Source organism: Cobetia sp. L2A1, from assembly GCF_009796845.1.
Lineage (GTDB): Bacteria > Pseudomonadota > Gammaproteobacteria > Pseudomonadales > Halomonadaceae > Cobetia.
Genome location: NZ_CP047025.1, coordinates 2,939,265 through 2,996,935 on the forward strand (window position 1 = coordinate 2,939,265; position 57,671 = coordinate 2,996,935).

Below are 57,671 nucleotides of genomic sequence, written 5' to 3' on the forward strand. Positions count from 1 at the left end.
GCGTGAACTTGATGTTGCTCGCTCGGTCTGTGAATCACTGGGCGTCTCCCACGAAATCGTGGATATACGCGCCATTCATGGCCTCATCAGTAATTCAGCGCTGACCAATACCGCTCACGCGATGCCTAAGGCGGATTACGACGAGGACTCCATGACCTCGACCGTCGTGCCCAATCGCAACATGATCCTGTTGTCATTGGCGATCGCCAAGGCCGTCAACATCGAGGCGGATGTCTGTTTCTATGGTGCCCACGGTGGTGATCATGTGCTCTACCCGGATTGCCGCCCCGAGTTTGTCGACAAGATGAACGCGGTCGCCGCGATCGCCAATTTCTCTCCCATCGAGATTCGCGCGCCCTTCCTGCATGCGCGCAAGGACGAGATTCTGGCCGCCGGCATCGCCATGCAGCTGGACTACAGCCAGACCTGGACCTGTTATGAAGGTCGTGAACTGGCCTGTGGCGAATGTGGTAGCTGCCGTGAGCGTCTTGAGGCATTTGCCCATCACGGTCTGAGCGATCCGCTGAGCTATGTCTCAGCCAAGGATGCGGGCACTCGCTGATGTATACGGTAAAAGAAGCTTTCTACACCCTGCAAGGTGAAGGCGCTCGCGCCGGTCGTGCCAGCGTGTTCTGTCGCTTTGCCGGCTGCAATCTGTGGAGTGGCCGCGAACGTGATCGCGACACCTCGATATGCCGTTTCTGCGACACCGACTTTGTGGGCACCGATGGTCAGAATGGTGGCAAGTTTCGCGAAGCGCAGGCACTGGCCGACTTCCTCACCGGTTTGTGGCCAGAGCATTCAGGCATCGCGACACCCTATGTCGTCTTCACTGGCGGGGAACCGCTTCTGCAGCTGGATAGCGCCTTGATCGACGCCATGCATGCTCGCGGCTTTGAAATTGCGGTAGAAACCAATGGCACAGTCATTCCGCCTGCGGGTATCGATTGGCTCTGCGTCAGTCCCAAGGGCACCAGCACACTGGTAATTGAGAGGGGTGACGAGCTGAAGCTGGTCTACCCACAGCCGGAAGCATTGCCAGAGCGCTTCGCCAGCCTGGATTTCGCGAACTTTTATCTGCAGCCGCTGGATACCGCCGCGCTCGATGCGCTACCGGCACCCGCCGCGGCACTCACGCATTACCGTGAAGTGCTGGCACGAGACACGCCCATGGCCCAGTGCGTCAATTACTGCATGGCCAATCCTCAGTGGCAGCTGTCGCTACAGACTCACAAAATCAGTGGTATCGATTGATGATGGCAATGACAACCAAGACCCTGTTCGTCAGAGCACTGACGGCGCTGGATGCCTCCGCCTGGAGCAACACACGTGGCCTTTACGGCATCAGTCAGCACCTCGACATCGAACTGGATGGCGAGGTAGGCCATGACGGCATGCTGTTCGACTTCGGGAATGTAAAGCCGTGGGCGAAGACGCTGATCGACCAGGACGCCGATCACACCTTGATCGTCCCGACCCTGGCCGAGGGCATCAGTGTCACCGACTGCCTGGAAGGCCTGTCGCTCCGCTTTACCCAGCCCTACGCCATGGAAGTGCGCGGGCCGCGTCAGGCCTTCTGTCTATTGCCAGTCGCCGAGATCACCGACGAAGTCATGACTCAGCACTTCGAGACGTTGCTGATGCGCAGGCTTCCGCCACGCGTTGATGCCATTCGCGTCACGTTGCGCAATGAAGTCATCGAGGGCGCGTCCTACACCTACAGCCATGGCCTGCGTCATCACACCGGTAACTGTCAGCGTATTGCACACGGCCATCGCTCGCCGCTTGTCATCGAGCGCAACGGTGAACGTGATGCGATGCTTGAGCGAGAGTGGGCCGAGAAGCTGCATGACCGCTATCTGGCGGAAGAGGCGGATCTAGTCGATCGTCCGGGACGGGACATGGTGTTCAGCTACGAAGCGCCGCAGGGCAAGTTCCGCATCCGCCTGCCGCGGCAGCAGGTCTGGCTGCTACCAACGCCGACCACCATCGAGTGGATCGCCGATTGGCTGGCGCGCCAGATCGCACTGGCGAGCGGCGATGCGATTCGCGTAGAGGCCTACGAAGGCATCAACAAGGGCGCGATTGCACGCCATACTGCTGAAAGCGCCCGCCAGCCACTGATTCTACCCACCACGGTCATGACCGATGCAGTCGCGCCCAGCGAAGACAAGGCAAACAGCGAGAGCTCATGAGTCACATCGCGACCACTGACACCACATCCGGTTGTCGCGCCGGGTGTGGCGCCTGCTGCATTGCTCCCTCGATCTCGAGCGCCATTCCCGGCATGCCGGATGGCAAACCTGCTGGGGTGCGCTGCATCCAGCTCGATACTGATAACCTGTGCAAGTTATTCGGCCAGCCGGAGCGACCAGCGGTATGCGGCAACTTCGGTTTTGACCACGAATTGTGCGGAGACACGCGTGCACAGGCACTGCACCTGATCGGTGAATGGGAACGCCTGACCTGACAGCAGCGCCTGTTTCGTTACAGGCGCCTAGCCAAAGAATCTGAATGGCTCAGCCGCCCCATCACTGCGACATGCCAGCAGTGCCTGATTCAGCGACTGCATGTCGGCGAAGGGTGAAGCCGTGCTGACACTCGCATGAGACTCTACTGCGGGGAGCGGTGCTATCAGCTCCAGCCGCGAATCCTGGCGCCAGCTCGACGGCGATAGCTCGGCACGCCCATTGGCGCGGTTATAACTGTGCCAGCCGTCCTGCACACGAAAGACCCCTTTCACACGCCATTCCCGCGGCAGTCCATCCAGCCACTGGGTCAGCTTATCGAGATCGAACACCTCACTCGCCGCTAGCCGCCACCCGATGCTTGCATGCTCAAGGCGCTCTGCCTGCTCGATGATCGGTGCCCCCGGCAAGGGTATTCCGCTCCCTCCCTCCTCATTCTGTATTGCCAAGCCACGCTGAGCCCTATCACGCGCCGCACGATGCTCGACAGGCATCTCAAGCCCAATGGCCGTGTCATCTGCCTGGGCTTCACTATCGCTTACCAACCATTCAATAGGTACGGCATCGCGCCCGGCTCTCGAGGCCTGCGATGCCCCTGTCGCAGTGCGCCCCATTTCACCGACCCAGCGTTTGGGTGGCCATAGTCCAGCCAGATACTCATGCGCTGCAGCCAGCTGCTGTGGTGTCGCCAGATCGCGCTTACTCAGCACCACTCCACCTGCCAGGCTGAGCTGATCCTGAAAGGTGCCATGCTCCATCGTGCGTGCATCTTCCAGCGCGCGAGGGTCCAGCAGTGTGATCACCTCCTGTAGCACCAGTGCAGAGGCCAATCCTTCCCCACGCAGGACATCAATCAAACCGGCCGGATGGCCCAGCCCCGACGGTTCAATGATCAATCGATCAGGACGCGCCTGGTGAATCAGGCTGATCAATCCCGCCTGCAGCACGAAGGCCAGCTGACAACACATGCATCCCCCGGGCAAGCCTTTGACGGTGATGTCATCGCGCTCAGCGAATAGCGCTTGATCAATTCCCACCTGCCCAAATTCATTGACCAGAATCGCCCAATGTTCGTCAGCCGGCTTGGCAGCAACGAGTGCCTGAATGAAGCTACTCTTGCCGGTCCCCAGAAAACCGGTAATCAGATGAACAGGGATGGGCCTTAGCGGCATACGTGAAGCCAAAGGCATGGGAGGTTCTCCGCGGCAGGAAAGCAAGTGATCCGTCGACTGTTACATGATAACAAAACGTGCCTGACAATCACCCCCGATGCCAGACGGTTTCTCACACGCGATCCCCCCGCCACTGAGAGTGACGAGGGGATCGTGTGATGAAACGCGAGGGGTGAACGCCAGCTCAGAGCAGGCGAGCGATCAGACAGCGCGCGTCAAGATACGGCGGGCTACCTCTGGAGTGATATCACCGTGTTCTCCAATGGCGGTAAAACCGTGCCGCGTGAGGTTGTCGACCAGCTGATCGATGCTGTCGGCGCTGATACCGGCTTCGCTCAAGGAGACCGGGGCACCCATGCGCGAGAAGAATTCACGGGTCTTGACGATGGCAGCACGCGCGACAGTCTCCTCATCACCTTCCAGCGCCCAGACGCGCCGACCATACTGCGCAAGCTTGGCACGCTTGGCTTCGAACAACTCTTCCCACAGTGCAGGCATCACGATGGTGAGCGTGCGACCATGATCAACACCGTGCAGCGCCGTAATCTCGTGACCGATCATGTGCGTAGCCCAATCCTGCGGCACCCCACGGCCAATCAGGCCATTGAGACCCAAATTGGCGGCCCACATGATGTTGGCACGTACTGCCAGGTCATCCGGCTGACTGAGCACCTTGGGCCCCTCCTCAATCAGGGTCATCAACAGACCTTCAGAGAAACGATCCTGGACAGGAGCATTGACGGGATAGGTCAGGTACTGCTCGCTGACGTGGATGAAGGCATCAACCACCCCGTTGACGCTCTGGCGCTCAGGCAATGTCAGAGTGGTGGCAGGATCGAGCACTGCAAAACGCGGATAGGCCAGCTCGCTGAACATCGGCAGCTTGTCGTGAGTCTCATAGTTGGTCACGACGGCATTGCCGTTGGATTCGGAACCGGTAGCCGGCAGCGTCAGCACGACACCCAGTGGCAGCGCCGTCTGCGGATGCTTGCCTTCAGCAAGGATTTCCCACGGGTCGCCTGCATGGCACGCCGCCAGTGCCAGAAACTTGCTACCGTCAGCCACGCTGCCACCGCCAACGGCTAGCAGAAAATCGATCTTCTCGCGCTTGATGACGTCCAGCGCCTCCAGCAGGGTATGGTAGCTCGGGTTCGGCTCAATGCCGCCGAAACTCCACCACTCACGTCCTTCAAGAGCGCTCTCAATCTGGTCCATCACACCGTTACGCTTGATGGAACCACCTCCATAGGTGACCAGTACTCGAGCATCAGCGGGAATCTCATCACGCACCTTGGCAATCTGGCCAGCACCGAAATGGACGCGCGTCGGATTCTGATAGGTAAAGTCTTGCATGATGTGCTCCTCATAACGCCAGCGACAATGTATCGACCTGCATGAGCGTGATGCAGTCTAGTGTCATCTGGCGCGATATGACGTAGGACAGAGTAAAAGAGATGAGTGACCAGATAGATAACAATGGCACTCTCTCTACAGGGAATAAGTCCATTTTAACGCCATTAATACGACTAAAGGAGGTGGCATCACTCACGTCTTTGGTGCGATTTTGGCACCAAATATCGTATCTGGCTTACCTTTTCATACGACTGATCAAAACCACCACGGCAACCTGGGGCCGTAACACGCAAATGACCCGCCGAGGCGGGCCATTGACTAGCGACAAATAATTACGTGAGGAATGCAGTACTACAGACGAACCAGCATCTTGCCTTTATTGGCGCCCGTGAAGAGCTTGAGGAAGGCATCCGGTGTTTGCTCCAGCCCTTCCTCGACGGTCTCGACATACTCGATCTCGCCATTGGCCACTAACGGGCCAACCTCTTTCAGGAAACGGGCATAGTTGTCCCAATGCTCGAAGACGATGAAGCCCTGCATACGTGCACGGCGAATCAGAATCATCGCCAGATTGGCCGGACCTTCGACTGCCTCGGTATCGTTGTAACGCGATATCATTCCGCAGACTGCAATACGTGCGCCGACGCGCAAGTTGTTAAGTGCCGCGACGAGACAATCGCCACCGACATTCTCATAGTAAACATCGAAACCGTCTGGACAGGCTTCATGGAGCTCTGCACTCAGCTGCTCGGCATTCTTGCCCTTGTAGCTGACGGCTTTGACGCCACGTGCTTCCAGCCAATCGAGTTTTTCCTGACTACCTGCAATACCCACTACTGTGCCGCCCTTGGCTTTGGCCAGCTGTACCGCGAGCGAGCCAACGGCACCAGAGGCTGCACTGACAAGCACATTATCGCCGTCCTTCATTTCAGCGATGATATTGAGACCTGTCCAAGCCGTCATACCCGGCATGCCCAGCACGCCAAGATAGGCCTGCTCCGGGACATCGATACTCGGCAGCGGCTCTAACTGATCTGCCGGTAGCTGGGCGATATCACGCCAGCCACCCATATGGCGTACCTTGTCACCTGCGGCAAAGCGAGAGTCACGTGATTCGATCACCTCACCGACGGCAGCGCCTTGCAGCGGAGCGTTCAGCTCGAAGGGATCAATATAGGTCTTCTCTCCGCTCATACGGCCCCGCATGTAGGGGTCGACGGATAGCCATGCATTACGAACACGAACCTCGCCTTCTGCCAGCTCAGCCAACGCCTCTTCGCGCAGCTTGAAGAGCTCGCGCTCCGGAACGCCTTTCGGATAGTCGGTAATGGTGAAATAACGTGTCTGCATTGAATGCTCCTTGCGAGTGGGTCTGTCGAATCGTCACACCTATCTGTCATCTTTTTGATCAGCTTGGCTTTTTGATCATGCCAAATGTGACGATATCTGCCGGAAACGTTCATCCAGCAAGACGATGGAACCAGACTACTCGTGATCCAGTTATCACACCAATGCCAAAAACTGAATTCCGGTATGCATAAGACTGATATCATCAGTGGTTGAAATTTACCTTGGTTGCCCAAGGCGGCATAGCTTCCATCCCCCCCCCTGGATTGGCTCCTTTCACACTGGCCTCTCCTGACTTCGGAGCCCATCATGCATCTGGCCGAACTGGCACGCCATGATCTCAATGCGCTGGTGGCGCTGCATGCTCTACTGGAGACTCGCAGTGTCTCGCGCGCCGCAGAGCGTCTCAATCTGAGCCAACCTGCCGTTTCACGCACACTCGGGCGCTTGCGCGAGGCCTTTGATGACCCACTCTTCGTACGTGTCCAGCGCGGCCTACGGCCTACCGCCCGAGCTGAGGCCCTACAGCAGCCGCTCGCACGGTTGCTACAAGAGCTAGGTGCGTTGTTGGCGCCGCCGGAGTTCTTCCCCGCTGATAGTCAACGACGCTTCCAGTTGGCGACCACCGACTACGGCATGCATGCTTTTGTCGCGCCGCAGATTGCACCTCTGCATCGTGAAGCTCCCAGCGTACGTCTCGACATTCAAGCGTACGACGGCAATGTCGAGCAGCAGCTGGATGAAGGTGGGCCAGAGCTTGCGATGTGCGTACCCACTGCAAAAGTCCCCACAGGGGTGCATGGGCGGGAAATTGGCGCTGATCACTTTGTCTGTGTCATGCGCAAAGATCACCCCTTGGCGATAGAAGCGACACTAAGCCTTGAGAGCTTTCTGACAGCGGGTCATCAGCTGATCAGCATGGGCGGCGATGAACGCGGTGCGGTCGACCTGGCACTCGCGGAACAAGGCCTTGCTCGACAGGTGGTACTGCGCCAGCCTCATTTCCTCGCTGCCTTCAGTGTCACCTGCCACACCGATCTACTGCTGTGTGTGCCGGGCTGTCTGGCCGTCAGCATGCTGGAGCAACTGCCATTGACGATCCGACCGCTCCCGATCGATATCAACAGCTTCTCATACTGGCTGGTATGGCATGAACGCCTGCATCACGATGCAGGGCACAGCTGGTTACGTCAGCGGCTATCGGCAGGCATTCAGGTTCGCCATCGCGAGCTGACTCAACGGCTTCGCCATCTGCTCGATACCTGACATTAAAATCCCAGCCTCAGAGACTGAAGGTAGCCAAAAGGTCAGCATGAATAGACCTCGCCAGACGACTTGCGAACACAAAAAAACCGCCCCCTTTCGGGAGCGGTATTCATACCATCAAGTCACTGGTGTTCAGTTACGCTCGATGTCGGCTTGCTCGCGCAAGGACTCCTGCAATCCCTGTACGGCTGCCTGCGCCTGCAAGCGGCTAGCCAGACGTGCCAGGAATTGATCCGTCTCACCCGGCTTGGCTTCACCGATGTCCGTCAGCGAAATCAGCGCAATGCCATTTTTCAGTGCTGCTTGACCGTATACTGGCTTGCCATCTTGCGGATGCGTCAACATGAAGGCCTGTTTGACAAGGCTCTGTGGAAGCTGTGAATCGGCCTGACGGCTGACCTCCTTTGCTTCACGCCAATCAATGCCATCGACCTGCTGCCCATCACGCAAGGCTTTCAGGTCTGACTCGGCCAAGGCCTTGAGTGCCTTGGTGGTCTTGTCAGCAGTTGCTTCACGCTGCACCTGCTGCTTGACCTCATCAAAAGCCAATGTGGTCGCAGGGCGCTGCTCAGCCACACGCAATACCAGACGACGACTGTCGTCGAGCTCGATGACGTCGCTATTATAGCCATCCTTGAGCACTTCATCGCCGAAGGCCGCAGACATCACGCCAGGCTCTGACAACAACGCATCATCAGTGTCCTGCGCGACCCAATCGGTCTGCTTCAGCGGTAAATCAAGATCCTTGGCGACACTCTTGAGGTCATCCGCAGCGAAGCTCTCATCTTTGAGCTGCTGTGCTTTCTCATTGAAGGCATCACGCGAAGCCGATTGGCGAGCATCGGTCAGCAGCTCGTCGCGCATGTCATCAAGCGAAGCGATATCCAGACCAGTCACCTTGATCAGGTGCAGGCTGTCGCCGGTATCGACGATATCGGAAACCTGGCCTTCATCCAACGCGAAAGCAGCATCATCAAACTCTTCACCGAAGATGCCTCGCGTGATGACGCCCAGCTCTCCGCCTTTATCAGCCGTGGAGCTATCTTCAGAAACGCTTTCAGCCACCTTGGCGAAGTCTTCACCAGCAGCCAGCTGCTCACGCGCTGCTTCAAGCTTGCTTCGCGAAGCCGCCACGTCATCGCCCTTCTCGACCATGATGTGCGCGATCTCACGCGGCGCTTCAGCACGTTTTGCAGCGTACTCGGCCTGCAAGGTCTCGTCAGTGACTTCACCACCTTCCGCAAGCTCTGTCTGATCGAGCAGCACGTAGGCCAGCTTGACCTGCGCGGGGCGGCGATAGTTCTCCTGGTGGCCGTCGTACCAGGCCGTCAGCTCGTCATCGCTGAGCGTGACCGGCGTTTCCAGATCTGCGCTACTCAGCGTCGCGTAGCGGAAGCTGCGAGTCTGACGCTGCAGCTTGCTCAGTGCTTCCGTTTCGCCCGGCAACACGAAAGCGCTGCTAGCGAAGCCTTGACGCAGCTGCTCGCGCAACGTGTCACTGCTCAACTGCTGACGAAAGGATGTCGGCGAATACCCAGCGCTGGCCAGACGGTTGCGGAAGACATCGGCATCGAAGCGGCCCTTGTCATCCTGAAACTCAGGAAGGCTCACGATCAGCTGATCGAGCTGGGCATCAGAGAGATGAAGGCCACCCTCTTCGGCATACTGATCCAACAGACGTGAGTCGATCATCTGATTGATGATCTGGGTGCGCGCTTCACGCTCTTGCTCCGGCGCCACCTGGCCAGAACGGATAGCACGCTGTACTTCGGTTTCTACCGACTGACGGCTGATCTTGTCACCATTGACGGTCGCTACATCATCACTGCTAGCCGTGATGGCACCAATGATGGACTCGACGCCAAAGAAGGCAAAGGTGACGACAATAAAGCCAACGATTGTCTTGGCCACCCAGCCATGCGACCGGTCTCGAATTCGTTGCAGCATGCAGGCCTCGAACTACAGGGATAGGAATGGCCACAAGGGCCGCGACTCAGTGACTATCGATTATACGCATGCCGCCAGCAGATGCAGGTGCCTTTCAGCTACCGAATGATAATGGCTGGGGAATAATCATATAAACGGTCATGAAAACAGTCACAAAAAAAGCGCATCGCCAGGCGATGCGCTTCGGTATCTTGGTTCCGACCTGACAGACAATGACACAGATGCCAAGCCGGAACCGCGTCACCGGGTGCCTGCAACGCAGGCAGACCTCAGTTGACGGCGTCTTTCAGTGCCTTGCCTGCCTTGAAGCTCGGCACCTTGGCAGCACTGATTTCGATCGGCGCGCCAGTCTGCGGGTTACGGCCAGTACGAGCAGCACGATCCTTGACAGTAAAGGTGCCGAATCCGACCAGTGCCACGGTCTCACCTTTTTTCAGGCTATCAGTGACGGTGTCGACCATCGCATCGAGTGCACGGCTAGCTGCTGCTTTCGGAATATCGGCAGATGCAGCAATGGCTTCGATCAGCTCGGATTTGTTCACTATTCACCCCTTGAATTTGCAAAAATTACCAGAAATCAGCGCGAGAGACACAGGTACTAAACACGATCGCGACGATGCGGAGTTTATAGCAACGCCCTCAAACGACTGTCAAGCAACCTCACGCGCAAAACCGCACCATACCGCCGTTTCGACAGCGGCATGGCCGAAAAAATCCGTCAATGTGTACTGATCATTGTCTGACGACCACTTGCATCGTCGGATCGAGTTTCATCCTTCTCAGCAGAAGGCTTTTCTGCTAGAGCGACCTCAAGGACTTCATCAATCCAGCGCACCGGCCGAATATCGAGTGCATCCTTGATGGTATCCGGGATCTCTTTGAGATCACGGCGATTTTCCTCAGGAATCAGCACCAGCTTTATACCACCGCGACGGGCTGCCAGCAATTTCTCCTTGAGCCCACCGATCGGCATGACTTCACCACGCAGGTTGACCTCACCGGTCATGGCCACATCACAGCGCACGGGACGTCCACAGTAAGCGGACACCATTGCAGTGACCATTGCAGCGCCTGCACTGGGGCCGTCCTTGGGCGTCGCGCCTTCCGGTACGTGAATGTGCAGGTCTTCCTTCTCGAAGCGCTCAGGCGCAATACCGAAGGCCTCTGCACGTGCACGCACGACGGTATGAGCCGCACTTACTGACTCTTTCATGACATCGCCCAGCGAACCAGTCTTGCTGACCCGCCCCTTGCCAGGCGTGACGACGGATTCGATGGTCAGTAATTCGCCACCCACCGACGTCCAGGCAAGACCAGTGACACGCCCGATCTGGTCTTCTGCATCTGCCAGTCCAAAGCTGTACTTGCGCACCCCAGCATAATGCTCGACTTGCTCAGCTTCGAGATGCATTGAGGACAATGCACCTTCCTTCGCCTCAGCCACCACGCGTTCACGCACGATCTTGCGGCACACCTTGGCAATCTGACGCTCCAGCTCACGAACACCCGCTTCACGAGAGAAGTAGCGGATCAGCTCCAGCACGGAGGCTTCGCTGAAGGTCAACTCACCCGGCTTGAGACCATTGGCCTTGAGCTGCTTGGGCACGAGGTAACGCATTGCGATGGCGAGCTTTTCGTCTTCGGTGTACCCCGGCAGACGAATGATTTCCATGCGATCACGCAACGGGCCGGGGATATTCATCGAGTTGGAGGTACAGATGAACATGGCCTCGGACAGATCGTAGTCCAGCTCGAGATAATGATCGGCGAACTTGTCGTTCTGCTCTGGATCCAGTACTTCGAGCAACGCCGAAGCCGGATCGCCGCGATGATCCATCCCCAGCTTGTCAACCTCGTCAAGCAGTACCAGCGGATTCTTCACGCCAGTCTTGGCCATGCGCTGGATGATCTTGCCTGGCAATGCACCGATATAGGTGCGGCGATGGCCACGAATCTCGGATTCGTCACGCACGCCGCCCAACGCCATACGCGTGTATTGGCGGTTGGTCGCACGAGCAATGGACTTGCCCAACGAGGTTTTTCCGACCCCGGGAGGGCCTACCAGGCACAACACCGGCCCCTTGAGCTTCTTGACGCGCTTTTGCACGGCGAGATACTCAAGAATGCGTTCCTTGACCTCATCAAGGCCGTAGTGATCTTCGTCGAGTACGCGGGCAGCGTGTTCGAGATCATGGCGCACGCGAGTCCGCTTCTTCCACGGCACGTCACACAGCCAATCAAGATAGGTCCGCACGACCGTCGCTTCAGCAGAAGTCGGGCCCATCATCTTGAGCTTGTTTAGCTCCTGATTGGCCTTGTCCTCTGCCTCTTTCGGCATCCCCGCGTCCTTGATACGACGCTCATACTGCTCGACCTCATTTGGCACATCATCCAGCTCACCCATTTCCTTCTGGATGGCCTTCATCTGCTCATTGAGGTAGTACTCACGCTGAGACTTTTCCATCTGTTCTTTGACACGCGTGCGAATACGCTTCTCGATCTGCAGCAGATCGATCTCCGCTTCGATCAACGCCATCAGATGCTCGATGCGATCACGCACCTTATCCATCTCAAGCAGCGCCTGCTTGTCATTGATACCCAACGACAGATGCGCGCTGATGGTATCCACCAATCGGCTCGGGTCTTCGATACCCTGCAGACTGCCCAGCACCTCATTCGGCACTTTCTTGGACAGCTTGACGTACTGCTCAAACTGGTTAAGCAGCACACGTACCAGCGTTTCTTGCTCACGCTCGCTCAGTGGCTGACTTTCACGCAGGACGACATCAGCAATGCTATGGCCATCTTCGTGCAGGCGGATGTCTTTGATATCGGCGCGCGAGCTGCCTTCGATAAGCACCTTGACGGTACCATCCGGCAACTTGAGCAGTTGCATGATGTCAGCGACGGTACCAATGGCAAACAAGTCTTCCGACGTCGGGTCGTCCTGACTGGCTTCACGCTGCGCCGCCAGCAGAATCTTCTTGTCGCCTTCCATGGCCACTTCGAGGGCCTGGATCGACTTTTCCCGGCCGACGAACAGCGGAATCACCATCTGGGGATAGACCACCACATCCCGCAACGGCAGCAGCGGAAGTGTCAGGGTCTGATCATCATTCTGCTCCATGGCAGACGTTCCTCGGTATTCGGTGGGTGGGCCGCGTCACGCGGCTCTCTGATTCAGAGACCATGGGGGCAAGGTCATGATTTTGCAATGATCCCGACATCTATAGCGGTAACTCAACGCTAATTGAAGCCACAGAACGGTGATCAGTTGCATTGCCAAGGGCCCTACAGGCATACGCATACGCAACGGGGGGCCTTTCGGCCCCCCGTTGGTCATACTCAGGCCTGAATACTTCAGCCTTCCTTGCCGGCTACCTTGTCCTGACTTTCCTTCTTCGAGTATATCAGCAGCGGCTTGCTATCGCCGAGGATGACAGACTCATCCACCACGACTTTGCTGACACTCTCTTCAGAGGGGATGTCATACATGGTATCGAGCAGTACAGATTCGAGAATCGAACGCAGTCCGCGCGCACCAGTACGGCGCTCGATAGCCTTGCGTGCAATGGCGCGCAGGGCATCATCACGCAGTTCCAGTTCGACATCTTCCATATCGAACAGACGCGAGTACTGCTTCACCAGCGAGTTCTTCGGTTCGGTGAGGATCTGTACCAGAGCGTCTTCATCCAGCTCGGTCAGTGTCGCGATGACCGGTAAACGACCGACAAATTCGGGAATGAGACCAAATTTGACGAGATCACTCGGCTCGACGTCTGCCAGCACACGTCCAATCGTTTTCTCGTCCTGCTTGCTCTTGACCTCGGCATTGAAGCCAATGCCACCCTTCTCGGCGCGTTCACGAATGACCTTGTCGAGACCGGCGAAAGCACCACCAACAATGAACAGGATGTTCGCCGTGTTCACCTGCAGGAACTCCTGCTGAGGATGCTTGCGCCCACCCTGCGGCGGCACCGAGGCGGTAGTGCCCTCGATCAGCTTCAACAGTGCCTGCTGCACGCCTTCACCGGAAACATCCCGAGTGATGGACGGGTTGTCAGATTTGCGTGAGATCTTGTCAATCTCATCGATGTAGACAATGCCGCGCTCGGCTTTCTCAACATCGTAATCGCACTTCTGAAGCAGCTTCTGAATGATGTTCTCGACATCTTCACCGACATAGCCTGCTTCGGTCAGAGTGGTCGCATCCGCGATGGTGAAGGGCACATTCAACAGGCGTGCCAGCGTCTCGGCCAGAAGCGTCTTGCCGCTACCCGTCGGACCGATGAGCAGGATGTTGGACTTGCCCAGCTCCACCTCGTCCCCGGCCTTCTGTCCGGCACGCAGACGCTTGTAGTGGTTGTACACTGCAACGGACAGCACGCGCTTGGCGCGGTCCTGGCCGATCACGTAATCGTCGAGAGTCGCACGAATCTCGCGCGGCGCCGGCAGGCGATCATCATCACCTTCAGCGTCGGTTTCGAGGACCTCTTCGCGAATGATGTCATTGCACAGATCGACACATTCGTCGCAGATGTAGACGGAAGGTCCCGCGATCAGCTTGCGCACTTCATTCTGGTTCTTGCCACAGAAGGAGCAGTACAGCAGTTTGCCGTTCTCGTCCTTGCCTTTGCCGTCAGCCATTCGCGTACCTCTCAATGGCGGCGACTCCCCGGGGAGCCGCCGGAAATGCATGTTTGCCGACGTCAGGTCAGCCGTTTACGAGGTGGATCATTCCACGTCGGGACGGCGTTCCAGCACGGCGTCGATCAAGCCGTACTCCTTTGCCTGATTGGCGGCCATGAAGTTGTCACGGTCGGTATCACTGGCAATGGTGTCGAAGTCCTGGCCGGTGTGATGCGCAAGAATACGATTCAGCTTCTCACGGATGGTCAGGATTTCCTTGGTATGAATCTCGATATCCGTCGCCTGACCCTGATAGCCGCCCAGCGGCTGGTGAATCATGACACGCGAGTTCGGCAGCGCGTAGCGCTTGTCTGCCGCACCACCTGCCAGCAGCAGCGCACCCATGCTGGCTGCCTGACCGATACACACCGTAGACACATCGGGCTTGATGAACTGCATGGTGTCGTAGATCGCCATCCCTGCAGTCACCGAGCCGCCCGGCGAGTTGATATACAGATGAATGTCCTTGTCCGGGTTTTCAGACTCGAGGAACAACAGCTGAGCCACCACGAGGTTGGCCATGTAGTCCTCAACCGGACCGACAAGGAAGATCACCCGTTCTTTCAGCAGGCGAGAGTAGATGTCATAGGCCCGTTCGCCGCGAGCATTTTGCTCGACAACCATCGGAACCAGACCGCCAGCATTCTTGATGTCGAAGTCGTTCATGGAGGCTTCCTTCATCCGATGACATTGATATCCATTGAGCATGCCACTTTACCCCGCTCACTGACCAGAGACCCGGCCGTAGCCGGGTCCTGGTCTAGCAAGCAAAAGGGGTAGACAGGGTTTACGCCTGCTCGCCTTCTACCTCAGCAGTCTCTTCTTCTGCTTCTTCCTGCTGTTGAGCGGCTTGCAGGGCTTCCTGGTAGGACATGGTAACGTCCTTAACCTGAGCCTGTGTCAGCAGCTTGTCAACGGCCTTTTCTTCCAGCATCACGGACTTGAGCTGAGTACGTGCCTGCTCGTTGGATGCGTAATACTCGGTCACCTGAGCTGGGTCCTGATACTGCTGAGCCATTTCGGCAACACGCGCTTTCAGCTCATCTTCGCTGACATCCATTTCGCCACTGCTGACGACTTCGCTCAGAAGCAGGCCAGTCTTGACGCGCTGAACGGCTTGATCCTGGAACAGCTCAGCCGGAAGCTGGGAGACATCAAAGTCTTCGCCCAAACCGAATTGCTGTGCAGCCTGACGCTTCAGACCGTCGATTTCCTGGTCGGCCAGTGCCTGCGGCACGAGGATGTCGTTAGCCTTGGTCAGTTCAGCCAGCACTTGCTGCTTGACGCGATTCTCGATCGCGTTCTTCAGTTCACGCTGCATGTTCTTCTTCACTTCGACCTTGAAGCTTTCGACGTCAGTTGCTTCCAGACCGAACTGAGTGATGAACTCCGCGTTCACTTCCGGCAGTTCCTGCGCCTTGATGGCGTGAACCTTGACCTTGAAGGTCGCTTCCTGGCCAGCAAGGTGCTCGGCCTGGTAGTCAGCCGGGAAGGAAACCTTGATTTCCTTGTCGTCACCAGCAGCAGCGCCGATCAGCTGCTCTTCAAAGCCCGGAATGAAGCTATTGGAGCCAAGGACCAGCTCGTGACCTTCTGCCTTGCCGCCTTCGAAGGCTTCTTCACCGAGGAAGCCCTCAAAGTCCAGCTTGACCTGGTCGCCGTCGGCAGCAGCACGCTCGACGTCGGTCCAGACAGCATTCTGCTTGCGCAGAGTCTCGATCATTTCTTCAACATCAGCATCGTTCACTTCAGCCTGCGGACGCTCAATTTCAGCGCCGTCGATCGGCTTCAGGTCGATTTCCGGATAGATTTCCAGAGTTGCGACGAACTCCAGGTCCTTGCCAGCTTGATCGACAGTCGCGTCGATTTTCGGCCAGCCAGCCGGGTTGAGTTCGTTTTCGGTGACGGCGGTCACGTAGTGCTGGCGCATGATTTCGCCAACAATCTCGTTACGCACATCTTTACCGTAACGCTGGTGCACCACTGCCATCGGCACGTGGCCCTTGCGGAAGCCGTTCAGACGAACGGTCTTGGCGGTTTCCAGAAGACGGGCGTTGACGGCCTGGTCGACTTCAGAAGCCGGCACCGTGATGGTGACCGTGCGCTCGATCGGAGAAGTCGTTGCGACAGAAGCTTGCATGAAATTTCCTCTACCCACTGGTGGCGTTCGAATCATAAAGGCGAAGATTGTAGAAACCCCGCCACGCGCTGGCAAGCGCGGATATGACATGGCATATGGTGCCTTAGTCCAAGATTTTCAAGGAACCAGGCCATTTTCTGCCCCATTCGCGCGTTTGGCGGGCGCGCCAAGTGCGTGCCAGACCGAATCAGCGAGAGCGGAGCAGAGCGAAAAACACGAAAAAAGGGGGAGAAAGCCATTGGCCTTCTCCCCCTTTAGCGGCATGCCGCCTGCCCAAGCGGGCCAGGCAGCATCCTGATATTCATCGAGAAATGGGGTGGATGATGGGGTTCGAACCCACGACCACCGGAGTCACAATCCGGGGCTCTACCACTGAGCTACACCCACCACTACTGAAACTTGACAGAGAGCCTGTCATTTCCATCTCGCTGACACTCAAGCTGATATACAATGGGGTGGATGATGGGGTTCGAACCCACGACCACCGGAGTCACAATCCGGGGCTCTACCACTGAGCTACACCCACCACTGTATGAACAACTTCACATCGTCTGGTCGCAGCTGCCAGGCTCCCGAGGAGCAATCTGACTTCCATCTTCACGACAACCATCGTGTCAATGGTACGCCCAGCAGGACTCGAACCTGCAACCTACGGCTTAGAAGGCCGTTGCTCTATCCGGTTGAGCTATAGGCGCAGAAACTGTAGCCGTGTATCAACTCCGGACAAAGCCTTGAATGCCTTGTTTCTAGAGACCGAAACCTCAAGAGACATTGTATTCAAATGGTCGGGATAGAGGGATTCGAACCCCCGACATCCTGCTCCCAAAGCAGGCGCGCTACCAGACTGCGCTATATCCCGAAACCGTCTTCAACCGACTGTCGAAGCCCGTCGATGCGAGGCGTATTCTACCAAACTTCCGTCTGCGGTCAAGCCCTTACGTGACTTTCTTTCTAAAAGATTCACTGTGCCTTCAGCATGACATCATGTCGGCATCAATAACTCACGGCACTGTAAAGACCTCCTCGCCAATCAATACCTCTCGGTAGCATTACCCTTTACGTCATCCTTCTTTCTCTTCGCCCCCCCCTCTTCACCACTTCCTTTCGAGCGCCATGGCGACGAGACATCGTTGCCATTTCGACCAAGGTCGTCATTCGGCGTTGACTGGCGAGCAGGGCATGCGAAAATTGGCGGCAGTTTCCCCCTCCAATATCTTTCGCCCACTAGAAGGAATGATCGCTGATGGCAGCACAACTGATTGATGGTAAGGCCATCGCCGAGCGCGTACGCCAGCAAGTCGGCCGTCAGGTCGATGCGCGCCGTAACGCCGGTGAACGTATTCCGGGACTTGCCGTCGTGCTGGTCGGCGAAGACCCCGCATCCGAGGTTTATGTCCGCAACAAGCACCTCGCCTGCGAGAAGGCCGGTATTACTTCCACTCAGCATCGTCTGTCTGCCGATACCACACAGGTTGAACTGGAAGCGCTAGTCGACACGCTGAATGCCGATGACAGCATCGACGGCATTCTGGTTCAGCTACCGCTACCCGCACATCTCGATTCACGCCCCATCCTTGAGCGTATTCGTCCCGACAAGGACGTTGATGGTTTCCACCCCTACAATCTGGGCCGCCTGGCTCAGCGCCTACCAGTGATGCGCCCCTGCACTCCCAAGGGCATCATGACCCTGTTAAACGAAAGTGGCCTGCAGGTGCGCGGCATGGATGCCACCATTGTCGGCGCCTCCAACATCGTGGGGCGCCCGATGGCACTTGAGCTGATGCTGGCCGGCTGCACCACCACCGTCTGCCATCGTTTCACCAAGGACCTGGAAGGCAAGGTACGTCAGGCAGATCTGGTCGTGGTCGGTGTCGGCAAGCCGGGCCTGGTCAAGGGCGAGTGGATCAAGGAAGGCGCTGTCGTGATCGACGTGGGCATCAATCGTCTCGATAACGGCTCACTGGTCGGCGATGTCGAGTTTGCACCGGCCGCAGCGCGCGCGGGCTGGATCACTCCAGTACCGGGCGGTGTAGGTCCGATGACCGTGGCCTCACTGCTGGAGAACACCCTGTTCGCCGCCGAGCTGCACGATGCCCGCCAGGCTGCCCAGTAAGTCACCTCTCGCCCTTTCCCACGGCGCACCTTGATCAAGGTGCGCCGTGTTGTTTCCGCTCAAGGACCCCAACATCATGCCTATCAAGACCCTTGGTATCATCGGCGCCATGGCCGAAGAAGTGGCTATTCTTGCTGAGCTGCTGGATGACAGCACCACCATCAGCCATGCCGGATCCACTTTCCATGTTGGCCAGTTGCACGGCCTCAAGATCGTGCTGCTGCAATCCGGCATCGGCAAGGTCAATGCCGCCGTGGGCGCCTGCCAGATGATCGAGCGCTATCAGCCGGATGCCATCATCAACACGGGCTCCGCCGGCGGTTTCGCGTCTGATCTGGAGATCGGCGACGTGGTTATTTCCAGTGAAGTCCGCCATCACGACGTCGATGCCGTGGTGTTCGGCTACGAATATGGCCAGGTGCCGCAGATGCCAGCCGCCTACCCGTCAGACCCAGCGCTGGTGAAGGTCGCGCGCGAGTGTGTCGAAGCCCAGGGCGAGATCAAGGCACGTGAAGGCCTGATCTGCACCGGCGACATCTTCATGTCCGACCCGGAACTGGTCGCCCTCACTCGCTCACGCTTCCCGGACATGCTGGCCGCGGAGATGGAAGCTGCAGCCATCGCCCAGACCTGCTTCGTCTACGAGATGCCATTCGTGGTCATCCGTGCGCTGTCTGATATCGCCGGCAAGGACAACAACAGCCAGTCCTTCGAGGAATTCCTGCACGTCGCGGCACGCCAGTCCTCACGCATGGTCGAAGCGATGGTCAAGCGTCTCGCCAGCTGATCACTGCTGATTGATCTCTGCCGACAGATGGCCAGCCCATGACAAAAAACCGCCGCCCTTTCGGGACGGCGGTTTTTTGTCATGGGCATCAAAGACAAGGCACGAGTCGTGTCTCAGTCCTCCAGCCACCTCAACCTTCCAGCACCCAAGTCGTTCCCTCACGGGAATCCTTGAGGATGATGCCCTGAGCGGCCAGCTCATCACGTATGCGATCCGCACCCGCGAAGTCCTTGGCCTTCTTGGCCGCAGTGCGCGCATCGATCTGCTGCTGAATCTCATCTTCTGACAACGCCAGACCTTCGGTATCGCCCTTGAGGAAGACAGCCGGGTCCTGCCCGAATAGCCCCAACAGACTCCCGAGCGACGTCAGCTCAAAGGCCAACGCTGGCGCCTGCTGCGGTGCTTCCTTCTTGGCACGGTTCAGCTCGCGGGCCAGCTCGAACAGCACCGACAGCGCACCAGCGGTGTTGAAGTCGTCATCCATCGCGGCGATAAAGCGTGCACGCCAATCAGCCGACACCTCTCCCTCGTCAGACGCGACGTTCTCAAGCGCGTTGTAGAAGCGCTCCAGCGAACGACGCGCCTCATCCAACGAATTGGCTTCATAGCTGATCGCGCTGCGGTAGTGGCTAGCCACCAGCAGGTAACGCACCACTTCCGGATTGTGCTGCTCCAGCACGTCACGAATGGTGAAGAAGTTATTCAACGACTTGGACATCTTGTCCTGCCCGACGCGCACTGCACCCGCGTGCATCCACACATTGGCGTACTGCTGACCAGTGGCGGCTTCTGACTGGGCTATCTCGTTCTCATGATGCGGGAACGTCAGGTCCGGTCCACCGCCGTGGATATCGAAGGTGTTGCCCAGGCAGCAAGTCGACATCGCCGAGCACTCGATGTGCCAGCCCGGACGGCCATCGCCCCAGGGAGATGGCCAGCTGGCCTCGCCCGGTTTGGCGGCCTTCCACAACACGAAATCGAGCGGATCTTCCTTGGCTTGTTCGATCTCGACTCGGGCCCCGGACTGCATCTCATCCAACTGGCGATTGTTGAGCTTGCCGTAGCCCTCAAAGCGGCGCACACGATAGTAGACATCGCCATTGCTGGCCGCGTAGGCAAAACCCTTGTCGATCAGCGTTTCGGTCATCGCGATGATATCGGCAATGTGAGCTGTCGCTCGCGGCTCGCGGTCAGGACGCAGAATCCCCAGGCGCCCCTCATCTTCATGCATCGCCTGGATCATGCGCTCTGTCAGCGCCTCGAACGCCTCACCATTCTCATCGGCACGTTTGAGGATCTTGTCGTCGATGTCGGTGATGTTACGCACGTAGGTGACGTCGTAGCCACGCGCCCGCAGATAACGGGTGATGACGTCGAAAGCCACCATCACACGTGCATGGCCGATGTGACAGAGGTCATAGACCGTCACGCCACAGACGTACATGCGCACCTTGTTGCCTTCCAATGGCACGAAAGGTGCCTTGGTCCGGCTCAGGGTGCTGTAGATAGACAGTGTGCTCGCGGCATCTTCGAGGTGAGTCATGCAGTCATCGCCCTTGGCTACTGTGCTGGAAGAGTCTTCAACCAGCCTTGCGAAATGGTACGGCCCGCAGGCCATTCATGCGCCTTCGATCCAGAAGGTACATGATCAGCCTGCGGGCCGTGAAGCGGAATACCAAAAAGCTTGCAGACAGGCCTCCCGGAGGCAACCCGCCAGTATGAGATCAACCCTTTTTCTGTGCCTTCGCCCAGCCGTCCTTCAGACTGACGGTACGGTTGAAGACCAACGCACCCGGCGTGCAATCATGACGATCCGCCACGAAGTAGCCGATACGCTCGAACTGATAGCGCGTTTCCGGCGCGGCATTGCGCAAGCTCGGCTCACCAAAGCCCTTGACGATGCTCAGCGACTCCGGATTGAGGTGCTCAAGGAAATCAACATCCTTGTCACGGTCCGGCTCAGCCTCGAGGAAGAGGTTCTCGTACTGGCGAACTTCGATCGGCACTGCGTGAACCGCGCTGACCCAGTGGATGACACCCTTGACCTTACGGCCTTCCGGATTCTTGCCCAGGGTATCGAGATCAACACTGCAACGCAGCTCGACCACTTCTCCCGCCTCATCCTTGATGACGTCATCACAGCGGATGACGTAGCCATTGCGCAGGCGCACTTCTTTCTCTGGCGCAAGGCGGAAGAACTTCTTGGGCGCATCTTCCATGAAGTCTTCAGCGTCGATCCACAGCTCACGGGTCAACGGCACCTGACGAATGCCCATGTCGTCACGAGCCGGGTGGCCAGGCACTTCAAATAGCTCTTCATGCCCTTCCGGCAGATTGGTCAGCACAACCTTGAGCGGATTGAGTACACACATGGCACGCAGTGCGTTGTCTTCCAGGTCTGAACGGATGGCGTGATTCAGCATGCCCAGCTCGACCATACCGCCATCAGCACGACTCACACCGATCATGTCGCAGAACTTGCGAATGGAGGCAGAGGTATAGCCACGACGACGCATGCCCGAGATGGTCGGCATGCGCGGATCATCCCAGCCATTGACGACACCCTGATCGACCAGCAGCTTGAGCTTGCGCTTGGACGTCACGGTGTAATCAAGATTCAGGCGCGCAAACTCGATCTGACGCGGCGTACACGGCACCGGAAGATTGGCCAGAAACCATTCGTACAGCGGACGGTGATCTTCAAATTCCAGCGTACAGATGGAGTGCGTCACCCCTTCCAGCGCATCGGATTGCCCGTGAGTGAAATCGTAGGACGGGTAAATCTTCCACTTGTCACCGGTCTGGTGGTGGCTGGCATGGCGGATACGATACAGGATCGGGTCGCGCAGATTGATGTTCGGTGCGGCCATGTCGATGCGCGCACGCAGTACACGCTCGCTTTCGCCGAATTCACCCTTTCGCATGCGCTCGAGCAGGTCGAGATTTTCCTCGGGGCTACGCTCACGATACGGGCTCGGGCGACCCGGCTCTCTCAGGGTCCCGCGGTATTCGCGAATTTCGTCCGGAGAAAGATCGTCGACATACGCCTTGCCTTCACGCACCAGGTGTTGTGCCCATGCGTACAGCTGATCGAAATAGTCGGAGGCAAAACGCACTTTGCCGGCCCATTCGAAGCCCAGCCATTCAACGTCTTCCTTGATGGCGTCGATGTAGGCTTGCTCTTCCTTGGCCGGATTGGTGTCATCGAAGCGCAGGTGGCAATCGCCACCCAGCTGCTTTGCCAAACCGAAGTTCAGACAGATCGACTTGGCGTGTCCAATATGCAGGTAGCCGTTAGGCTCCGGCGGGAAACGGGTGACAACCTTTTCTGCACGGCCAGCCTCGAGTTCTTCGCGGATCTGGTTAAGAACGAAGTTCGGAGCGCTCTGGGTCTCGGTACTCATGAAGTTTCGCTGCACCTCTATGTGTTCTTGGGCGCCATGTTCCTGAGACTACCTATGTTCAAGAACATGACGGATCGCGGAGTCTGCATCTGCGGCCTGCCGCCCGTTCAGGCTTTCGTCACTGGATGCAAAGCCGCTATTATAGCGCGACGCTCGCAGGCGATGCCATGTAACCACGCCTGCCTTATATTTCAGCAAGACAGATGACTGGGAAGCCCGAATGATCGTTCTTCATACCAACTACGGCGACATCACGATCGAACTCGACTTTGACAAGGCGCCCAAGACGGCCGCCAACTTCGAGCAATACGTGCGTGACGGCCAGTACAGCAACGTGCTTTTCCATCGTGTCATTCCGGGCTTCATGGTCCAGGGCGGTGGTTTTGACACCGACTTCAACCAGAAGCCGACACGTGGCGTGATCGAGAATGAAGCTGACAATGGCCTCAAGAACAACCGTGGCACCCTCGCCATGGCACGCACCATGGATCCTCACTCCGCCAGTGCGCAGTTCTTCATCAACGTCAATGACAACGACTTCCTGAACTTCACCAGCAAGACCAGCCAGGGCTGGGGTTACTGCGTGTTCGCCAAGGTCGTTGAAGGCATGGATGTGGTCGACAAGATCGAAGCGGTCAAGACCACGCGTCGCGACGGCCATGCCGACGTGCCGGCGGAAGACGTGATCATCACCAGCGCTGAAGTCACCAAGTAAGCGTCTTCGCCTGATCACGCCTTGCAGCGTACCCGCCGCCCGGCCTTGCCTCGTGCCTTCGAGAGCCAGGTCGGGCGGCTTGCGTTACGCCTTTTCATCTCCCGCTCTCGCCCGTCGCCTGCCCTCGCGACGAGGTGATCGCCCCGACACGTGGACCTGACCATGACTGCCACTACCCTGTTCATCTCCGATCTACATCTGCATCACGAGGCACCGGAGATAGCTCAAGGCTTCATCGATTATCTGGCATGCCTCGAGACCTGCATGCCCATTGTCGAGCGCCTCTACCTGCTTGGCGATATTTTCGAAGTCTGGGTTGGCGACGACTATCGTGACGAGTTCACGCAAACCATGAGCGCTGCACTCAAACGTGTCGCGGCGCGCGGTACCGCCATCTTCTTCATGCATGGCAATCGCGACTTCCTGGTCGGTGAGACCTTCGCGGCCGAGGCCGGTGTCACCCTGCTACCGGACCCCAGCGTCATCACGCTGGATGGCGAACGCGTGCTACTGATGCATGGCGACAGCATGTGCACCCGCGATGAGGCCTACATGAAGTTTCGTGCGATGACGCGCGACCCCCAGTGGCAGGCGCAGATTCTAGCGATGCCGCTGGAGCAGCGCCTGGCACTGGCGCAGTCACTACGCATGCAGTCTGGCGAGACCAATAGCGCCAAGGACGAGGCGATCATGGACGTCACTCCCGAAGAGGTAATTCGAGAAATGCGTGAGCACAAGGTGCTGACGCTGATTCACGGCCATACTCATCGCCCTGCCGTGCATCCGCTCGAGATCGATGGCAAATCAGCACGTCGCATCGTGCTCGGCGACTGGCGTCCGACCCAAGCCTTCGACATCATCGCGCAGGGCAATGGGCCCGAGCTACGTGAATTTGCACTACCAGTGGCAGATGCCATCACTCACGGCTAACCCTTGTTGATGCTGATCCGTCGCTGCGCGCATCTATCGCCCGCCGTGATGATCCTGAAGACAGCACCAGTAAATGAAAGAGCATCAATGAATAAAAAAGCCCCCGCGGCCTTGGGCAGCGGGGGCTTTTCATATCACGCCATCATCAAGACAGCTATCAGGCTGGTGAAGATGCCTTGCGACGCGCACGCCCTTCGGCGGCCTCCACCAACTGATGCCAGCCCAATACTGCGGGTGCATCCGAACCCGGAAGTTCTTCGAGCAAGGCCTTCAAGCGCGCACAACGCTCGATGTCATTGGCATCCACCAGACGCAACCAGGTTGCCAGACCCATGGCTTCATGATGCGGATTTTCCTGCTCGATGGCATACGCCATCCCTTGCTCTATCAGCGAGCGTATTCGCTCAGTCGGTAACCCCTGCGCGGCACGGAGCGCCGCGACCAGATAGCTGACCTCTGCCAGATAAAAGGAATTGCGCTCCTGAGCGACCAGCAGCACCTTCTCCATGTACTCTTCAGCCGCCGCATGCTCACCCAATGCCATCACCGCATCCATGTACCACAGATTCGGCCGTTGATGACGCTCACGCCCCGTGAGCTCGGCGAACTCGTTGATGCTCGACTGCAGCATGGACAGGCCGTCACGGTCACCATTCATGGCACGTGCCCAGCCCAGCACACCATGTGCTGCCATATGCCACAGATGGAGATCCGCAGAACGTGTCAACTCCAGCGCGCGCTCGGCACGCTGAGTCGCAAGGTGGGTATGCCCGAGCTGGCGATATAGCGAAGTAGAGAACATCAAGGCCATCGCCAGTGAACCCGGCTGACCGATCTCTTCCGCCAAGCGAATAGCCGACTCAGCCTGCTGCTCGGCCTTAACATGATCGCAACGCAGGCAGGACGTCCAGCTTTGCAGGCAAGCCGCTGCCACCTGCGGGTGATCACTGAACGGCAACCATTCGAGCACCATCGCATTATTGAGCGGATCAATTTCATCCAGATGCTCGCCTGCGACACGTACACGGCCCGCCCAGAACTCACAATGCGCACGTGCGAAATCAGCCAGACGCCGATAGCGAATATCGGACAGCCCCTCGGCCAGCTCACTAAGCCCTGAGGCCAGTGCAAAGGCGTCAGCATGAGCATGACGCTCACTGCAACCCACCCACAGGCCCCACTTGACGATGAAGGCCTGCTCGAGGTCCGGCTCGTCTTCGTCAATCAATGCCGGGCTATTCAAAAGGTTGCGTGCCTGAACGAAGCTTTCATGCGCAAGCCGCGAACCGTGTCCTTCCAGCGCAAAGCCTGCCTGGCCACGCACCGTCAGCAGACTCGCTTCACGCTCCTCCTGACCATCAACATGCTTCAGACACGCCAGGCCGTTGTCCGCCATTTTCAATGCCGTACGGTTGGCACTGATCTTGAGCGATTCACGTGCAGAAAGCTCAAAATAACGCGCAGCACGACTGAAGTTCTGTGACTTGCGCAGGTGCACGGCAAAGTAGCCTGGGTGGCGTCCGATCCAGGCGGGATACTTGTCTTCAATCAGTGCCACCACCTGATGGTGAATCCGGCGACGTACATCGCGCGGACAAGACAGATAGGCGGCCTCCTGAATCAGCTGATGGGTAAACTGATAATCAAATTCGCTGTCGTTACTGCATGCCTCGATAATTTCCAGGCGCTGCATGTTCTCGATGGCGCGCTTGAGTCGGCTCTCCTCGAACTCACAACTCTGACGCACGAAACTCAAGTTGAACACGCGACCCAGCACCGCCGCGGCATGCGCGACGTCGCGCCCTTCTTCCAGCTGATCAATACGGCTGGACAGCAGGCCGATCAAACCCTTCGGCAGCTCATCAAGTTGCACCGGGCGCCCTTCACGGCGATCCATGTCGAGACGACGACAGATTTCCTGAAGATAGAGCGGCACACCATCACAACGCTCGATCAACTGGCTACGCATACGCGGACTGAGGTGCAGACGATAACGACGTGACAGGTGCGACAACAGACGCGAGACCTGCATCGGATCAAGGCGGCCCAGCGCAATATGTTGGTCCCAGTTGAGTTTGACGGCGAGACTATCGCGGCCATTGTGGCTCGCTGCCAGCATGAAGCCGATATTGATCGGCAGACGCGCCTGCAGACCCGCCAGTACCTTGAGCGAAGGCTCGTCGAGCCACTGCAGGTCATCAATCATCATGACCAGCGGGCGCAGACTGGCGGCTTTCTCGATCACGAGATGTAACACACGCACCACGCGCTCGACCGTTTCGCTACTTTGAATCAGTACTTCATCTTCGCTCGACGCTTCCGCCGTACCCAAGATGGCATGGAAGGAGCGACGCGCTTCCTCGCTGACACCCTGCAGCGCTTCAGATGTCTCAAACAACTGCTCGACTGCCTCACGATTCACATGGCCATCGAGGCGCCAGCGAATCAGCGCACGCACCACACTGTAGGGTTCAAGCTGAGACAGACGCGTGGTGGGCATCCAGCACAGCCCCACATCCTGACTCTGCTCCAGCTGGCGGAAGTTGACCATCAAGGCCGACTTGCCCATGCCGGAGTTACCACTGACCAGCACACTCTGCCGCAGGCCGATGCTGGCACGCGCCAATGCATCACGCAGACGGCGCAGCTCGCCTTCACGCCCGATCAGCGTCGGCAGGGAAGCTTCGCGAGTCGCGACACTGCTGCCCAGCACCAGGGCGCGCAACCGTACACGGCCATCAGCCGCCAACAGGCGCGACGTAAGTCGCGGCTGAAGGTCCAGTGCCGGTGGCATGTGCTGACTGGCTTCCAGGGAAATCACCAGCTCACTGCCTTCGGCTGCCGTCATCAACTCCAGCGAATACTGAGTGACCTGACCCAGGGGGTCGGCCAGCTGGCGTTCCGGCAGATAGATGACCTGGCCGGAGTGAAGCCCCGCCGACAGCGAGAAGACCGGAGGCTTGCCCTCACCGTCCCACAGCTTGACGATTTCATCAGACAGCGCCTTGCTGCAGTGCTCATAGAGCGCGACCAGCTCGGCCAACTGATGCGCAGGCCCATGGGTTCCGAAGCACGCCAGACCTACGCCCCCCGTAGCACCTGGTAGCCAGAAGCCGCCCAGATGATGGCATTGCTGCTCAAGCCAGCGCAGTAACTCGATCTGCAGCGTCAGACAGGCACGCGCCCAGACGCGATCACGATGACTGTCTTTTACGCTGAGGCGGATCGCCATGACAGACAGCTGGCGGTGGTCGATCTCATCTTCACGTAACGGAGCACTATCCAGCGATAGTGTGCGTGAAATGGCACCCTGTGGCGTGAGGGCGCTCATCGCCTCGCTCTTGCCATCCGACCAATAACGCGCCAGCTGCAGGAATCCCGGATCAGGCTGTTGACCAGACAGCGCCAGTTGCTGAAGGAACGCGTTGAACTGTTCATGTGCCGCTGCCGATTGACCGTCTTCGGCTAGCTGACGCACCAAGCGCTCATGGAAGGGGCCATAGCCTGAGAAGCGACTGACCAGCGTGCGCAGCACGTCGTCCGAGATAGGCTCATCGGTCGCCAGAACACGTTCAGCAAACTGGATGACACGCTGACGCCATTCACCGCGCACCTTGATCATCCAGCGCTGGAAGTCCGGGCACTGGGTCAGCGACAGCTCTTCGACCAGATCTCCGCGGTACAAGGCGAGAATCTCGACCAGTGTTGCAGCCGACGACGGTGCCAACAGCAGTGCGTTGAGCTCATCGAGATCCAGCTCCCAGTAATCAGGCAGCGTGAGTGCAATGGTCTGACGCGAGACTGTCAGCAGGTTATCTGCTTCTTCACCGAGACTTTGACGCAGACAATGCAGCGCGTGGCGCAGGTTGGTGCGCCCGGAAGATAGCCCTTGATCTGGCCAGAGCAATTCAGCCAGAGCCGCGCGGGAGACCGCCTGGTCATGCAGCAGCAAATGCAGCAGCAGTGCCTTGACCTTGTCGTAGCTGAACTGAGTCAGCGTGTCATCACCCAAGGTCAGCTGGAAATGTCCCAGCAGCGCCAATTGAGCTTGACCAGATGTTTCCTGCGTCATGTGTCATCCATTTCAAAGTCGCGAACGAAACGCCAGCCCTGCCATGGCGCCGGTGATCCCCTGTTCTTGAGCCTTGCCTTTGTTGTCTGTCGCGCGTCAGCCCACCCTGACTGACGCACGTTGTTCTCGCCGCGAGATCGGCAGACCACTGTGGAAGCGGAAGGAAGAATCGGGGGTTTCGATCAATTCCTGTTCCACTGCACGTAGCACCGCGAGACGGGGTTCGAGTGGTTCGTTGGCATAGTGTTCTGCCAATATGAGGTAATCCTCATAGTGGCGTCCTTCTGACTTAACCAAAGTGCGATAGAACTTTGCAAGCTCTGGCTCAAGATAAGGAATCAGGCATGCGAAGCGCTCGCAAGATCTGGCCTCAATCAAGGCACCGATCAGCAGAATATCCACCAGTCGTTCGGGGTCCTCATCTCTTACCTGCTGACGTAATTTTTCAGCATAACGGGATGCCTTGATATGACGATAGACGATTCCGCGCTGCTCCATCAGACCCACGACCTGTTCGAAGTGCAAAAGCTCTTCTCGGGCCAGTTGGGACATCTTGGTCAACAACAGAGGCCTATCCACATAGCGATACATCAGGCTCATCGCAGTAGACGCGGCTTTCTTCTCGCACTGAGCATGATCAATCAGCAGTAGCTCAGGGTTCTCAAGCGCCGCTTCTATCCAACTCAGCGGCGTGCGGCAAGGTAAAAAGGCCAATAACGACGCAGGCAGCAAGGCATCGGTATCCTCAACGCCAGGGCCTTCCGGCGCTGCAATATCGCAAGGCATACCATAAGTCGCGGGAGTTTCACGCGTTTCAGCCAAGGGAAGGCCAGAATCCATCGTCAACGTCATGGTGTCATCTATCGAATCAGTCATCGCGTCAGTCTTTTTTTTCAGGCGCCCACTCCCTGACGGAAGTAGACATCTGGTTATCTGAATTCATTTCATTATCGGCGCGTCTAGTAGCTTCCACCATGATTTCATCGTTTATCCGCGAAAAAAGGCGTTCCGGATCAAGTTTATTGCCTGTTTCGCGCACCGTAAGACCATAGGCCTCGAGATCACGAATACGAGTACGGCCAACACGTAGAAGCTCTACCGCACGCGATAGCGCCGATTGCTCGTGACGAAAGCGGATACGGTGCCGCTCCATCTGAGCTGTCAGTACGGCCTCGTCGTGAACGATCAACCAGCGCGCTGCCACATGACTGCGTAACGCATCCAATTCAGACATTCGGTGCGCACGCTGCTCGCTATCGTAGCCGAACCAGTCAAGGATCTCGTGATCGTGGCGCTGACACCCTCGACAGACATTGTCACCGACAGTGGTAGAGCAAACCCCGACACAGGGAGAAAGAATACGACTCATGATGCCCTCGACGTGCGGCGGAAAAAGTTGAGCAAGCACATGACGTCATCATACCGCGCTCGCCCTGCCCTCAACAGTCGTCAACCTGACACAGGAAATCGTCCGAAAATCTGACGCCAAACAAATGCAATATCAGCATGTTATCTCTATTCAAGCGACCAAAGTCGCAGCTGGTGTCAGAGGGTGATCCTTAACATTGTCGACAAAGTTGAGTAGACTCCGTTTCGCCTCGTAGCGCCTGACTTACTCGCGATAAGACGCTTGATTTACCCGCAAGAAGCCTCGAGATGCTCCGCTGTCCGTCCCGTGATGACTGGCCAGCGCATCTCGACACGATTACAGATGAGGGTCTCCCACGTGCTTGAAGCCTACCGTCAACAGGTTGAAGAACGCGCCCAGCAGGGCATCCCGGCGAAGCCGCTGACCGCAGAGCAGACCGCTGATCTGGTCGAACTGCTCAAGAATCCGCCAGCCGGTGAAGAAGAGTTCATTCTTGACCTGTTCACCAACCGCATTCCCCCGGGCGTTGATGAAGCCGCTTACGTCAAGGCTGGCTTCCTGACCGCCATCGTACGTGGCGAAGCCTCCTCACCGCTGATCGACAAGACTCACGGCGCCAAGCTGCTCGGCACCATGCAGGGCGGCTACAACATCGCCACGCTGGTCGAGCTGCTGGACGACGAAAGCCTGGCCAAGGAAGCCGGCGAGCAGCTCAAGCACACCCTGCTGATGTTTGAGGCCTTCCACGACGTCGCTGATCGTGCCAAGGCGGGTAACACCGTCGCTCAGGAAGTCCTGCAGTCCTGGGCCGATGCCGAGTGGTTCCTGTCCAAGCCTGCACTGGCTGACAAGATCTCTCTGGCCGTCTTCAAGGTGCCTGGCGAAACCAACACCGACGATCTGTCCCCGGCGCCTGATGCCTGGTCACGTCCGGATATCCCGCTGCATGCCAACGCCATGCTCAAGAATCCGCGTGAAGGCATCGAGCCGCAGGAAGAAGGCGTTACCGGCCCGCTGGCACAGATCGAAGACGTGAAGTCCAAGGGCTTCCCGGTCGCCTACGTCGGTGACGTGGTCGGTACTGGCTCCTCACGCAAGTCCGCCACCAACTCGGTGCTGTGGTTCTTCGGCGATGACATCCCGTTCGCACCGAACAAGCGTGCCGGCGGCTTCTGCTTCGGCAACAAGATCGCACCGATCTTCTTCAATACCATGGAAGATGCCGGCGCCCTGCCGGTTGAAATGGATGTCGACAAGATGGCCACGGGCGATGTCATCGACATCTTCCCGTACGAAGGCAAGGTCTGCCGTCACGACAGCGACGAAGTGGTCTCTACCTTCTCGCTCAAGACGCAGGTGCTGTTGGACGAAGTGCGTGCTGGTGGCCGTATCCCGCTGATCATCGGTCGCGGTCTGACCGACAAGGCACGTGCCGAGCTTGGCCTGGACGCTTCTGACGTCTTCCGCCTGCCGGAACAGCCGATAGATACTGGCAAGGGCTTCACCCTGGCACAGAAGATGGTCGGCAAGGCCTGCAACATGGTCGGCGTGCGTCCTGGCATGTACTGCGAGCCGAAGATGACCACCGTCGGCTCCCAGGACACCACTGGCCCGATGACCCGTGACGAGCTGAAGGATCTGGCATGTCTGGGCTTCCAGGCCGACCTGGTGATGCAGTCCTTCTGCCACACCGCCGCCTATCCGAAGCCGGTCGACGTCGAGACTCACCACACCCTGCCCGACTTCATCATGAACCGCGGCGGCGTCTCCCTGCGTCCGGGCGACGGCATCATCCACTCGTGGCTGAACCGCATGCTGCTGCCGGATACCGTCGGCACCGGCGGTGATTCCCACACCCGCTTCCCGATGGGCATTTCCTTCCCGGCGGGTTCTGGTCTGGTCGCCTTCGCCGCCGCCACTGGCGTGATGCCGCTGGACATGCCGGAATCCATTCTGGTGCGCTTCAAGGGCGAGCGTCGTCCGGGTATCACCCTGCGCGACCTGGTGCACGCCATCCCGCTGTACGGGATCAAGCAAGGCCTGCTGACCGTCGACAAATCCAACAAGAAGAACGCCTTCTCTGGCCGCATTCTGGAAATCGAAGGTCTTGAAGATCTGACTGCCGAGCAGGCATTCGAGCTGTCCGATGCCTCTGCCGAACGCTCTGCCGCTGGCTGTACCATCACGTTGTCTGATGCAAGCGTGACCGAGTACCTGACCTCCAACGTCACCCTGCTCAAGTGGATGATCAGCAATGGTTATGGCGATGCTCGTACCATCGAGCGTCGTATCGCTGGCATGGAAGAGTGGCTGGCCAACCCGAGCCAGATGCGTGCCGACAAGGACGCGGAATACGCCGAGATCATCGAGATCGACCTCGCCGAGATCGACCAGCCGGTGCTGTGTGCGCCGAACGACCCGGATGACGCTCGTGTGCTGTCCGACGTCGCCGGTCAGAAGATTGACGAAGTCTTCATCGGCTCGTGCATGACCAACATTGGTCACTTCCGCGCGGCAGGCAAGCTGCTTGAGAAGCAGCCGGCTGGCAGCCTGAAGACCAAGCTATGGCTGGCACCGCCGACCAAGATGGACCAGCATCAGCTGACCGCAGAAGGCTACTACGGCATCTACGGCCGCGCTGGCGCACGCATGGAAATGCCGGGCTGCTCACTGTGCATGGGCAACCAGGCACGTGTGGCTGCCAAGTCCACCGTGGTGTCCACTTCCACGCGTAACTTCCCGAACCGTCTGGGTGATGGCGCCAATGTCTTCCTGGCCTCTGCCGAACTGGCCGCCATCGCCGCCGTCATCGGTCGTCTGCCGAGCGTCGAGGAATATCAGGGCTACATGGGCGAATTCGATGCCATGGCCGGCGAGATCTATCGCTACCTGAACTTCCATGAGATCGAAGAGTACCAAAACGCCGCTTCCAACGTGATTCCGGTCACCCAAGAAGCCTGATCAGTCGGGGCGCCTTGAGTCAACACAAGGCGCCCCTCTGACAGCAGCGCAAGCAAGTTTTCGCAACACAACGAAACGGGCCGCCCCCTCAGGGACGGCCCGTTTTTTCGTGCCTGTTGCTCAGTCGATTCGATTCAACCAACAGGACGTCTTGACATGCTTAGAACTTGTAGCCGACTGAGGCAGTGAACGCATCTACCTGGTAATCGCTGTCGAAGTCATAACGCTCATACTCGGCACGAATCAGGAACGGATCCAGATTGACCTGCGCCCCTGCCCCATAGACCGGATCGAAGCCATCGTTGTCCTTGAGGTCAACACTGGAGTTGCCCAGGTTGCCATCGACATCGGTTTCCCACTTGGCCATACCGGCCTTGGCGAACAGTGAGAAGTACTGACCAATCGGCAGGATACCGACGACATTGACCCCGTAGGCCTTGGATTTGAGATCGGTGTTGCCGAAATCGTTACCCTTGAGCTGGACGGTACCTAGATCGGTATAGAACGCTTCAGTGGCGAAGTACGGGTTGTACTGATAGCCCACGAAGGCCTTGTAGACGTTGTCATCGTCATCGACATCAAAGTCTTCACTGCCTGACTCGATGAAATCACCGGCATCATCGGAATCATCATTCTCCAGGCTAGAGAAGCCCGTACCCACACCGATGTAGAGCCCCTCGGCGGTGTTGTCAGCTGCATTGGCGTGACCGCTCAAGGCCAGAGCCAGCGCAGCGAAGGATACAGAGGCCAGCGGGGCGGCCAGAAGGCGTGACTTGATCATGTAATGCTCCTTGATCCAGAAGGCTCCTCCACGAGGAACCACCGAGGAATAAGTCGGCAGGAACATCCTCTGCCGGTGGCGACACCTGCATCGTGGTAGATATAGAACAGTGTTTCAAGAGTGGATTTTTCGAGACTTTTGCTGTCGCCAGCCAGATACATCAACTTTCACTCATTCTCGTGGAACGCGTTAGACCCCGCGCTGCCTCACAGGTGCAAAGCCTTGCCAACTGGGGCATTCTTTGAGTGTGGCAGTGCAGCAACCCGACGGAAAGATAAACTACATTCTCCGAGGCCGACAAAGAGGCCTGAATCGCACAAGGAGCCAGACATGACGCATCCCTTTTCCACACCCGATCTCTGCGACGAGTTCCCCGAAGTTCAGGTACTTGATCCGCTCTTCATCAACTTTGGGGGCGTCGAGTCCTTTGGTGGTGAAGTCGTGACTATCAAGTGCTTCGAAGACAATTCACTGGTCAAGGCAGCTGTGGCCGAGCCCGGGGCCGGTCGCGTACTGGTCGTCGATGCGGGGGGATCAATGCGCTGCGCCATGCTGGGCGATATGCTCGCCGAGCAAGCCTCCAAGAGTAGCTGGGCTGGCGTCATCATGTATGGCTGCATTCGTGACGTGGATGAGATCCATGCCACGAATCTCGGCGTTCAGGCACTGGGCTGCTACCCGCGACCCAGCATCAAGCGCGGCGAAGGTCAGCGCGATGTACCGGTCACCTTCGCGGGCGTCACCATCGTGCCAGGCGATTACCTCTATGCTGACAACAACGGTATCGTCACTGCCAAGCAAGCCCTGATACGCACTCAGCCCACGCCCTGACCCCTGTCTTACCCGTATCTGAGCTGCAATGAAAACGCCCCCGCAACCAGACTGGCTGCGGGGGCGTTTTCATGTCTGGCAGCCGCTGATCTGGCCACACGTTCGATGCTGAGCATCCAGCATTGAATACTCAGCGCTCAGCGTGCGTTGGCAGGCTCGGCGACAGCGCTGTCCTTTGCAGTGTCGGCGAGAGCATCATCTGCACGCGCAAAACGATCCACCACCGCCGCGCAGGCCGCATCACCGGTGATGTTTAGCGCGGTACGCGTCATGTCAAAGATACGATCCAGGGCGAACAGCAGCGGCAAGCCTTCAATGGGGATGCCAGCTGCCAGCAACACCGCCACCACCAGAAACGACGGCCCCGGCACACCGGCCTGGCCGATGGCGCCCAGGGTGGCGGTGAACACGATGGCCGCATAAGCGGAGAAGCCGAGCTCCACATTGAAGACCTGGGCGAAGAACATCGCGACAAGTCCGTAATAGATGGCATTGCCGCTCATGTTGATGGTCGCGCCCAGCGGCAGCACGAAGGCCGTGGTGGCGTTCTTGAGGCCCAACTCCTTCTCGCAGACTTCCATGTTGACCGGTAGCGTCGCCATGGAGGACGCGGTGGAGAGTGCCACAGCCTGCGGCTTCTTCATCGCTGACATAAAGCGACCCAGCGGCACATCGGAGCCGAACTTGACGATCAGCGGGTAGAACACGAAGCCGTAGATGAGGATGGCGCCCATGTAGACGAGGAACAGCTTCATCACCAGCGTCAGTACATCAAAGCCGAAGGTGCCCACTGCATCTGCCATCAGCCCGAAGACACCGATCGGCGCGATCAGCATCACGACGTTGATCATCCACACGAAGGCTTCGATGACGGTGTTCAGGCCTTCGATGAGCGGCTTGCCGCGCTCACCGGTCTTGGACAGGCCAATGCCGAGGAACAGGCAGAAGACCAGAATCTGCAGGATGTTGGCATCGTTCAATGCGCCAAAGATATTGGTCGGAATCATGCCCAGAAGAGTGTCCATCACGCCCGGTACCGCGCCCTTGTCAGCATAGGCATTGGAGAACATCCCTTTGGCGCTATCGAGATCTACCCCGCTGCCCGGCTGGAAGATGTGTCCCATCACCAATGCCAGCAAGACTGCCACGGCGGAGGTGAGCATGAAGAAGGCAAAGGTAGACAGACCAATCTTGCCTGCCGAAGGACTATCACCCAGATTTGCGGCACCCGAAATGATCGAGACGGCGATCAGCGGTACCACCAGCATCTTGATCAGATGAATGAAGAGCTCACCCAGCGGTGCAAACATGGAGGCACTCTCGCCCATGTAAGCCCCTACACCTGCGCCCAGTACCATGGCGATGACCACCTGGACGCCAATGTTCTTCCATAGAGACTGTTTCACGTTACGACTACCTTAGATTTTGTCCGAAAAGTCGGTTGCTACACACCGTCGTATGGCTGGCTACCGGTGAGGCTTGCCATCGTCGCCACCAATGATCTTGTGGTCAGTGGGGTGGCAGGGATTATAAAGGACTGCCTTTCTTACATAAGTCAGGAAGATACTCATTTAGTCGCGCTTTCGAGATCATTTTGTTGCTATTTGTTAAGAAACAACGAGAAATGACGGATCCATTCGCCATTGGTCTAAGGCAGCTACGCCGTGTTGCTTCATTCCTGACAGGGCCCTCAGCCTGACCAGATATTCAGTTTCTGCGCCCTGAAATGAAAAGCGCCCATTGCACATAGGTGCAATGGGCGCTTTTCATTTCAGGGCGCCGGGTACTGACATCCGGCTTACCCTTTCAGCAGAGAAAGGGCATTACGCCAGCTCTTTGTCCGCCAGCATGAACCAGGTTTCCAACACGGAATCCGGGTTGAGAGAGACGCTGTCGATACCCTCTTCCATCAGCCACTTGGCTAGCTCAGGGTGATCCGACGGCCCTTGACCACAGATGCCAACATACTTGCCCTGTGCCTTGCAGGCACGGATCGCCATCGACATCAGCTGCTTGACTGCCGGATTCCGCTCATCGAACAGGTGAGCCACGATACCGGAGTCGCGATCCAGACCTAGCGTCAACTGAGTCAAATCGTTGGAGCCGATGGAGAAACCATCGAAGTGCTCAAGGAACTGATCCGCCAGCAATGCGTTGGTCGGCAGTTCGCACATCATGATGACGCGCAGACCATTCTCGCCACGGACCAGACCATTCTCGCCCATCAACTTGATGACCTGCTCCGCCTCACCAACGGTGCGCACGAAGGGCACCATGATCTCGACGTTGGTCAGCCCCATCTCGTCGCGGACACGCTTGAGCGCACGGCATTCCAGATCGAAGCAGTCACGGAAGGCTTCGGAGACGTAACGCGAGGCACCACGGAAGCCCAGCATCGGGTTCTCTTCACCCGGCTCATACATCTTGCCGCCGATCAGATTCTCGTACTCGTTGGACTTGAAGTCCGACATGCGCACGATGACTTTCTGCGGATGGAAGGCAGCTGCCAGTGTGGAAATGCCCTCGACCAGCTTGTCGACGTAGAACTCGACCGGACTTGTGTAGCCGGCAATGCGTGCATCGATAGTCTGCTGCAGCTCAATCGGCAATGTAGCGTAGTCAAGCAGTGCCTTGGGGTGCACCCCGATCATGCGATTGATGATGAACTCGAGACGCGCCAGGCCCACGCCAGCATTCGGTAAGCGCGAGAAGCTGAAGGCGCGGTCCGGGTTACCGACGTTCATCATGATCTTGAACGGAATCTCCGGCATTTCGCTGACGCTGGTCACAGTGCGATCGAAGTTGAGGATGCCGTCATAGACGTGACCGGTATCACCTTCGGCACAGGACACCGTCACTTCGCGACCTTCTGCAAGCACAGCTGTCGCATCGCCACACCCGACGACGGCCGGAATACCCAGCTCACGCGCGATGATGGCTGCGTGGCAGGTACGTCCACCACGATTGGTAACGATGGCAGAGGCACGCTTCATGACGGGTTCCCAATCCGGGTCCGTCATGTCGGTGACCAGCACATCGCCGACCTGCACCTTGTCCATCTGCTCCGGGCTTTCGATGATGCGTACGGCCCCCTGGCCGATGCGCTGACCGATGGCACGCCCCGTCACAAGCGTGCGGCCCTTCTCGCGCAGCTGGAAGCGCTCGAGATTGCCGCCCTCTTCCTGACTGACCACAGTTTCCGGACGTGCCTGCACGATGTAGAGCTTGCCGTCATCACCATCACGCGCCCACTCGATGTCCATCGGACGCTGGTAGTGCTTCTCGATGGTCAGTGCCTGACGCGCCAGCGCTTCGACATCGTCATCACTGAGGCAGAAACGATGGCGGTCTGCTACCGGCACATCCACCGTCTCGACCGAGCGGCCTGCACTGGTGTCATTGGTGTAGATCATCTTGATCAGCTTGGAGCCCAGATTACGGCGCAATACCGCCGGGCGACCGGCTTCCAGCGTGGTCTTGTGGACGTAGAACTCGTCAGGGTTGACCGCGCCCTGCACCACGGTTTCGCCCAGGCCCCAGGAGCCAGTCACGAAGACGGCGTCACGATAGCCAGATTCCGTATCCAGCGTGAACATCACGCCAGAGGATGCCGTTTCAGAGCGAACCATCTTCTGAATGCCGGCGGACAATGCCACCAGCGAATGATCAAAGCCCTTGTGCACGCGGTAAGAGATGGCACGGTCGTTGAACAATGACGCGAACACCTCGTGTACCGCACGTTTGATGTTGTCGAAGCCTTCAATGTTGAGGAAGGTTTCCTGCTGACCTGCGAAAGAAGCATCCGGCAGATCTTCCGCGGTTGCGGAGGAACGTACCGCCACTTTCAGATTCGGGTGGCGAGCCTGCAGCTCGCTGTAGGCACGTGCCATCTCGGCTTCAAATGCCGGCGGCAGCGGCGTATCGATGACCCACTGACGAATCTCGGCACCGACACGGGCCAGTTCCACCACATCGTCCACATCCAGCGCGTCAAGCGCTGTATTGATCCGCGTGTTCAGCGACTCGTGCTCAAGGAATTCACGATAGGCGAAAGACGTAGTGGCAAAGCCGCCAGGCACGGTGACACCGGCATCCGCCAGATTGGAGATCATCTCGCCAAGCGAGGCATTCTTGCCGCCAACGCGATCAACATCGTTCATGCCGAGCTGATCGAAATCGATGACGTATTCGGATGTGGCTTGCTGTGACAAGGGAACCCCCTGGTACCAATGGATAGGAACAGTGACGCTGAGAACTTGCGAATCCTGCCTGCGAGCCAGAGAACGAATCAATAGTGGCTCGACAGCCGACAGGAAGGGTTTTCAACCTGCCAGCGGCGCATGTCAGGGGCGGCATCAACAGCGCACCCGAAGCGGCGATGCAGCCACCCTAACAAGCCCCCTCTAGCATTAGCCATTAGTCTAACCGGCTAGTCAGTGGAGGAGGACTACAACCCTGCGGCTCAGACGTGCGTAATGTCGCCAACGTCGGCGAAAATTCAGGTAATCGATATTTCTCAGCTACAGGAATGTAGTTTCGGCGGTAAATATGCATGAATGAAGAACAATGATTTCCACTCTGGCAACCCCATGACTCAGCAGGATATTGCAAGGTCGCCAGTGAACGCCGACACTTGGGTCTTCATTCGGGGACAGCCTGCGCCGGCACGTACCCTCTTCGCCCTTCACGAGTGCCTCTCATGACCCGAACCGCCTTCTTCATTTCCGACGGCACCGGCATCACTGCCGAGACACTGGGACGCAGCCTGCTGGCCCAGTTCGAGAACACCGATATTCGCATGATAACCAAGCCTTATATCGACTCCACCGAGAAGGCGACGGCACTGGTCAAGGCCATTGAAAGCGCTCATGCCAACGACGGCGAGCGCCCGATCATCATCGATACCATCGTCGACGATGAAGTACGCAACATCATCTCGGGGTCTTCCGGTTTCAAGGTCGATATCTTCTCCACCTTCCTGAAGCCACTGGAAGAAGAGCTGGATACCCGCTCGTCCTACAGCGTCGGCAAGACGCATTCCATCGGACAGGACGATGTCTACATGAATCGTATCGATTCGGTGCATTTCGCGTTGGACAACGATGATGGTGCCCGCACGCATCAGTATGACAAGGCCGATGTGATCCTCGTGGGTGTCTCACGCTGCGGCAAGACACCGACGTCTCTGTATCTGGCGCTGCAGTTCGGCATTCGCGCCGCCAACTATCCGCTGACAGAGGATGACCTGGACGACTCCGGCACCCTCAAGATGCCGGCGGCTCTGGCCCAGTACCGTCACAAGCTGTTCGGCCTGACCATCGACCCACGTCGTCTGGCAGCCATCCGGACTGAACGCCGTCCCAACAGTCGTTACTGCTCGATTGACCAGTGCCTGCAGGAAGTTGAGCAGACCGAGGCGCTGTTCCGCCGCTCCAAGGTGCCCTACATCGACACCACGCGCTTCTCCATCGAGGAAATCTCGACGCGCATGATCGCCGAGACAGGGTTGGCGCGCCGCTTCTCACCGCGCTAGGCCAGCGATTCCAGTTTCATGATCATCGGCGGATCTCTGACCGCCCTCACCCCCACGACACAACACTCTCACGCAGGAAGTCTCGTCATGTTCAAGACCAATCATTACTTCGATGGCCAGGTAGCCTCCATCGCCTTCCAGACCGCAGATCTACCGGCCACCGTCGGTGTCATGGGCATCGGCGAATTCGTGTTCTCCACCAGCCAGCGCGAGTACATGACGCTGATCAGTGGTGACATGCAGGTACTGCTGCCGGGCGCGGAAGAGTGGTACCAGCTGGCGGCCGGGGAAAGCTTCATCGTCGAAGCCAACCAGAGCTTTGAGGTCCGCACCACGGTCGAATCTGCCTATCTGTGCAAGTACGAAGACGCCTGATCAGCTCGGATATCGCGCTGATGAAAAAAGCCGCTGCAGCCCCCTTGAAGGCTGTAGCGGCTTTTCGTTGATAGGCCGAAGTCCGTGTGACAGGTCAAGCTCGACGACGACGCTTCAGTACCGTACGAAGCGCCAGATAACTGATACCCGCCATCAGCAGATAACTCACCGCCACCCCGACAAAGATGCCGACCACGCCATGAAGCGTCCCACCCAACCAGGCCAGCGGCACCAATAGTGCAAATAGCCGGATCAACGAGAGCGACATTGCACGCCTGGGTTTATGCAGTGCATTGAGGCTGGAATTGGCGAGAATGATCACCCCTTGCGCGCCCAACGCCGCCGGAATCAGCCAGAGATACGTACTGACCAGATCTGCGACTTCATCAGACTCGGCGAAGCGTGCTGCTATCCAGTCACCACTCAGTCCCAAGCCCAGCCAAACTGCCAGCTGCCAGACGAGGATAAAGCCCAACACGCCATGAACGGCCCGCCATACGCGCGCCTGCTGACCTGCGCCATCGTTCTGGCTGATGAAAGGTGACAACGTCATCGACAACGCCAGCACCAGAATCAATGCCAACGATTCGATACGCGAGCCTATGCCGTAGGCAGCTACAGCTGCGTGGCCATGCTGGCTGACAATACGCGTCACCAGTGCTGTCGCGATCGGCGTCATGACGCTGGTCATGGCAGCAGGTAGACCTATTGCACCCACCTCGCGCCAGGATGCCATCAGGCGCACGAAGCTCATCCGCCGAATGTCCAACCGTGCGCGCAGCATGGGCAGCGCCAACAAGCCCAATGTCATCGCCAACCAGGACAGTACGGTCGCCAATGCAGCCCCCGCCACGCCCATGCCATGCCACTCGCCGATGCCAAAGATAAGCAGTGGATCAAGCGCGGCATTGAGAAGCCCCGCCGCCGCCATGACCAACGACGGCACCAGCGTGTTGCCCTCAGCGCGCAACACACTGCCTAGCACACGAGGGAGCAGCACGAACGGCGCACCGAAGTACCACACATGCATATAGTCCTGGATATGTGGCATCAGGGCATCATCCGCCCCCAACAACCGAAACAGAGGCGCAATACTCACGAGTCCCACAACGCCCAACACGACCCCCAGCAATAATCCGAGCAGGCTGGAGTCAGTGGTCCGCGCGCGTACGGTCTCGATGTCACCACGACCCAACCGCCGCCCAACGACTGCCGTCGTCCCGATAGACAGGCCGATGGCAATGCTGATGACCCCAAAGGTGACGGGGAAGGTAAAGGTCACTGCTGCCAGTTGTGGTGTGCCTAGTTGAGCGATAAACCAGGCATCGACCAGATTGAACAACATCATGGTCACGATGCCGCCGATGACCGGCCCAGTCATGCGCGCTAGCGTCGACGCGATCGGGTCACGTATCAGATCGCGTCGACTCCGCGATGCAGGGATGGCATCAGTAGCACCAGCGCCAATAGAAGAAGAGGAAATGGGTGTGACAGGGTCAGACATGCAGGCTCCGGACAGAAAACGGCCCCGCCAGACAAGATGCCTGCGGAGCCACGTAGTGTAAGACATCACTCTGCCAAGAGCAGTTCCCGCTGAAAAGTCCCGGTGCTTATTCACTTTTCAGCGCCCGGCTAGTTGCCCTGCATGAAGGGTGATACGACCTCCCCTCCTGCTTCACGCCATGCAGCGAAACCACCGCTGAGATGTGCGACCGGCCCAAAGCCCATGTCCTGCAGCGCCTTGGTCGCCAGCGCCGAACGCAGTCCACCAGCGCAGAAGAGGACATAGCGACCCGAGCGAGCAAACTCAGCACGGTGATAGGCCGAGGCCGGGTCAACCCAGAACTCGAGCATGCCACGTGGGGCATGGATGGCATCCGGTACACGCCCCTCACGCTCAAGCTCGCGGACATCGCGGATATCCACCAACGTCAGCGGCGTACCGCCACTGCGGGCCTCTTGCAACGCAACGCGTAGCTCATTGACCGACAACGTCTCCACCTCGGCATTAGCCGAAGCCACTAACTCACTTACCGGTCGAATCATGACGACTCCTCTTGTGCCCTGCTGTGGCGATGAGACTTGGCCACCCTCATGCGTCAGCTTCACCCATGCGATAGAAGCGCTGGATACTTGAGAAATCCAGTCGTCCTGCACCCTGCGCCGCATGCTGTACGAACAGATTACGCGCCTGAGCCCCCATCGGCACCGCCGACTTGGAGCCCAGCGCCATTTCCCAGGCAAGTCCCAGATCCTTGGCCATCAGATCCACCAGGAAACCGCCCTGATAATCATGGGATGCCGGCGCAGCCTCCATCACACCCGGCCACGGGTTATAGACATTCAGCGCCCAGTTGCCACCGGAAGACTGCTTCATGACCTCTGACAGCACGGCAGGATCAAGGCCATTCTTGACGCCCAGCGCCAGTGCCTCCGCCGTGCCACTCATCAGAATGCCCAGCAGCATGTTGTTACAGATCTTGGCCACCTGACCGCTACCGGCAGGGCCAGCATGAAACAGATTCTTGCCCATTACCTCAAGCAGCGGCAAGGCGCGTGCATAGGCATCAGCCTCACCGCCGACGATGAAACTCAAGGTACCAGCGCGCGCACCAGCGACACCACCGGAGACCGGCGCATCCATGAAATCAATACCGCGCTCAGCAGCGTGGCTAGCCACCAGCCGGACATCATCAGGGGCGATGGTCGAGGCATCAATGACCAACACAGAACTATCAAGCACTGCCAGCAGGCCACCGTCGCCGTCTTCCTTATCGCCCAGATAAAGCCTGCGGACGTGCTGCCCCGCCGGTAACATGCTGATCAACACCTCGACGCCGTCACAGGCATCTTGAGGAGAGGTGGCGCGCTTGGCACCCGCCTCGGTCAGTACCGTCATGGCTGACTCAACCAGATCAAACACCTTAACGGGATGGCCAGCCTTGACCAGGTTGAGGGCCATCGGCCCGCCCATATTGCCAAGCCCGATGAATCCGATGGACGTCATGGCGTTACTCCTTGTTTTTATAATGACGAGTAGTGCAATGGCGAAATATTGATAGCCGCCATATCAAAAAGCGGTGTCTTGAAGATGCTGCCGCTGCCCTATGAATTCAGAATCAACCGCACTTACAGATCTGCTAACGGATGCTCGTCTTCCTCCCACAGCGGCGCGAAGAAGCCATCGATATATTCTTCCGACACCTCAGCGATTCCGCGATAGGCCCACTGTGGTTGCTTATCCTTGTCAATCAATAGCGCACGCACGCCCTCGGCAAGCTCGGTGCCCAGGCAGCAGCGGACGGAGAGCGTCAGTTCATCACGGAAGGCTTCAGCCAAGGAGGAGTGACGATGACGAGACAACATGCGGAACACTAGATGCGGTGAGCTGGGGCAGCCTGCTGCGAGTCGCTCGCGATTGGCATGTAGCCAGGCATTACAGTCCTTGCGTGCTTGCGGATCATCGAGAATCTGCTGGCAGGCTTGTTGCACTTCTTGACCCGCGACCAATTGCTGCAGGTGATCAAACAGCGGCGCGACTTGCGCAGGGGGTGCCAACTCGCGCCGCTCGAACTCGCTCAGCACCCGGCCAAGATGGCGCGACGGATGACGACCGAATTCGCCATCGCACAATGCCTGTTTGAGCGCCTCACGCTCGCCGTCGGGAATCAGCCGCGTCGCCATGCCGAGATCCAGAGCATCACGGGCATTCAGTTGCGCGCCGGTCACACCGAGGTACTCGCCCAATCCCCGTGGTAGACGATTCAACACCCAGCTGGCACCGACATCCGGATACAAACCGATACTGACTTCCGGCATCGCCAACCGTGATGTCTCGGTGACCACGCGCTCGCTACCGCCCGTGAACAGCCCCATGCCACCGCCCATCACGATACCGCCACCCCAGACCAGCAGTGGCTTGGGAAAGGTATGTAGACGGTGATCCAGTCGATACTCCGCCGTGAAGTAACGGGTGGCAAAGAAGTCTTCGAGCGCTTCAGCATCACTTGCCTCGCCTGCAGGCGCTGTCGTCATCGCCTGATAAAGCGCCACGATATCGCCGCCAGCACATAGCGCCCGTTCGCCGGCACCTTCCAGCCATAACATGGCGATGTTGCTATCGAGCTCCCATGCATCCAGTTGCGCCTCGATGCGTTCAATCATCTCAAGCGACAGCGCATTCAGCGCACGTGGCGCATTGAGCCGAATGATAGCAAGCTGCTTGCCATCACCTGCGCGACGAGTCTCGAAGACAACACAGGCATCAGCGGCGGCTACCGATGTACTGCTCACCCCTTCGATATGGCTCATGACGTCTTTCTCCCTTTGCCCTCGCCGCTGGTCACCCACTGAGGCGCACGTTTCTCGAGGAAAGCACTGACGCCTTCCTTCTGATTAGGATCATCGAATAGCTCGACGAACAGCTCACGCTCCATACGTAGACCATCGCTCATGCCGCGGTGACGTGACGACATGATCAACGCCTTGCAACGTGCCACGGCGCTCGGACTCTGATTGGCGACACTCTCGGCAATGGCCAATGCGCGCTCAAGGCTCTGTCCCTTCTCGACCACCTCTTCCGCCAGCCCAATGCGCCCCGCCGTCTCACCATCCACCTGCTCACCACACAGGATCATGCGCTTGGCCCAGCCCTCGCCGACCAGCCACGGCAGATGCTGAGTACCGCCTGCACACGGCAACAGGCCAACCTTGGCCTCCGGCAATGCCAGAGTGGCTTGGCGCTCGACGATGCGAATATCACAGGCCAGCGCACATTCCAGCCCACCGCCCATGGCATAGCCGTTGACGGCGGCAATCGTGACGCCCGGGAAGTTGGCCAGTCGCTCGAAAGCCAGCCCGAAACGGCGCGCCATTGTCGAAGCTACGCCCTTGTCGCCCCCGGCAAAGGTCTTGAGATCAGCACCAGCAGAGAAGAACTTGTCGCCTTCGCCCGTAATCACTACTGCACTCATACTGCCGTCGCGCTCCAGCTCATCGAGCAGCTGCTCCAACTCGATCAGCGAGGCTTCCGTCCAGGTATTGGCGGGCGGGTTGTTGATGGTGACTCGGGCAATATGACGGTCCTTCTCGAGAACGAGGCACTGGTTCTGTCGCTGACTGCGCTGCGTTTGACTGGATGACATCGCGTAACCTCTCCAAGAATTGCATCGAATTGATAACAGAATATCCAGCACTCAGATCAGTGACTCGATCATGCCTGGCGTCATCAAACGACGCGCAATGATCAAACGCATGATCTCATTGGTGCCTTCCAGAATCTGGTGCACCCGGGTATCGCGTACCAGGCGCTCCAACGGATACTCACGGATATAACCGTAGCCGCCATGCAGCTGCAGCGCCTGATTACAGACCTCAAATCCCATGTCGGTCGCAAAGCGCTTGGCCATCGCACAATGGGCGCTGGCCTCGGCATCCCCTTCATCGAGCTTGAAGGCTGCCAGCCGCACGAGGGTACGTGCCGCCGTCAGCTCGGTGGCCATGTCAGCCAACTTGAATTGCAGTGCCTGGAATTGAGCTAACTCACGCCCGAACTGCTTGCGCTCACCGAGATAATCACGCGATAGCTCCAGCGCCTTCTGCGCCGCCCCCAACGAGCAGGTAGCGATGTTGATACGGCCACCATCCAGCGCCTTCATAGCAAAGCGGAAGCCCTCACCCTCTTCACCCAGTCGGTTGATGACTGACACACGGACACGATCCAGATTCACCAAGCGGGTCGGCTGGCTATTCCATCCCATCTTCTCTTCTTTCTTGCCGTAGCTGATGCCATCTGCATCAGCGGGTACCACGAAGGCAGAAATACCACTCGCGCCGCTGTCTGGTGCGCCGGTGCGCGCCATCACTACCAGCACGTCAGTAGCACCTGCGCCGGAGATGAACATCTTGGAACCGGTCAGGTAGTAGTCATCACCTTCACGCTCAGCACGGGTGCGCAGGCTAGCGGCATCACTGCCACTCCCCGGCTCGGTCAGGCAATAGGAGCCCAGCTTTTCCCCACTGACCATCGCCGGCACCCACTGCTCACGACAGGCGTCACTGGCGAAGCTTGAGATCATCCAGCCCACCATGTTGTGAATGGTGATGTAAGCAGTGGTGGAGATACAGCCAGTCGCCAACTGCTCAAGAATGATGGAGCTATCGAGGCGTGGCAGGCCAAGCCCGCCATGCTCTTCGGCAACATAGAGCCCCATGAAGCCCGCTTCGCCGGCCAATCGGAGTGTATCGACAGGGAAGTGGGAGGTGGCATCCCACTCTGCGGCGTGGGGGGCCAGTTCTGCATCAGCGAAGGCACGCGCGCCTTCTTGCAGGGCACGCTGATCATCGGTGAGAGAAAAATTCATGCCAGTGTCTCCTGTCGTTCCTGGGAGATGATGGAAGCGTCAGATTGGCTCGCCCAAGGGCTCTCCACTCCTTCTGGAAAGCCCTGAGCAATGTTTTGGAAGAGGTTCGCCATCAGCGCATCTGGATGGAAAAGTTCGGCTGATTGCCATCGGCAGGCTCATCATCGAACCAGCGTGCCGTCACTGTCTTGGTCTCGGTATAGAAACGCACCGCTTGCTTACCGTAGGCATGCAGATCACCAAAGAAGCTGCCGCGCCAGCCAGTGAAGGAGAAGAACGGCAGCGGCACGGGAATCGGTACGTTGATCCCCACCTGGCCAACGGCGATCTCGTTCTGGAAGCGCCGTGCCGCACCGCCGGAGCGGGTGAAGATGGAGGTGCCATTGCCGTAAGGATTGTTGTTGATCAGCTCGATGGCCTCAGAGAGATTCGCCGCCTCCATGCAGCACAGTACTGGCCCGAAGATTTCCTCACGATAGAGCACCATCTCCGGCGTCACCTTGGAGAACATGCACGGCCCCAGCCAGTTGCCATCAGGATAGCCCTCGACAGAAATGCCACGGCCATCCAGCAGCAGCTCGGCCCCTTCTTTTGCACCTTGTGCGATCCAGCCAGTGACACGCTCCAGCGCCTGCGGTGAAATCAGTGGCCCGTAGCTGGCACCCTTGTCATTCCAGGCACCGGGGCGCACTTCAGCCAGCGCAGCACGCACGCGCTCGATCAGTGCCTTGGAATCGCCGACGAATACCGCGACGGAAATCGCCATGCAACGCTGACCTGCAGCGCCGACACTGGCTCCCACCAACGCATTCACCACCTGGTCTGCCGGGGCATCCGGCATGATGACCATATGGTTCTTGGCACCGGCAAAGCACTGGGCTCGCTTCAGATTATCCGTCGCCGTGCGGTAGATATGCTGGCCGACCGGCACTGAACCAACGAAGCTGACGGTGCGCGGAATCTCATGCGCCAACAGATGATTGACCTGATCACGCCCCCCCTGCACGACCGTCAGGATGCCTTCAGGCGCACCGGCTTCCATGAATAGCTCCGCCAGGCGAAGTGTCGTCAGCGGGACCTGCTCCGAGGGCTTGAGAACGAAGGCATTGCCACAGGCGATGGACAACGGGAACATCCACAGCGGTATCATGGCGGGGAAATTGAAAGGTGTAATGCCCAGACAGACGCCCAGCGACTGAGTGATCGAGTAGCTATCGATACCGGTGGCGACGTTTTCCACCGTTTCCCCCATCATCAGGCTCGGAATGTTCGCGGCGTGCTCGACCACCTCGATGCCGCGCCAGACATCGCCCTTGGCATCGTCGAATGTCTTGCCCAGTTCATGAGAGATAATCTCGGCCAGCTCGTCATGATGCTGCTTGAGCAGATGCTGATAGCTGAGCATCAACCGGGCACGTGTCGGCACCGGCGTATTGCGCCAGCGCATGAAAGCCTGCTCAGCGAGTACCAATGCATCATCCAGCTCGCTCATCGGTGTAAGCGGGACTCGTGCAACTTCGGTATTGGTCGCTGGGTTGGTGACACTAATGTGTTGTTCAGCGGCGCTTTCCACAAACTGACCATTGATCAGTTGTGGCAGTACCAGTGATTCACTTTCGCCGGCAACGACAGCGCGCAGGCGTGGCAGCAGGTTGAGTGCGCCGCTTGCAGTAGACGTGGAGTGGGACGAAGACATGGCGTGGCGTTCCTATGACTGTTGTTGTTAGGGAGGACGGCTACGTGCCGCTCTTCATTACACGGACGGGCGTGAGAAGATGCGACCTGACTCAACCTAGCATCTGCTTGGTTGGAAGCAAATACTATTACCCTTTACGTTAACGTAAACAATGCTAGGCTGTAGAAAAATGAGGCCAGACGCCGTTGGCAGCCACAGCGCATGGCAAGAAATCTCTTGCTGTGCGAATCGCAAACGGAGCGGCAGTGCCCATGACAGACACGATGACTCAACACCTTTCCCTGGATACCCCGATGGATACCTCTTCAGAGCCTAGTGCTCCAGACCCGGTGGCAGAAGCCGCACTTGTCGCCCACGAGGATGGCCTGCTGAGCAGCACGACTGCCGGCATTGGCATCCGTCCCAGTCAGCGCACCTGGAGTATCGGTGAGCTGGCGCGTCACTTTGATGTGACCACCCGCACTATCCGTTTCTATGAACAGGAAGGCCTGCTACACCCGGAGCGTCGTGGTCAGACACGTGTCTATCGCGACAAGGACCGCGTGCGGTTGAAGCTGACGCTGCGCGGCAAACGATTAGGTTTCTCACTGGCCGAGATTCGTGAAGTGGTCGACCTTTACGATGCTGCCGACGGCGGCGGAGAGAAGCAACTGACGCGCTTGCTCGGCATCCTGAGAGAGAAACGCGAAGGGCTTGAACGCCAACTGAACGACCTCACCATCATGCAGCGTGAGCTTGATGACGTGGAAAGTCGTGCCCGAGAAGCGCTCTCGCGCTTGAAGACAGATGAGTAAAGCCGTCACTTGCAGAACGCATTAGCACATCATCCGTGAAGTAAGGCGTCTGCAAGAATTGACGCGAGAATGGATGCAAGAATTGATGCAAGAATTCAGGCCATGATTGACACATGAGCTGAAGAAAACCGGGCGCCGCCGGAGAGCGGCCCTGTAGTGACTGCCGCTAGTCACCAATACCCAATGACCCAGTACAACCCGCCTGACGGCGACTCCCCCTGCACAGCCTTGCCACGCCAATAACAACCAAGGATACAGGACTGCACCCATGCCACAGGACACCATTGCTTCACGTCAGCTCGCCTCATTCAGCGCTCAAGATGCAAGCTATCTGAGCGCGACTTCCGACACGCCACTAATGGGTGAAACCATCGGTGACTGCCTTGATCGTATCTGTGCCACCTACCCCGAGCGTGACGCGCTCATCAGTCGTCACCAGAATCTGCGTTACCGCTGGTCTGAACTACATCAAGAGGTTGAGCGCGTCGCACGCGGGCTTCTGGCGATGGGTATCACGCGCGGTGATCGAGTCGGCATCTGGTCACCCAACCGCGCAGAATGGACACTGATTCAGTACGCTACCGCCAAGATTGGCGTGGTATTGGTGAACCTCAACCCTAGCTATCGCGGCCATGAACTGGCCTATGCACTCAAGCAATCCGGGGCAGCGACACTGCTCTTCCAGGCGAGTTTCAAGGGCTCCGACTATGTGGCGATTCTCGAGGAACTATTCCCCGAGGCTACTTCTCCCCAGGGCCGCGAGGGCATCAGCAATGCTGCACTGCCTGAGCTAAAGCGACTGATCTGCTTTGAAGCCGGCGATGCACTGCCCGGCATGTTGCATTGGCAAGATGTATTGAACGGCGCCGACAAGGTGCCGCATGAGGCGATGCTCGAGATTCAGCGCAGCCTGACCTTCGATGATCCGATCAATATCCAGTACACCTCCGGCACGACCGGTGCCCCCAAGGGCGCCACACTCTCGCATCACAACATTCTCAATAACGGCTTCTTCGTCGCAGAGCGCATGAATCTGAGCGAACACGACAAGCTGGTGATGCCGGTGCCGCTCTATCACTGCTTCGGCATGGTCATGGGCAACCTGGGATGCCTGACACACGGTGCAGCCATCATCTATCCCGAGGCGGGTTTTGACCCACTGGCGACACTCCAGGCTGTCAGCGAAGAAGGCGCTACCGCCATGTTCGGCGTACCGACCATGTTCATTGCCGAACTTGAGCACCCACGCTTCAGCGAGTTTGATCTATCAAGTCTGCGTACCGGCACCATGGCTGGCTCCATCTGTCCGATCGAAGTCATGCGCCAGGTGATCGAGCGCATGCACATGAGCGAAGTCACCATTGCCTACGGCATGACCGAAACCAGCCCGGTGAGCCTGCAGACCACTCGTGAAGCCCCTCTCGAAAAACGCGTTTCCACCGTCGGCACCCTGCACCCGCATCTGGAAATCAAGATCGTCGATCCCGAGACAGGCCGTGTGGTACCGCGTGGAGAAAAGGGGGAACTTTGCACCCGAGGCTACAGTGTGATGCTCGGCTACTGGAATAACCCCGAGGCCACTACCAAGGCCATCGACAGTGGGCGTTGGATGCATACCGGCGACCTCGCTACGCTGGATGAAGAGGGCTACGTGACGATCGTCGGGCGTATCAAGGACATGATCATCCGTGGTGGCGAGAACATCTATCCACGTGAAATAGAGGACTTCCTCTATATGCATCCGGCGGTATCGGATGTGCAGGTTATCGGTGTACCCGATGAACGTTATGGCGAAGAAGTGATGGCATGGGTCAAGCTTAAGGAAGGTGAACACCTTGATGCACAGGGCCTTAAAGACTTCTGTCAGGGCCAGATTGCGCACTTCAAGGTGCCGCGCTATATCAAGTTCGTCGATGAATTCCCGATGACCGTGACCGGCAAGATTCAGAAATTCAAGATGCGCGAGACCGCGACCGCTGAGCTGGGGCTAAAGGAATGAGCGCCGATATCAGTCGTGGCACCGTAAAAACGAGAGCAGAACGAGGTGCACCTCCGCCCGGCCACGAACCACGACCGGCCGGAGGATGAGATGACAGAAGACTATCGTGCGCAAGAGCCCGGTGGCTCATCCGCACGTCACCTGAAGATGGCCTGTGATCAGGTATCTCACTACGCTGCGGCTAGCCGCCATGCTGCACTCGATATGGCACTGGAGGCACTGCTGGACGCCTATCCTGCTGGTGAGGTACCAGTCACGGCGCTGGCCGGATTGGACCAACTCCACCTGGGCGGTGTCGGAAGCACTCGCGAATTGCTGGCATTGGCCAAACTGCAGAAGCCTCCCTCTACCACTCCACTCAAGATTCTGGAGCCCGGCGCCGGGCTAGGCGGACTGGCTCGCCATCTGGTGAGTCAGTCCGTCAGTGACGGCACTCGGCATCACGTCACCACACTGGACCTCTCGGATAATCTCTGCCAACTGGCGATTGGCCTTAACAGAGCCACGGGACTCCGTGAGCACATTCGTGTGCTTGAAGGCGACGCCTGCTATCCCAAGCTGCACCCTGCATTACTTGGCCAGCGCTTTGATCGGGTGATAAGCCAGCATCTGCTGGTGCATCTCAGCGACAAGCCTGGTGTGCTGACACAATGGCATGACTGTCTTGAAGATGACGGCTACCTCATCCTGCATGAACCCGTGCTCAGCGTGCAGGCACAAGCCTTCGGTGAGCGACCGAACCTGCCGGTGCCATGGGCGCTGACATCGCGGGCCGATCAGCTCGCGACCTGTGAAGAGCTCCAGGAAGCGATGGCCAACAGCGGATTTGAAGTCGACACGCATATCGAGCTGACCGAACAGGTACTCGCCTGGCAAGCACGTCGCCAGCAGCATGCCTGCTCCTCACATCAGACCGCAGACACTGAAGACCAGCTCGGCAGCCGAGACATACGCGATGAACTAGCGTTATCAAGCGCCATGCTTGCCGCGAGAGCATTGACCCCCGAATTGATCTTCGGCCCGATGTTCGCACTGATGCAACGCAACATCGCGCAGGCACTGGAAGCTGGCTGGCTGGAGGTACATCTGTGGCGGTTGCGCAAGCGTCCTGCCCAGCGTGCATCAAATGCCGGCCACCCTCGCCTCTGACAAGAAAAAGCCAAGAAATGAGCACTATGGTAAAAATTAGGAAACAGCGCTCTAAAATTGCTGGCGTCCCGTTGCGTCAACCGTTACTCTTGCAAGCACAGTCCCGTTCGGGGGATAAACCGTTCTTTACCCGTCGGCATGTGAGGGTAGATATGCACTCCATGACGACCGCACTGACGCGTGTTCTTTCATTGCCCACGAATCAGCGCACAGTTTCCCGATGCTCGCGCAATGTTTCTCCGGGAATCTGTTCATCAAGGAGGTGATCTGATCAATCAGCTCCGACTGCATCAAAGATTCCTTAACGGGAAAACCGAAAGGGCCTCCACTTGGAGGCCCTTTTTTTATGCTGCTTCCTGAGTCAGTAGCCCGCGCTGGTCATACCTGCCACGCTGCCAGCGCCTTCAAGTGAACCCGACGTGCCTGGCCCGGCGTGACTGCCGCCAGCTGGACACGTGTCCCCGGCACACATTGGCCCAGTTGCGCGCATGCCAGCGGCGTCAAGGCACCGATACGCGGGTAGCCACCGATGGTCTGGCGATCATTGAGCAGCACGATCGGCTGGCCATCAGCCGGCACCTGCACCGCGCCCAACGGAATCCCTTCCGAGACCATGCCGGCACCTTCGCGCTCCAGTCGTGGGCCGGTCAGACGCACCCCCATACGGTCAGCGCGGCCATCCACGACCCAGTCACTGTTGAAGGCGCGATAGAGACTATCGCCGCTGAATTCGGCGATCTGCGCACCCACCACTAACGGCAGAATGATCGCCGTATCCTTGTCGGCAGGCGATAGTCCTGTCTGCCAATCCAGAGCAACTTGCGGCAACGTGCGCAAGCACAATTCGTTGCTGGCGGCACGTAGCTCATCGCCGCTGGCCAGCGCGCGACCTTCACCGCCCAAGCCGCCAAGCCCATCTCGCACCACGCAGGCAACACTGCCCAACACCGGCGCCACATCCAGCCCGCCCGCAAAGGCGAGATAGGCTCTCAGGCCTGTGACAGGGCGTTCGAACTTGAGTACCTGGCCTGCCGTTACCGTAAATGCCCGACCGGGCAACAGTGGCTCACCATCGAGGGTCGCGGCAAGATCCGCCCCATGCAGGGCCAGAGTGCCCGCTTGCTCGACCTTCAAGCTCAACCCACCCCCCAGGGTGATCTCGAGCGCCGCCGCGTCGGGTGCATTGCCCAGCAACCAGTTGGCCCACCCCAGTGAGACCCAATCGGCAGCTCCGCCTTGTGTCACACCAAGATGACGTACACCGAGACGCCCGCCATCCTGTACCAGCGCCAATGCACCGCTTCGCTCGACACGTAAAGTGGCCACGCTTTCTACTGCTGATGCGGCACTCATGAGCGCTCCTCCAGCGGGGTGACATCGCCGCCCAGGCGGACAAATTCCTCACGGCTGATCGAAACGAATCGGACTCGATCACCGGGCATGAAAAGACTTGAGGGCTCGCCGGCAGCGTTACGTCCGAACAGCGTCAGCGGCGTGCGACCGAGGATATTCCAGCCTCCTGGCGAGCGGGAGGGATAGATGGCCGTCTGGCGATCGGCGATACCGACACTGCCCGCCGCCACCTTCTGACGCGGTGTCTTGAGGCGCGGCGTGGTCAGCGCCTCTTCCAGCACGCCCATGAAGGCGTAACCCGGCGCAAAGCCCAGCGCGAACACGCAGTAATCATGTGCGCAATGTCGCTCGATCAGCGCCTCGACGCTGATGCCAAGACGCGTGGCAATCGGTTCGAGTTCTGGCCCGACACTGTCGTCGTACCACACGGGGACTTCGTGAAGCTGGCCCTGCTGGCCGCTATCGGGCGCTAGATCTTCAAGCGCCTGAGAGACCCGTGCACGCGCCTCGCTCTCCTCCAGCTTCGCCACATCGTAGTGCAGCAGCAAGGTGGTGTAGGACGGCACCAGATCAATCAACGCTTCTCCGAACACTTGGCGCAGCGCGCTATCTGCTGCCAGCACCCACCCCATGTTGGACTCTTCAATACTGTCGAACAGCCGCACGATCAGCGTATCCATGCCGACGGTTTCCAGGCGCAGTTCAGGACGCATCTCTTCTGAGTGCCCTTCCAGACCTGCCATCAGGCACCCGCCAGCATATCAAAGGCTTCACGTATGGCGCGTACCGCTGCGACTGATTCGGCATTGTCACCATGTACGCACAGCGTATCGGCCGACAGCACCAACTGGCCGCCACTGCTGTCAGTCAGCGCTTCGCCACGTGCCAATGTCACTGACTGCGCGATGATCACCTCGCTGTCGTGATGTACGGCGCCAGGTTCGCGACGTGAGACGAGATGGCCACGTGAGTCATAGGCGCGGTCAGCAAATGCCTCGAACCACAGCGTGATGCCCATCTCATCGGCGAGTGCCTGCATCGGTGCAGGATTGGCGGTCGCCATCACCATCAGCGGCAGGCTGGCGTCGTAACGCACCACGGCCTGCATGACGGCACGAAGCAGGATCGGATCAGCAGCCATGTCGTTGTAGAGCGCGCCATGCGGTTTCACATACTGGATACGTGTGCCTTCGGCGCGGCAAATACCCTCCAGCGCACCAATCTGATACAGCAGCATGTCTTCCACTTCAGCAGGCGAGCAAGCCATGGAGCGACGCCCAAAGCCTTGCAGGTCCGGATAGGCGGGGTGCGCACCAATGCGAACGTCATGCTGGACGGCAAGACGCACGGTGCGGCGCATGATGGTCGGGTCTGACGCATGGAAACCACAGGCGATATTGGCGCAATCGACAAAGGGCATCACCTCTTCATCGAGACCGATCTTCCAGTTGCCGAAGCTTTCGCCCATGTCGCAGTTGAGCAAAGGCAGGGAGGGAGCGGAGACAGGGGAACGAGACATAGGGACACCTCACGGTAAGATCTTGTGTGTTGTTATACCTCCACTCTATGTAAGGCCGCACCTCGGTATCCAATCGTATTTTATGATGCGTTATATCGAAGAAATCTTTCATTACCACAAGGCATGAAAGCATAGGGAACTCAGTGCTTGCCCAAATACTGCCGGCATGGTTCTGTTCCTGGATGTCGCCTTGGGTATGCAAGGCCCTGTACGAACGCATCAAAGGGCATCAGCAGTGTCATCAGCCCCCCATTTACAACAACCAGACCGTATCTTCGAGGAAACCGCCCATGGCCGTCAGTGATCCGTTCCATCTCGCCATTCAAGTTCGTGATATCGCCGAAGCCCGCCGCTTCTATGGTGAATTCCTCGGCTGTCCCGAAGGTCGTTCATCCGACAGCTGGGTCGATTTCGATCTCTACGGCCACCAGTTTGTCTGTCACCTGAATGCGGCACTGGCAGAACCTGAGCACGGTATCGCTCAGCACAAGAACCCCGTCGATGGTCACGGCGTCCCTGTGCCTCACTTCGGTGTCGTGCTGGAAATGAACGCCTGGCAAGCCTTGGCTGACCGCCTAAAGGCGGAGGGCGTGAAGTTCGAGATCGAACCCTACGTGCGCTTCAAGGGCGAACCCGGAGAGCAGGCGACGATGTTCTTCCTCGACCCCACCGGCAATGCGCTGGAATTCAAGGCCTTCAAGGACCGTGAGAGCCAGCTGTTCCGCAAGTGATCATGTCAGCGGGCCAGCACTGACCCGCCAGAACACCGCACGCCTTGGCATGAGATGCGTGCCGCCCCGTGATGAAAGCTGACGCCCCGCCTTGCATGCGGCAAGATGGACAGTCATCACGATTCATCACGGGGCACCTGCCATGTTCGACTTCAAGGAACTCGAGGCCTTTGTCTGGGTCGTGCGGCTCGGCTCGTTCCGCAAGGGTGCGACCAAACTGCACCTGACCCAGCCCTCCATCTCGGACCGCATCAATCGTCTGGAAGCGACCGTCGGCGAATCACTGCTGGAGCGCTCCACTCGCCCTATTCAGCCTACATTGCGCGGCCGTGAATTCTTTGCCCATGCAGAACGTCTACTAAGCGGACGTGAAGAAGCCATGCGATTGTTTCAGGAAGAAGGGGCTTTCTCAGGCACACTGCGCCTGGGCGTGATCGAGACGATCGCCAACAGCTGGTTTCCTGCCTTCATGCGCCAACTGGCAGAACGCTATCCCAAGTTGACGCTGGAAATGACCGTCGATATCTCACCCTTCCTGCATCAGCGGCTGGCCGAGAACGATCTCGACATGCTGTTTGCGATGGACAGTGCTGCCATGGGGCCCTATGCCACTCAAGCACCGCTGTGCACCTTCGAGATGGGCATGTTCGCCTCCCCTGTGCTAGCTCAGCAACTGGCAGAAGGTGCCAGTCGTTTTGCCAATACACCCTTCATTTCCTTCAGCAAGCAGGCGCGCCCCTACAGCGAGCTGGTCAGCTATCTATCGGAGCTCGGCATCAAGCAACCCAAGGTGCACTGCACCAGTACGCTGATGACGATTCTGCGTATGAGCAGTGAAGGACTGGGGATAGGAGTGCTACCGGTGGCCACCGTCGAGGATGTCATCGGTCACGGTGAGCTAGTGCGTCTGCCGCTCGACACGCCGCTGCCACCGATGGTCTACGAGGCCATCTGGCGCAATGCCAACTACCCCGATTTCTGTGCCAGTGTCGCTCGCCTGGGACGGCAGTGCGCTGAAACCTACTCCGAGCAACATTCGGTAGTGCCAACAGCACCGAGCGCCGGCGCATGATCTCCTCAACGTCGCTGACCCATCACATGGGCGCCATACCGTTTACTCGACTAAGGTCTATAGATATCACCAAAGTCTTTCATTACCTACCACAATGAAAGATTTTGGCGATACTGTGCATCAGAATTAACGATTGGACTGAAGCGGCTGTCGCTTGAAGAATGAAATTGTCTGCCGAGAACTTTCAATAATAATGAGGAACGAGACATGCGTAAGCCCAACTCTTTCGTTTTGCTGGCCGCCGCGGGTGCACTGGCGTTCAGTGGCACCACTCTGGCTGCCCAGTGGAACCTCGCCACTCCCTATGGCGATGCCAGCTTCCACACCAAAAATACCAAGCAGTTCGCAGAAGATGTGACCAAGGCCACTGATGGCGAGCTGACTATCACCGTCCACAGCGGTGGTTCATTGATCTCCCACGGCGAGATCAAGCCCTCCGTACGTCGCGGCACCGTCCAGGCCGGCGAGATCTTCCTGTCGATTCTGTCCAACGAATCGCCGATCTATGAGCTGGATACCCTGCCCGGCGTCGCCTCCAGCTATCCGGAAGCCATTGCCCTGTGGGAAGCCTCCAAGCCTGACATCACCCGGCTATTTGCCAAGGAAGGCCTGATGCCGCTGTACGCCGTCGCCTGGCCAGCGCAGGGCATCTATACCGACTTCGATCTGACTGATGTGTCCCAGCTCAAGGGGCTGCGCATTCGCGCACCCAACATCAATACCCAGCGCTTTGTCGAGAACGT

Annotated in this window: 46 protein-coding genes and 4 tRNA genes (2 of these 50 cut by a window edge); 19 read left to right on the forward strand and 31 right to left on the reverse strand. The window is 58.2% G+C overall.

The genetic code is table 11. The annotated features are described in order from the left end of the window. The 4 genes in view from queC to GQR90_RS12535 are tightly spaced (at most 8 nt apart) and all read left to right on the forward strand, a layout consistent with a single transcriptional unit that may run on beyond the window. Positions 1-562 carry the 3' portion of a 7-cyano-7-deazaguanine synthase QueC gene (gene queC / locus GQR90_RS12520; protein ID WP_158774407.1) on the forward strand. Its footprint begins 182 nt before the window's first position, so 562 of the gene's 744 nt are visible here — the last part of the coding sequence; its start codon lies beyond the left edge, outside the window; its stop codon occupies positions 560-562. Next, complete coding sequence (gene queE / locus GQR90_RS12525) at positions 562-1,254, forward strand: 7-carboxy-7-deazaguanine synthase (protein ID WP_158774408.1); 693 nt, start codon at positions 562-564, stop codon at positions 1,252-1,254. The genes queC and queE overlap by 1 nt, the downstream gene beginning before the upstream one ends. A gap of 8 nt (positions 1,255-1,262) precedes the next feature. Continuing rightward, the gene (locus GQR90_RS12530; protein ID WP_158774409.1) at positions 1,263-2,195 is read left to right on the forward strand and encodes a 6-carboxytetrahydropterin synthase; all 933 of its coding nucleotides are present in this window, start codon (positions 1,263-1,265) and stop codon (positions 2,193-2,195) included. Beyond that, a complete protein-coding gene (locus tag GQR90_RS12535) occupies positions 2,192-2,470 on the forward strand; it encodes a YkgJ family cysteine cluster protein (protein WP_158774410.1) in 279 nt (92 codons plus the stop codon). The genes GQR90_RS12530 and GQR90_RS12535 overlap by 4 nt, the downstream gene beginning before the upstream one ends. 27 nt (positions 2,471-2,497) lie before the next feature. On the opposite strand, the gene GQR90_RS12540 is transcribed toward GQR90_RS12535, so the two are convergent. The 3 genes from GQR90_RS12540 to GQR90_RS12550 all read right to left on the reverse strand — a co-directional run bounded on the left by GQR90_RS12540 (position 2,498) and on the right by GQR90_RS12550 (position 6,343). Then, on the reverse strand, positions 2,498-3,658 hold the full coding sequence (locus GQR90_RS12540; protein ID WP_158774411.1) for a CobW family GTP-binding protein: 1,161 nt from the start codon (positions 3,656-3,658) through the stop codon (positions 2,498-2,500). Between the two features lie 183 nt (positions 3,659-3,841). Then, the gene (locus GQR90_RS12545) at positions 3,842-4,993 is read right to left on the reverse strand and encodes an iron-containing alcohol dehydrogenase (RefSeq protein ID WP_158774412.1); all 1,152 of its coding nucleotides are present in this window, start codon (positions 4,991-4,993) and stop codon (positions 3,842-3,844) included. Between the two features lie 351 nt (positions 4,994-5,344). Beyond that, positions 5,345-6,343 (reverse strand): NADP-dependent oxidoreductase, encoded by a 999-nt coding sequence (locus GQR90_RS12550; RefSeq protein ID WP_158774413.1) that lies wholly within the window; start codon positions 6,341-6,343, stop codon positions 5,345-5,347. A gap of 306 nt (positions 6,344-6,649) precedes the next feature. Here GQR90_RS12550 and GQR90_RS12555 point away from each other — a divergent pair, with 306 nt between their 5' ends. Continuing rightward, positions 6,650-7,606: a LysR family transcriptional regulator gene (locus tag GQR90_RS12555; RefSeq protein WP_158774414.1), complete on the forward strand. Its 957-nt coding sequence runs from the start codon at positions 6,650-6,652 to the stop codon at positions 7,604-7,606. Positions 7,607-7,738: 132 nt separating this feature from the next. Here the strand turns inward: GQR90_RS12555 and GQR90_RS12560 are convergent, their stop codons facing one another. The 10 genes from GQR90_RS12560 to GQR90_RS12605 all read right to left on the reverse strand — a co-directional run bounded on the left by GQR90_RS12560 (position 7,739) and on the right by GQR90_RS12605 (position 17,241). Further along, positions 7,739-9,553 (reverse strand): SurA N-terminal domain-containing protein, encoded by a 1,815-nt coding sequence (locus GQR90_RS12560; RefSeq protein ID WP_158774415.1) that lies wholly within the window; start codon positions 9,551-9,553, stop codon positions 7,739-7,741. Positions 9,554-9,822: 269 nt separating this feature from the next. After that, complete coding sequence (locus GQR90_RS12565; RefSeq protein WP_024951809.1) at positions 9,823-10,095, reverse strand: HU family DNA-binding protein; 273 nt, start codon at positions 10,093-10,095, stop codon at positions 9,823-9,825. Positions 10,096-10,271: 176 nt separating this feature from the next. Continuing rightward, the gene (gene lon, locus GQR90_RS12570; protein ID WP_158774416.1) at positions 10,272-12,680 is read right to left on the reverse strand and encodes an endopeptidase La; all 2,409 of its coding nucleotides are present in this window, start codon (positions 12,678-12,680) and stop codon (positions 10,272-10,274) included. Positions 12,681-12,913: 233 nt separating this feature from the next. Next, entirely contained in the window at positions 12,914-14,200 is a 1,287-nt protein-coding gene (gene clpX, locus GQR90_RS12575; protein WP_158774417.1) for an ATP-dependent Clp protease ATP-binding subunit ClpX, read from the reverse strand. An 87-nt stretch (positions 14,201-14,287) separates the two neighbouring features. Further along, complete coding sequence (gene clpP, locus GQR90_RS12580; protein WP_158774418.1) at positions 14,288-14,908, reverse strand: ATP-dependent Clp endopeptidase proteolytic subunit ClpP; 621 nt, start codon at positions 14,906-14,908, stop codon at positions 14,288-14,290. Between the two features lie 121 nt (positions 14,909-15,029). Next, positions 15,030-16,382 carry a trigger factor gene (gene tig / locus GQR90_RS12585; protein ID WP_158774419.1) on the reverse strand — a complete coding sequence of 451 codons (1,353 nt, stop codon included), beginning with the start codon at positions 16,380-16,382 and terminating at the stop codon, positions 15,030-15,032. Between the two features lie 312 nt (positions 16,383-16,694). Beyond that, a tRNA-His gene (locus tag GQR90_RS12590) sits at positions 16,695-16,769 on the reverse strand. Positions 16,770-16,833: 64 nt separating this feature from the next. Beyond that, positions 16,834-16,908 (reverse strand) — tRNA-His (locus GQR90_RS12595). A gap of 92 nt (positions 16,909-17,000) precedes the next feature. Further along, positions 17,001-17,077: transfer RNA gene (locus GQR90_RS12600), tRNA-Arg, on the reverse strand. An 87-nt stretch (positions 17,078-17,164) separates the two neighbouring features. Continuing rightward, positions 17,165-17,241, reverse strand: a tRNA-Pro gene (locus GQR90_RS12605). A 384-nt stretch (positions 17,242-17,625) separates the two neighbouring features. On the opposite strand from GQR90_RS12605, the gene folD reads away from it, so the two are divergent. Then, positions 17,626-18,495: a bifunctional methylenetetrahydrofolate dehydrogenase/methenyltetrahydrofolate cyclohydrolase FolD gene (folD, locus tag GQR90_RS12610; RefSeq protein ID WP_158774420.1), complete on the forward strand. Its 870-nt coding sequence runs from the start codon at positions 17,626-17,628 to the stop codon at positions 18,493-18,495. An 82-nt stretch (positions 18,496-18,577) separates the two neighbouring features. Continuing rightward, the gene (gene mtnN, locus GQR90_RS12615) at positions 18,578-19,282 is read left to right on the forward strand and encodes a 5'-methylthioadenosine/S-adenosylhomocysteine nucleosidase (protein ID WP_158775496.1); all 705 of its coding nucleotides are present in this window, start codon (positions 18,578-18,580) and stop codon (positions 19,280-19,282) included. Positions 19,283-19,412: 130 nt separating this feature from the next. Here mtnN and cysS read toward each other — a convergent pair whose 3' ends face one another. Together cysS and GQR90_RS12625 are read right to left on the reverse strand one after the other, a co-directional pair. After that, positions 19,413-20,795 carry a cysteine--tRNA ligase gene (gene cysS, locus GQR90_RS12620; protein ID WP_158775497.1) on the reverse strand — a complete coding sequence of 461 codons (1,383 nt, stop codon included), beginning with the start codon at positions 20,793-20,795 and terminating at the stop codon, positions 19,413-19,415. A 211-nt stretch (positions 20,796-21,006) separates the two neighbouring features. Beyond that, entirely contained in the window at positions 21,007-22,686 is a 1,680-nt protein-coding gene (locus GQR90_RS12625; RefSeq protein ID WP_158774421.1) for a glutamine--tRNA ligase/YqeY domain fusion protein, read from the reverse strand. A gap of 220 nt (positions 22,687-22,906) precedes the next feature. Between GQR90_RS12625 and GQR90_RS12630 the strand changes: the two genes are divergently transcribed. Both GQR90_RS12630 and GQR90_RS12635 read left to right on the forward strand, forming a co-directional pair. Then, positions 22,907-23,401 carry a peptidylprolyl isomerase gene (locus GQR90_RS12630; RefSeq protein WP_158774422.1) on the forward strand — a complete coding sequence of 165 codons (495 nt, stop codon included), beginning with the start codon at positions 22,907-22,909 and terminating at the stop codon, positions 23,399-23,401. A gap of 162 nt (positions 23,402-23,563) precedes the next feature. Then, a complete protein-coding gene (locus GQR90_RS12635; RefSeq protein WP_158774423.1) occupies positions 23,564-24,331 on the forward strand; it encodes a UDP-2,3-diacylglucosamine diphosphatase in 768 nt (255 codons plus the stop codon). A 157-nt stretch (positions 24,332-24,488) separates the two neighbouring features. Here the strand turns inward: GQR90_RS12635 and GQR90_RS12640 are convergent, their stop codons facing one another. The 3 genes from GQR90_RS12640 to GQR90_RS12650 form a co-directional block, all read right to left on the reverse strand. Then, on the reverse strand, positions 24,489-28,403 hold the full coding sequence (locus GQR90_RS12640; RefSeq protein WP_158774424.1) for an AAA family ATPase: 3,915 nt from the start codon (positions 28,401-28,403) through the stop codon (positions 24,489-24,491). A gap of 96 nt (positions 28,404-28,499) precedes the next feature. Next, positions 28,500-29,189 carry a tRNA-(ms[2]io[6]A)-hydroxylase gene (locus tag GQR90_RS12645; protein ID WP_158775498.1) on the reverse strand — a complete coding sequence of 230 codons (690 nt, stop codon included), beginning with the start codon at positions 29,187-29,189 and terminating at the stop codon, positions 28,500-28,502. A gap of 94 nt (positions 29,190-29,283) precedes the next feature. Next, positions 29,284-29,772 carry a DUF1289 domain-containing protein gene (locus GQR90_RS12650; RefSeq protein WP_233266287.1) on the reverse strand — a complete coding sequence of 163 codons (489 nt, stop codon included), beginning with the start codon at positions 29,770-29,772 and terminating at the stop codon, positions 29,284-29,286. Between the two features lie 357 nt (positions 29,773-30,129). Between GQR90_RS12650 and acnB the strand changes: the two genes are divergently transcribed. Continuing rightward, complete coding sequence (gene acnB, locus GQR90_RS12655) at positions 30,130-32,733, forward strand: bifunctional aconitate hydratase 2/2-methylisocitrate dehydratase (RefSeq protein ID WP_158774425.1); 2,604 nt, start codon at positions 30,130-30,132, stop codon at positions 32,731-32,733. Between the two features lie 160 nt (positions 32,734-32,893). Here acnB and GQR90_RS12660 read toward each other — a convergent pair whose 3' ends face one another. Further along, the gene (locus GQR90_RS12660) at positions 32,894-33,514 is read right to left on the reverse strand and encodes a porin family protein (protein WP_144727397.1); all 621 of its coding nucleotides are present in this window, start codon (positions 33,512-33,514) and stop codon (positions 32,894-32,896) included. Positions 33,515-33,844: 330 nt separating this feature from the next. Here GQR90_RS12660 and rraA point away from each other — a divergent pair, with 330 nt between their 5' ends. Beyond that, the gene (rraA, locus tag GQR90_RS12665) at positions 33,845-34,345 is read left to right on the forward strand and encodes a ribonuclease E activity regulator RraA (protein ID WP_158774426.1); all 501 of its coding nucleotides are present in this window, start codon (positions 33,845-33,847) and stop codon (positions 34,343-34,345) included. Positions 34,346-34,482: 137 nt separating this feature from the next. Here the strand turns inward: rraA and GQR90_RS12670 are convergent, their stop codons facing one another. Further along, positions 34,483-35,751: a dicarboxylate/amino acid:cation symporter gene (locus tag GQR90_RS12670; RefSeq protein ID WP_199269426.1), complete on the reverse strand. Its 1,269-nt coding sequence runs from the start codon at positions 35,749-35,751 to the stop codon at positions 34,483-34,485. 417 nt (positions 35,752-36,168) lie between these two features. Beyond that, on the reverse strand, positions 36,169-38,556 hold the full coding sequence (ppsA, locus tag GQR90_RS12675) for a phosphoenolpyruvate synthase (protein ID WP_267902032.1): 2,388 nt from the start codon (positions 38,554-38,556) through the stop codon (positions 36,169-36,171). 488 nt (positions 38,557-39,044) lie between these two features. Between ppsA and ppsR the strand changes: the two genes are divergently transcribed. Both ppsR and ppnP read left to right on the forward strand, forming a co-directional pair. Beyond that, entirely contained in the window at positions 39,045-39,878 is an 834-nt protein-coding gene (gene ppsR / locus GQR90_RS12680; RefSeq protein WP_158774427.1) for a posphoenolpyruvate synthetase regulatory kinase/phosphorylase PpsR, read from the forward strand. Between the two features lie 87 nt (positions 39,879-39,965). Further along, positions 39,966-40,253, forward strand: a complete 288-nt coding sequence (gene ppnP / locus GQR90_RS12685; RefSeq protein ID WP_158774428.1) for a pyrimidine/purine nucleoside phosphorylase — start codon at positions 39,966-39,968, stop codon at positions 40,251-40,253. A 94-nt stretch (positions 40,254-40,347) separates the two neighbouring features. On the opposite strand, the gene GQR90_RS12690 is transcribed toward ppnP, so the two are convergent. From GQR90_RS12690 to GQR90_RS12720, 7 genes are all read right to left on the reverse strand, one after another. Beyond that, positions 40,348-41,757: an MATE family efflux transporter gene (locus GQR90_RS12690; protein WP_158774429.1), complete on the reverse strand. Its 1,410-nt coding sequence runs from the start codon at positions 41,755-41,757 to the stop codon at positions 40,348-40,350. Positions 41,758-41,885: 128 nt separating this feature from the next. After that, positions 41,886-42,299: a rhodanese-like domain-containing protein gene (locus GQR90_RS12695; RefSeq protein ID WP_158774430.1), complete on the reverse strand. Its 414-nt coding sequence runs from the start codon at positions 42,297-42,299 to the stop codon at positions 41,886-41,888. A gap of 46 nt (positions 42,300-42,345) precedes the next feature. Then, a complete protein-coding gene (gene mmsB / locus GQR90_RS12700) occupies positions 42,346-43,260 on the reverse strand; it encodes a 3-hydroxyisobutyrate dehydrogenase (protein WP_158774431.1) in 915 nt (304 codons plus the stop codon). Positions 43,261-43,382: 122 nt separating this feature from the next. After that, positions 43,383-44,564: an enoyl-CoA hydratase/isomerase family protein gene (locus GQR90_RS12705; RefSeq protein WP_158774432.1), complete on the reverse strand. Its 1,182-nt coding sequence runs from the start codon at positions 44,562-44,564 to the stop codon at positions 43,383-43,385. Beyond that, entirely contained in the window at positions 44,561-45,397 is an 837-nt protein-coding gene (locus GQR90_RS12710) for an enoyl-CoA hydratase (protein WP_158774433.1), read from the reverse strand. Before GQR90_RS12710 ends, GQR90_RS12705 begins: the two co-directional genes overlap by 4 nt. A gap of 51 nt (positions 45,398-45,448) precedes the next feature. Next, positions 45,449-46,615 (reverse strand): acyl-CoA dehydrogenase family protein, encoded by a 1,167-nt coding sequence (locus tag GQR90_RS12715; RefSeq protein ID WP_158774434.1) that lies wholly within the window; start codon positions 46,613-46,615, stop codon positions 45,449-45,451. A gap of 112 nt (positions 46,616-46,727) precedes the next feature. Then, positions 46,728-48,311 (reverse strand): CoA-acylating methylmalonate-semialdehyde dehydrogenase, encoded by a 1,584-nt coding sequence (locus tag GQR90_RS12720; RefSeq protein WP_158774435.1) that lies wholly within the window; start codon positions 48,309-48,311, stop codon positions 46,728-46,730. 365 nt (positions 48,312-48,676) lie between these two features. Here GQR90_RS12720 and GQR90_RS12725 point away from each other — a divergent pair, with 365 nt between their 5' ends. The 3 genes from GQR90_RS12725 to GQR90_RS12735 all read left to right on the forward strand — a co-directional run bounded on the left by GQR90_RS12725 (position 48,677) and on the right by GQR90_RS12735 (position 52,253). Next, positions 48,677-49,105, forward strand: a complete 429-nt coding sequence (locus GQR90_RS12725) for a MerR family transcriptional regulator (RefSeq protein WP_325064301.1) — start codon at positions 48,677-48,679, stop codon at positions 49,103-49,105. A 268-nt stretch (positions 49,106-49,373) separates the two neighbouring features. After that, positions 49,374-51,104, forward strand: coding sequence for an AMP-binding protein (locus tag GQR90_RS12730; protein ID WP_158774436.1), 1,731 nt, complete (start codon positions 49,374-49,376; stop codon positions 51,102-51,104). Between the two features lie 90 nt (positions 51,105-51,194). Next, on the forward strand, positions 51,195-52,253 hold the full coding sequence (locus GQR90_RS12735; RefSeq protein ID WP_158774437.1) for an SAM-dependent methyltransferase: 1,059 nt from the start codon (positions 51,195-51,197) through the stop codon (positions 52,251-52,253). 378 nt (positions 52,254-52,631) lie between these two features. Here the strand turns inward: GQR90_RS12735 and GQR90_RS12740 are convergent, their stop codons facing one another. From GQR90_RS12740 to GQR90_RS12750, 3 genes are read right to left on the reverse strand one after another with little or no spacing between them, the layout of a single operon-like run. Beyond that, entirely contained in the window at positions 52,632-53,606 is a 975-nt protein-coding gene (locus GQR90_RS12740) for a biotin-dependent carboxyltransferase family protein (protein WP_158774438.1), read from the reverse strand. Further along, positions 53,603-54,349, reverse strand: a complete 747-nt coding sequence (locus GQR90_RS12745) for a 5-oxoprolinase subunit B family protein (protein ID WP_233266289.1) — start codon at positions 54,347-54,349, stop codon at positions 53,603-53,605. Before GQR90_RS12745 ends, GQR90_RS12740 begins: the two co-directional genes overlap by 4 nt. Then, on the reverse strand, positions 54,349-55,125 hold the full coding sequence (locus GQR90_RS12750) for a 5-oxoprolinase subunit PxpA (protein WP_158774439.1): 777 nt from the start codon (positions 55,123-55,125) through the stop codon (positions 54,349-54,351). The genes GQR90_RS12745 and GQR90_RS12750 overlap by 1 nt, the downstream gene beginning before the upstream one ends. A gap of 290 nt (positions 55,126-55,415) precedes the next feature. On the opposite strand from GQR90_RS12750, the gene GQR90_RS12755 reads away from it, so the two are divergent. The 3 genes from GQR90_RS12755 to GQR90_RS12765 form a co-directional block, all read left to right on the forward strand. Further along, positions 55,416-55,856, forward strand: coding sequence for a VOC family protein (locus GQR90_RS12755; protein ID WP_158774440.1), 441 nt, complete (start codon positions 55,416-55,418; stop codon positions 55,854-55,856). Positions 55,857-55,998: 142 nt separating this feature from the next. After that, the gene (locus tag GQR90_RS12760; protein WP_158774441.1) at positions 55,999-56,928 is read left to right on the forward strand and encodes a LysR family transcriptional regulator; all 930 of its coding nucleotides are present in this window, start codon (positions 55,999-56,001) and stop codon (positions 56,926-56,928) included. Between the two features lie 207 nt (positions 56,929-57,135). Continuing rightward, positions 57,136-57,671: the 5' portion of a TRAP transporter substrate-binding protein gene (locus GQR90_RS12765; RefSeq protein WP_158774442.1), read on the forward strand. The gene runs 451 nt beyond the window's last position; the window shows 536 of its 987 coding nt (coding positions 1-536); the start codon lies at positions 57,136-57,138; the stop codon falls past the right edge of the window.

Bases quoted from the DNA above. Each gene is read 5' to 3' on its own strand.
- queE (WP_158774408.1), top strand. From the start codon at position 562: ATGTATACGGTAAAAGAAGCTTTCTACACCCTGCAAGGTGAAGGCGCT.
- GQR90_RS12530 (WP_158774409.1), top strand. From the start codon at position 1,263: ATGACAACCAAGACCCTGTTCGTCAGAGCACTGACGGCGCTGGATGCC.
- GQR90_RS12535 (WP_158774410.1), top strand. From the start codon at position 2,192: ATGAGTCACATCGCGACCACTGACACCACATCCGGTTGTCGCGCCGGG.
- GQR90_RS12540 (WP_158774411.1), bottom strand. From the start codon at position 3,658: ATGCCTTTGGCTTCACGTATGCCGCTAAGGCCCATCCCTGTTCATCTG.
- GQR90_RS12545 (WP_158774412.1), bottom strand. From the start codon at position 4,993: ATGCAAGACTTTACCTATCAGAATCCGACGCGCGTCCATTTCGGTGCT.
- GQR90_RS12550 (WP_158774413.1), bottom strand. From the start codon at position 6,343: ATGCAGACACGTTATTTCACCATTACCGACTATCCGAAAGGCGTTCCG.
- GQR90_RS12555 (WP_158774414.1), top strand. From the start codon at position 6,650: ATGCATCTGGCCGAACTGGCACGCCATGATCTCAATGCGCTGGTGGCG.
- GQR90_RS12560 (WP_158774415.1), bottom strand. From the start codon at position 9,553: ATGCTGCAACGAATTCGAGACCGGTCGCATGGCTGGGTGGCCAAGACA.
- lon (WP_158774416.1), bottom strand. From the start codon at position 12,680: ATGGAGCAGAATGATGATCAGACCCTGACACTTCCGCTGCTGCCGTTG.
- clpX (WP_158774417.1), bottom strand. From the start codon at position 14,200: ATGGCTGACGGCAAAGGCAAGGACGAGAACGGCAAACTGCTGTACTGC.
- clpP (WP_158774418.1), bottom strand. From the start codon at position 14,908: ATGAACGACTTCGACATCAAGAATGCTGGCGGTCTGGTTCCGATGGTT.
- tig (WP_158774419.1), bottom strand. From the start codon at position 16,382: ATGCAAGCTTCTGTCGCAACGACTTCTCCGATCGAGCGCACGGTCACC.
- folD (WP_158774420.1), top strand. From the start codon at position 17,626: ATGGCAGCACAACTGATTGATGGTAAGGCCATCGCCGAGCGCGTACGC.
- GQR90_RS12625 (WP_158774421.1), bottom strand. From the start codon at position 22,686: ATGAGTACCGAGACCCAGAGCGCTCCGAACTTCGTTCTTAACCAGATC.
- GQR90_RS12630 (WP_158774422.1), top strand. From the start codon at position 22,907: ATGATCGTTCTTCATACCAACTACGGCGACATCACGATCGAACTCGAC.
- GQR90_RS12635 (WP_158774423.1), top strand. From the start codon at position 23,564: ATGACTGCCACTACCCTGTTCATCTCCGATCTACATCTGCATCACGAG.
- GQR90_RS12640 (WP_158774424.1), bottom strand. From the start codon at position 28,403: ATGACGCAGGAAACATCTGGTCAAGCTCAATTGGCGCTGCTGGGACAT.
- GQR90_RS12645 (WP_158775498.1), bottom strand. From the start codon at position 29,189: ATGCCTTGCGATATTGCAGCGCCGGAAGGCCCTGGCGTTGAGGATACC.
- GQR90_RS12650 (WP_233266287.1), bottom strand. From the start codon at position 29,772: ATGAGTCGTATTCTTTCTCCCTGTGTCGGGGTTTGCTCTACCACTGTC.
- GQR90_RS12660 (WP_144727397.1), bottom strand. From the start codon at position 33,514: ATGATCAAGTCACGCCTTCTGGCCGCCCCGCTGGCCTCTGTATCCTTC.
- rraA (WP_158774426.1), top strand. From the start codon at position 33,845: ATGACGCATCCCTTTTCCACACCCGATCTCTGCGACGAGTTCCCCGAA.
- ppsR (WP_158774427.1), top strand. From the start codon at position 39,045: ATGACCCGAACCGCCTTCTTCATTTCCGACGGCACCGGCATCACTGCC.
- ppnP (WP_158774428.1), top strand. From the start codon at position 39,966: ATGTTCAAGACCAATCATTACTTCGATGGCCAGGTAGCCTCCATCGCC.
- GQR90_RS12690 (WP_158774429.1), bottom strand. From the start codon at position 41,757: ATGTCTGACCCTGTCACACCCATTTCCTCTTCTTCTATTGGCGCTGGT.
- GQR90_RS12695 (WP_158774430.1), bottom strand. From the start codon at position 42,299: ATGATTCGACCGGTAAGTGAGTTAGTGGCTTCGGCTAATGCCGAGGTG.
- mmsB (WP_158774431.1), bottom strand. From the start codon at position 43,260: ATGACGTCCATCGGATTCATCGGGCTTGGCAATATGGGCGGGCCGATG.
- GQR90_RS12705 (WP_158774432.1), bottom strand. From the start codon at position 44,564: ATGAGCCATATCGAAGGGGTGAGCAGTACATCGGTAGCCGCCGCTGAT.
- GQR90_RS12710 (WP_158774433.1), bottom strand. From the start codon at position 45,397: ATGTCATCCAGTCAAACGCAGCGCAGTCAGCGACAGAACCAGTGCCTC.
- GQR90_RS12715 (WP_158774434.1), bottom strand. From the start codon at position 46,615: ATGAATTTTTCTCTCACCGATGATCAGCGTGCCCTGCAAGAAGGCGCG.
- GQR90_RS12720 (WP_158774435.1), bottom strand. From the start codon at position 48,311: ATGTCTTCGTCCCACTCCACGTCTACTGCAAGCGGCGCACTCAACCTG.
- GQR90_RS12730 (WP_158774436.1), top strand. From the start codon at position 49,374: ATGCCACAGGACACCATTGCTTCACGTCAGCTCGCCTCATTCAGCGCT.
- GQR90_RS12735 (WP_158774437.1), top strand. From the start codon at position 51,195: ATGACAGAAGACTATCGTGCGCAAGAGCCCGGTGGCTCATCCGCACGT.
- GQR90_RS12740 (WP_158774438.1), bottom strand. From the start codon at position 53,606: ATGAGTGCCGCATCAGCAGTAGAAAGCGTGGCCACTTTACGTGTCGAG.
- GQR90_RS12745 (WP_233266289.1), bottom strand. From the start codon at position 54,349: ATGGCAGGTCTGGAAGGGCACTCAGAAGAGATGCGTCCTGAACTGCGC.
- GQR90_RS12750 (WP_158774439.1), bottom strand. From the start codon at position 55,125: ATGTCTCGTTCCCCTGTCTCCGCTCCCTCCCTGCCTTTGCTCAACTGC.
- GQR90_RS12755 (WP_158774440.1), top strand. From the start codon at position 55,416: ATGGCCGTCAGTGATCCGTTCCATCTCGCCATTCAAGTTCGTGATATC.
- GQR90_RS12760 (WP_158774441.1), top strand. From the start codon at position 55,999: ATGTTCGACTTCAAGGAACTCGAGGCCTTTGTCTGGGTCGTGCGGCTC.